This window comes from Pseudoalteromonas sp. TB51, assembly GCF_000498055.1.
GTDB classification, from domain to species: Bacteria; Pseudomonadota; Gammaproteobacteria; order Enterobacterales; family Alteromonadaceae; genus Pseudoalteromonas; species Pseudoalteromonas atlantica.
Window position 1 is genome coordinate 1 of record NZ_AUTO01000302.1, and the last position, 47,961, is coordinate 47,961.

At 40.3% G+C, this 47,961-nt stretch carries 38 protein-coding genes and 4 pseudogenes; 25 read left to right on the forward strand and 17 right to left on the reverse strand.

The annotated features are described in order from the left end of the window. Window positions 1–72: 72 nt before the first annotated feature. Window positions 73–951 (reverse strand): annotated as a pseudogene (locus L650_RS0118120) (helix-turn-helix domain-containing protein); the annotation flags it as partial. Between the two features lie 322 nt (window positions 952–1,273). Here L650_RS0118120 and L650_RS0118125 point away from each other — a divergent pair. From L650_RS0118125 to L650_RS0118145, 5 genes are all read left to right on the forward strand, one after another. Then, window positions 1,274–1,633, forward strand: coding sequence for an antitoxin Xre-like helix-turn-helix domain-containing protein (locus tag L650_RS0118125; protein ID WP_029773978.1), 360 nt, complete (start codon window positions 1,274–1,276; stop codon window positions 1,631–1,633). A 363-nt stretch (window positions 1,634–1,996) separates the two neighbouring features. Then, window positions 1,997–2,344 carry a hypothetical protein gene (locus tag L650_RS0118130; protein ID WP_029773979.1) on the forward strand — a complete coding sequence of 116 codons (348 nt, stop codon included), beginning with the start codon at window positions 1,997–1,999 and terminating at the stop codon, window positions 2,342–2,344. 110 nt (window positions 2,345–2,454) lie between these two features. Next, window positions 2,455–3,282 carry a restriction endonuclease gene (locus L650_RS0118135; protein ID WP_029773980.1) on the forward strand — a complete coding sequence of 276 codons (828 nt, stop codon included), beginning with the start codon at window positions 2,455–2,457 and terminating at the stop codon, window positions 3,280–3,282. A gap of 59 nt (window positions 3,283–3,341) precedes the next feature. Next, complete coding sequence (locus L650_RS0118140) at window positions 3,342–4,223, forward strand: SMODS domain-containing nucleotidyltransferase (protein WP_029773981.1); 882 nt, start codon at window positions 3,342–3,344, stop codon at window positions 4,221–4,223. Next, window positions 4,201–4,764, forward strand: a complete 564-nt coding sequence (locus L650_RS0118145) for an SLATT domain-containing protein (protein WP_029773982.1) — start codon at window positions 4,201–4,203, stop codon at window positions 4,762–4,764. Before L650_RS0118140 ends, L650_RS0118145 begins: the two co-directional genes overlap by 23 nt. 266 nt (window positions 4,765–5,030) lie before the next feature. Here the strand turns inward: L650_RS0118145 and L650_RS0118150 are convergent, their stop codons facing one another. Next, on the reverse strand, window positions 5,031–5,558 hold the full coding sequence (locus tag L650_RS0118150; RefSeq protein ID WP_029773983.1) for a hypothetical protein: 528 nt from the start codon (window positions 5,556–5,558) through the stop codon (window positions 5,031–5,033). 107 nt (window positions 5,559–5,665) lie between these two features. Here L650_RS0118150 and L650_RS0118155 point away from each other — a divergent pair, with 107 nt between their 5' ends. Further along, window positions 5,666–5,893, forward strand: a complete 228-nt coding sequence (locus tag L650_RS0118155; protein ID WP_085065525.1) for a helix-turn-helix domain-containing protein — start codon at window positions 5,666–5,668, stop codon at window positions 5,891–5,893. 212 nt (window positions 5,894–6,105) lie between these two features. On the opposite strand, the gene L650_RS0118160 is transcribed toward L650_RS0118155, so the two are convergent. The 6 genes from L650_RS0118160 to L650_RS0118190 all read right to left on the reverse strand — a co-directional run bounded on the left by L650_RS0118160 (window position 6,106) and on the right by L650_RS0118190 (window position 15,009). Then, window positions 6,106–6,921 carry a M48 family metallopeptidase gene (locus L650_RS0118160; protein WP_029773985.1) on the reverse strand — a complete coding sequence of 272 codons (816 nt, stop codon included), beginning with the start codon at window positions 6,919–6,921 and terminating at the stop codon, window positions 6,106–6,108. 31 nt (window positions 6,922–6,952) lie between these two features. Further along, window positions 6,953–10,255: a type I restriction endonuclease subunit R gene (locus L650_RS0118170; RefSeq protein ID WP_029773986.1), complete on the reverse strand. Its 3,303-nt coding sequence runs from the start codon at window positions 10,253–10,255 to the stop codon at window positions 6,953–6,955. A gap of 10 nt (window positions 10,256–10,265) precedes the next feature. Then, window positions 10,266–11,603, reverse strand: a complete 1,338-nt coding sequence (locus L650_RS0118175; protein ID WP_029773987.1) for a P-loop NTPase fold protein — start codon at window positions 11,601–11,603, stop codon at window positions 10,266–10,268. Between the two features lie 4 nt (window positions 11,604–11,607). Further along, complete coding sequence (locus tag L650_RS0118180; protein ID WP_085065526.1) at window positions 11,608–12,879, reverse strand: restriction endonuclease subunit S; 1,272 nt, start codon at window positions 12,877–12,879, stop codon at window positions 11,608–11,610. Further along, the gene (locus tag L650_RS0118185) at window positions 12,869–14,392 is read right to left on the reverse strand and encodes a type I restriction-modification system subunit M (RefSeq protein ID WP_029773989.1); all 1,524 of its coding nucleotides are present in this window, start codon (window positions 14,390–14,392) and stop codon (window positions 12,869–12,871) included. The genes L650_RS0118180 and L650_RS0118185 overlap by 11 nt, the downstream gene beginning before the upstream one ends. A 38-nt stretch (window positions 14,393–14,430) precedes the next feature. Further along, window positions 14,431–15,009 carry a hypothetical protein gene (locus L650_RS0118190; RefSeq protein WP_029773990.1) on the reverse strand — a complete coding sequence of 193 codons (579 nt, stop codon included), beginning with the start codon at window positions 15,007–15,009 and terminating at the stop codon, window positions 14,431–14,433. Between the two features lie 452 nt (window positions 15,010–15,461). On the opposite strand from L650_RS0118190, the gene L650_RS24370 reads away from it, so the two are divergent. The 4 genes from L650_RS24370 (at window position 15,462) to L650_RS0118205 (ending at window position 18,622) form a co-directional block, all read left to right on the forward strand. Next, window positions 15,462–15,626, forward strand: a complete 165-nt coding sequence (locus L650_RS24370) for a hypothetical protein (RefSeq protein WP_164835574.1) — start codon at window positions 15,462–15,464, stop codon at window positions 15,624–15,626. A gap of 422 nt (window positions 15,627–16,048) precedes the next feature. Beyond that, window positions 16,049–16,465, forward strand: coding sequence for a VPA1267 family protein (locus tag L650_RS0118200; protein WP_029773992.1), 417 nt, complete (start codon window positions 16,049–16,051; stop codon window positions 16,463–16,465). Beyond that, entirely contained in the window at window positions 16,458–16,688 is a 231-nt protein-coding gene (locus L650_RS24645; protein ID WP_223230603.1) for a hypothetical protein, read from the forward strand. Before L650_RS0118200 ends, L650_RS24645 begins: the two co-directional genes overlap by 8 nt. A gap of 278 nt (window positions 16,689–16,966) precedes the next feature. Beyond that, a complete protein-coding gene (locus tag L650_RS0118205; protein ID WP_262974701.1) occupies window positions 16,967–18,622 on the forward strand; it encodes an ATP-dependent RecD-like DNA helicase in 1,656 nt (551 codons plus the stop codon). A 113-nt stretch (window positions 18,623–18,735) separates the two neighbouring features. Here the strand turns inward: L650_RS0118205 and yfaE are convergent, their stop codons facing one another. The 6 genes and pseudogenes from yfaE to ubiG form a co-directional block, all read right to left on the reverse strand. Next, window positions 18,736–18,984: a class I ribonucleotide reductase maintenance protein YfaE gene (gene yfaE / locus L650_RS0118210; RefSeq protein WP_029773993.1), complete on the reverse strand. Its 249-nt coding sequence runs from the start codon at window positions 18,982–18,984 to the stop codon at window positions 18,736–18,738. A gap of 5 nt (window positions 18,985–18,989) precedes the next feature. Next, on the reverse strand, window positions 18,990–20,120 hold the full coding sequence (gene nrdB / locus L650_RS0118215; protein WP_029773994.1) for a class Ia ribonucleoside-diphosphate reductase subunit beta: 1,131 nt from the start codon (window positions 20,118–20,120) through the stop codon (window positions 18,990–18,992). Window positions 20,121–20,234: 114 nt separating this feature from the next. Then, window positions 20,235–20,969 (reverse strand): annotated as a pseudogene (gene nrdB, locus L650_RS0118220) (class Ia ribonucleoside-diphosphate reductase subunit beta); the annotation flags it as partial. Window positions 20,970–21,042: 73 nt separating this feature from the next. Next, a complete protein-coding gene (gene nrdA, locus L650_RS0118225; protein ID WP_029773996.1) occupies window positions 21,043–23,316 on the reverse strand; it encodes a class 1a ribonucleoside-diphosphate reductase subunit alpha in 2,274 nt (757 codons plus the stop codon). A 412-nt stretch (window positions 23,317–23,728) separates the two neighbouring features. Next, a complete protein-coding gene (locus L650_RS0118230) occupies window positions 23,729–24,409 on the reverse strand; it encodes an HAD family hydrolase (RefSeq protein ID WP_029773997.1) in 681 nt (226 codons plus the stop codon). Next, on the reverse strand, window positions 24,409–25,119 hold the full coding sequence (gene ubiG / locus L650_RS0118235; protein ID WP_029773998.1) for a bifunctional 2-polyprenyl-6-hydroxyphenol methylase/3-demethylubiquinol 3-O-methyltransferase UbiG: 711 nt from the start codon (window positions 25,117–25,119) through the stop codon (window positions 24,409–24,411). Before ubiG ends, L650_RS0118230 begins: the two co-directional genes overlap by 1 nt. A 178-nt stretch (window positions 25,120–25,297) precedes the next feature. On the opposite strand from ubiG, the gene gyrA reads away from it, so the two are divergent. The 10 genes and pseudogenes from gyrA to L650_RS0118285 all read left to right on the forward strand — a co-directional run bounded on the left by gyrA (window position 25,298) and on the right by L650_RS0118285 (window position 36,011). Next, window positions 25,298–27,997, forward strand: coding sequence for a DNA topoisomerase (ATP-hydrolyzing) subunit A (gene gyrA, locus L650_RS0118240; protein ID WP_024034094.1), 2,700 nt, complete (start codon window positions 25,298–25,300; stop codon window positions 27,995–27,997). A 111-nt stretch (window positions 27,998–28,108) separates the two neighbouring features. Then, window positions 28,109–29,191: a 3-phosphoserine/phosphohydroxythreonine transaminase gene (gene serC, locus L650_RS0118245; RefSeq protein WP_029773999.1), complete on the forward strand. Its 1,083-nt coding sequence runs from the start codon at window positions 28,109–28,111 to the stop codon at window positions 29,189–29,191. After that, window positions 29,191–30,468: a 3-phosphoshikimate 1-carboxyvinyltransferase gene (aroA, locus tag L650_RS0118250; RefSeq protein WP_029774000.1), complete on the forward strand. Its 1,278-nt coding sequence runs from the start codon at window positions 29,191–29,193 to the stop codon at window positions 30,466–30,468. The genes serC and aroA overlap by 1 nt, the downstream gene beginning before the upstream one ends. A gap of 107 nt (window positions 30,469–30,575) precedes the next feature. Continuing rightward, the gene (gene cmk, locus L650_RS0118255; protein ID WP_029774001.1) at window positions 30,576–31,286 is read left to right on the forward strand and encodes a (d)CMP kinase; all 711 of its coding nucleotides are present in this window, start codon (window positions 30,576–30,578) and stop codon (window positions 31,284–31,286) included. Window positions 31,287–31,381: 95 nt separating this feature from the next. Further along, window positions 31,382–33,049: a 30S ribosomal protein S1 gene (gene rpsA, locus L650_RS0118260; protein WP_004587871.1), complete on the forward strand. Its 1,668-nt coding sequence runs from the start codon at window positions 31,382–31,384 to the stop codon at window positions 33,047–33,049. 65 nt (window positions 33,050–33,114) lie between these two features. Continuing rightward, window positions 33,115–33,402 (forward strand): integration host factor subunit beta, encoded by a 288-nt coding sequence (ihfB, locus tag L650_RS0118265; RefSeq protein ID WP_004587872.1) that lies wholly within the window; start codon window positions 33,115–33,117, stop codon window positions 33,400–33,402. Between the two features lie 21 nt (window positions 33,403–33,423). Further along, window positions 33,424–33,705: a lipopolysaccharide assembly protein LapA domain-containing protein gene (locus L650_RS0118270; RefSeq protein ID WP_004587873.1), complete on the forward strand. Its 282-nt coding sequence runs from the start codon at window positions 33,424–33,426 to the stop codon at window positions 33,703–33,705. A 2-nt stretch (window positions 33,706–33,707) separates the two neighbouring features. After that, window positions 33,708–34,794, forward strand: a pseudogene (locus L650_RS0118275) (lipopolysaccharide assembly protein LapB). A 46-nt stretch (window positions 34,795–34,840) separates the two neighbouring features. After that, window positions 34,841–35,545, forward strand: a complete 705-nt coding sequence (gene pyrF / locus L650_RS0118280; RefSeq protein WP_024034097.1) for an orotidine-5'-phosphate decarboxylase — start codon at window positions 34,841–34,843, stop codon at window positions 35,543–35,545. Window positions 35,546–35,636: 91 nt separating this feature from the next. Continuing rightward, on the forward strand, window positions 35,637–36,011 hold the full coding sequence (locus tag L650_RS0118285) for a hypothetical protein (protein ID WP_004587876.1): 375 nt from the start codon (window positions 35,637–35,639) through the stop codon (window positions 36,009–36,011). Between the two features lie 249 nt (window positions 36,012–36,260). Here L650_RS0118285 and L650_RS0118290 read toward each other — a convergent pair whose 3' ends face one another. Next, window positions 36,261–37,091: a S1 RNA-binding domain-containing protein gene (locus L650_RS0118290; protein WP_029774002.1), complete on the reverse strand. Its 831-nt coding sequence runs from the start codon at window positions 37,089–37,091 to the stop codon at window positions 36,261–36,263. A gap of 2 nt (window positions 37,092–37,093) precedes the next feature. Continuing rightward, on the reverse strand, window positions 37,094–38,419 hold the full coding sequence (locus L650_RS0118295; RefSeq protein WP_029774003.1) for a DEAD/DEAH box helicase: 1,326 nt from the start codon (window positions 38,417–38,419) through the stop codon (window positions 37,094–37,096). A 198-nt stretch (window positions 38,420–38,617) separates the two neighbouring features. On the opposite strand from L650_RS0118295, the gene L650_RS0118300 reads away from it, so the two are divergent. The 5 genes and pseudogenes from L650_RS0118300 to L650_RS0118325 all read left to right on the forward strand — a co-directional run bounded on the left by L650_RS0118300 (window position 38,618) and on the right by L650_RS0118325 (window position 46,720). Beyond that, on the forward strand, window positions 38,618–39,625 hold the full coding sequence (locus tag L650_RS0118300; RefSeq protein ID WP_029774004.1) for a rhodanese-related sulfurtransferase: 1,008 nt from the start codon (window positions 38,618–38,620) through the stop codon (window positions 39,623–39,625). A gap of 253 nt (window positions 39,626–39,878) precedes the next feature. Further along, complete coding sequence (locus L650_RS0118305; RefSeq protein WP_029774005.1) at window positions 39,879–40,895, forward strand: efflux RND transporter periplasmic adaptor subunit; 1,017 nt, start codon at window positions 39,879–39,881, stop codon at window positions 40,893–40,895. Between the two features lie 2 nt (window positions 40,896–40,897). Further along, on the forward strand, window positions 40,898–43,975 hold the full coding sequence (locus tag L650_RS0118310) for an efflux RND transporter permease subunit (protein ID WP_029774006.1): 3,078 nt from the start codon (window positions 40,898–40,900) through the stop codon (window positions 43,973–43,975). Between the two features lie 137 nt (window positions 43,976–44,112). After that, window positions 44,113–46,012, forward strand: a pseudogene (locus L650_RS0118320) (DUF294 nucleotidyltransferase-like domain-containing protein). Between the two features lie 3 nt (window positions 46,013–46,015). Continuing rightward, complete coding sequence (locus L650_RS0118325) at window positions 46,016–46,720, forward strand: 3'-5' exonuclease (protein WP_029774007.1); 705 nt, start codon at window positions 46,016–46,018, stop codon at window positions 46,718–46,720. Window positions 46,721–46,841: 121 nt separating this feature from the next. Here L650_RS0118325 and L650_RS0118330 read toward each other — a convergent pair. Then, on the reverse strand, window positions 46,842–47,961 hold a 1,120-nt coding region (locus L650_RS0118330; RefSeq protein ID WP_029774008.1), incomplete at its 5' end, for a BCCT family transporter.

Below are 47,961 nucleotides of genomic sequence, written 5' to 3' on the forward strand. Positions count from 1 at the left end.
TGTGATTACCAAGGGATTATGTCGGTCTAATTACCGAGCGACTTTGACGTAAATAGCATACCAGCCAGTTATTTAACTGGCTACAGTTTGTGCGGTTTCTTGTAACACTTGCGATCTTTCAACTCTCAGTGCGGTAGTGTTCAAGTTATTTCTAAGCCACATGCTGCGCACACCACCTGCACTAATATCAACACCAAGTGACTCAGTCAGCTTCATTGCGACTTTCTGTTGACCAAGATGTGGATGCTCAATTGAGAATTGCACAACCGCATCTTCTATCGCTTGATCTACACAATTTTTATGTCGCAGGTTTGGAGTCTCTTGACGTTTTAAAGCATCAGCCCCTCCTTGCTTAACCAGCTTTAAGTGACGGTGAATAGTATCTCGCGATACGCCACTTTGACGTGAGGCTGCACTGACACTTCCAAGCTCCTCAATTAGCGCTAATACTTCAAGCTTTTTCTGTACAGCCAAGTCTTCTGATGCAAGTTTACTTGGTTCGTTTACCTCTGATATTTTAAGCTGTCGTCCAGCGAAGTGAGCAGTAAACTCTTTCTTGCTCGTTTTTCTAATTTCTATTTTTTGATTGGCAATCGAGTATTTGAGCGGTGAATCAATCAAGTAAAATTTGTTGTCATAGCTGAAGGTATGATCATTACGTATTTTACGGTGATCTTTGATGACACAGATATCGTCTAGGTTGGTGTGTTTTGATAATGGTGTGAACTCAGAACGTTGTTTCGATTTCACTTGTATTTTAGTTTGCCAGTATTGAGGAATAAAGACATGTTTAAGGTAAGCATTAGCCCCAGCAATATCATTGATATTATTTAACCTAAGCTCCGGCACAAGTCGGTCTTGGAAGGTATCAAACGCACGCTCAACACGCCCCTTACCTTGTGGTGAATTAGCAAAAATTATTTCAATACCTAATTCTTCACAGGCGCGTTGCATTTGAGAGAAGTTGCAACGCTTTGGCCCGCCGAATATACCAGCTCTGTCTACATAAAGCGTTTTAAACACACCTTGGGTTTCAATACATTCTCGCATTACCTTTAGGGCTTGGGTTGATGCCTAAGTTATAAAGTTCGGATATGATAAAATATGATTAGATGTACTAGCTAAGACTAAATATCACCCACCTATAAAAAGTTAGACTCATATGTATTGGTAAAAGGATTACTTTTCATTAACTTTCCATTGGATTAAACTTATTCAATACTGATTAAGAATAATCGAAGATGTTATGCCACTTAAACCTAATCAACTAGATATGAAATCAGAACAAGTCGCTCGAGTGGCTTTAAAAACTTTTTTTAACATTATGTCTGAATGGAATGTAACCGAGGCTCAGCAAATGGCTTTATTAGGAAGCCCTCACCCTGAAATTTTTAAAGACTGGCAACGCAATGAATCTGCATCTCTCAGCACGGAGACACTCGAGCGTATTTCCTGCTTCATAATTATATATAAAAACCTAGGGCTTTTATTTCCAAAAAGGGAGCAAGCTAATGAATGGGTGCACAAGTCAAATAAGGTATTTGGAGGAGCTTCCGCTTTAAGTTTTTTATTCTCGGGATGTCTCAATCAATTACATGAGGTATGCGTATATCTTAACAGCCAATTGGAGTAACTAGAGCAATATAGTTCAATATTCGTATTGCTGTCGAAGTTCGGCTAAGTGACATGTATAGTCATTCAAGCGTAACTCGTTTCTGCCCCAAAACGTGTTTAGGCGAATTCCTAACAAGAGCGAACATCGGCCGCTCACAATTACTTTTCTATTTCGTCAAAGTATATTGCTTGCATAGTCAGGAAAACGACCCAATCGCTCGTTTTTACCCTGAGGAAAAAGTTAGAGTCACTGTATTTTTGTTGTATTGGCAATTAGTTAAGAAGTTTGTTACAAATAAGTCATGCAGAAAAACGAGCGACGCTGTGGTATAAAAACTCGCGATTCGCGCTATAAAAAGTTAGCTTTATTAAGGAGAGTTTTATGCCGCATTATTATCTAGAAGATTTAAATTGTGAATGGAGTTTAGTTCGAGAAAGTCAAACTAGCTCAAAGTTTAAAGTTAAACTTGAAGAATGCATTTATCATTTAGATGTCCATTACACGAGTTCAGCTTCCGTGACAGTAAACATTGTTGCTATCGGGGATGATTTGGCAATTGATAAATCTGTAATTACAGAGTTAATGGAAGATTTAGAAAGTGTAGTTTTAAAACATGGAAACTATGGGGTAATTGATTACTCTATGTCAGTATGTCCGCAAGTATTTGAAGGGAATTATTCAATAAATCAAAAAAAACGTGAAATTTTTAATCGAGATTTCCACAGGTGAAATTAACCTAAACCAAAGGACGCAAAATAGCAGGCTTGCACTCCTTCGTCGCTTATTTTCGCCTGCTATTTTTCGCTGGTTAGATAAGCGTTATGTTCAAGGAGTAAGTATTGGAACTTTGCGAAACATCTAAAGATTATGAGTTACTAACTCAAAAGATATATCGAGCAATTCTTGAGTCAGAAGGCGTAGAGAATATTGATGTGCAACACGATGTGAAAATAAAAGGGAAATCTGGTGTTGAGCATAAGATAGATGTTTTTTGGGAGTATCGATACGCAGGAGTGAGTCATAAAATCTTAATTGAATGCAAATATTATTCGAAACCTGTTTCACTAATACACGCAAGAAATATGTTGGGCCTGCTAAATGACATTCCTAATAGCCAAGGACTGATAGTTACTACACAAGGCTTTCAATCTGGAGTAATCGATTTTTGTGGTCATTATGAAATAAATTTAAAGAGAATTAGAACGCCACAAGGTACAGACTGGGATGGATATATCCAGATTATAAATGTGAATGGAGAACTGTATCAGAACCAATATTTGGATATGAAACTAGCTTTTGACGGAAAAGATTATGATACGAAGAAATACTTTGATAAACATGGTAGTCAAATATCATTCAATGTCTATGATTCTTCAATTGAAGAAGATGGTGTAGTAAGTTTTATTGGAAAATGGTTAGATTCGAAGGTTGTGGCCAATTTAGTTGAACTAAATACCCCAAAGAAGGAAGTTATTTCACCTGAAAATGCCTTTGTAGTTTTGCCTACACAAGAAAGACTTAAGATTAAAAAACTTACTGTTCTATGGGAGTTAAGTAGGCAAGAGCTCTCTATATCTGTTAATGCGATTGATTTTGTTCAAGCTGTTCTCGAAGATTTCAGAAGTGGTGATATTGAATACACTCTTAATAAAGAACATAACAAGTAAGGGCTGTCGGACTGTGCTTCACAGCCGCAGCTTTAAGCATTATTAGTAAAAGGAGAGTTATGAGTATTTCTGAGAAATTCTCTACGTTTTGTTCAGCATTACGTATGTCAGGTGATGTTGTTTCTAATGTATCCTACAGAGCGAAGCAGATAACAAAAAGAGTTAACTCTGACTTCAGAGGTTTGGATAGCGATACGAGTTATAGTCTATTTGTTGGCTCTTATGGAAGAGGTACGGATATATTTGTCAGCGATATTGATATGATTATCCAGTTACCTTATGAGCTGTACCAGAAATACAGTGGTTATCAGACCAATGGTCAATCTGCGCTTTTACAAGCTGTAAGGGACTCAATCAAGAAAACATACTCAACAACTCATATTGGTGGTGATGGGCAAGTTGTTAAGTTGAATTTTACAGACGGAATCTGTTATGAAATTGTGCCAGCTTTCATCAATAAAGATGGTGAGTCTTTTACATATCCAGACACTAATGACGGCGGTAAGTGGAAAGTTACAAATCCAAAAGCCGAAATTAAAGAAATAAATTCAGCAAACAATCACTGGAATAAAAACTTAAAGCGATTATGCCGAATGGCTCGAGCTTGGAAAGACAAATGGGACGTGCCAATTGGAGGTCTATTGATTGACACACTTGCTTATAACTTTCTAAAGCAATGGGAACACAAGGACAAGTCTTTTACTTACTATGATTGGATGACCAGAGACTTCTTTGCGTATCTCAAAGACCAAGATCCTGATAAGAATTATTGGTTAGCTCCTGGTAGTTCTCAGTATGTTTGGCGCAAAGGTAAATTCGAGTATAAAGCACTACGTTGCTACAACATCGCTGTTGAAGCATTAGACTATGAGCGTGATAATATGAGCGCATCAGCAAACCTCAAGTGGCGTGAAATCTATGGAACTAAATTCCCAAGTTGAAATTCTTGAATCCCAAATACGTGAATGTTTTGGTCGAGTAGTTTGGACTCATAAAACACATGAGAAGTGTGCAGATATATTGAACAAAAGGCAAAATCGAATTAAATTTTGGCAAATTGTATTGTCAGCAGTTACTACTTCAGGTGTTTTTATTGCGGTATTCGGTGAAAATAAAGTTATTGGTATTGCTTCAGCACTGATTTCGCTAGTACTTACAATTATCAACGCATACGTAAAAAAGTATGACTTAGGTGCTCTAGCACAGAAGCATGCAGATACAGCGGTATCTGTGTGGAATATCCGAGAAAAGTATTTTTCCCTTATTACCGATATTAAGTCTCAAACAATTGATGTGGAGGCTATCAAAGTGCAACGAGATAAGCTTCAAATCGAGCTTCATAAGCATTATAAAGGTTCACCACGTACGGTTAGCAAAGCATACATTGAGGCGTCTAAAGCGCTAAAAGAGATGGAGGAAATGACTTTCAGTGATGAAGAAATTGATAAATTTCTTCCCAAACCGTTGAAGCGTACAGTGTAAGTTTAGCTTATAATAAAGCATTTAAGCATGATTCCCAACACTTGGCATTTTTCATTCCATCGTTGGGTTTTGTGTTTATGGTGGTCTGGTTCAGCTTTGTAGTAGCGTTGCCATACCTAAATGCGGCATTAGCCCATAGAAATTTTTATGCGAAACTCACCTAATACGGCTGACTACCTAAAACGTTTTTGTCCAAAAACGAGTTTAACCGACCGTCTGCTTCCGCCCAAAGCGGCTTATCAGGTGAAGTCTTCAATTATTATCGCTTAGACTAAGGCCTCTTCTGTATTTAATTCTATTTGATATATTTCTATAAGTTGATCCATAACGTTTAGTTTGTGCAGTAGGCTGTTATAACGCTCTTCTAAATTTTTTGAAGCGGGTTTCATAATTTCCTTTAAATTATGATGATATTCATATAACTCATAATACTTTTCACGTTGAGATTCATATTCTAATACTTCAAAGCTGCATTTGTTACGTTGCGCTTGCAAATCTCGTAAATAGTGAGCTTTTAATTGGGCCACTGTATTCGAGCACTTATGTATTTCATAAAATAAATCTGTTTTCTTATAGGTAGTATATTGACTCCCTTCAGCTCTCATTTCTTTCAATAAACCAGTTTTAGTAAATTTTCTCGTTAGCTCAATTACTTTTTTTTCTATATTGGTAAGTTCATAGCACTCATTTTTAGTCAAACAACAAAAACTTACGGCTATCTCTTTCGATGTAAAGCAGTCTATATTTTTCATAGCAATAACTGCCTCAAAGAATGAGTCTAGTTCAAATTCCATAGTCATACCTTTTATGTATTATGGTGTATATTATATGTAATATATTGCATATGTTGATTGCTATCAATATGGGATCATTCTATTTTTAGAATTCCGGGATTGTTGAAATGCGATCGGTTATAGAAATAATTGGTAAAAATATAAAGTTAGCTCGTGTAAAAAAAGAGTGGAGCCAAGCAGAGTTGGCCCATAATTTAAACGTAGAGCAAAGTTACATTAGTAGAGTTGAAACTGGATCTATAGCTATATCTTGTGAAAAAGTATTTGAAATAATGGTGTTATTAAACTGTGAGGCAAACGACATATTTCCTTCTGTATTTGAAATAAAAAAATAGCATTGTCGCAAAATTATAATACTAGAACTGTTCAGCTAATCTTATATTACAATTATCTGTAACTAATATTACTGGCTATAGCTAAGCTTTAAACACGCTATGTGAGTTGGGATAATCGATTTCGAAAATAGTAAGAAATATTTTTAAGAATCTCTATCTTATTTTGTATAGTTTATAGGGGCCTTCGAACTTATTACTATGCTGAATTTACTTTATTCATTCAAATACATCTCTGCCATATCATCTAATTTGGCTTTTACTTCTTTCCAATTGGGCATTACTTGTGTGAGTAAGCGCCAGAAACGCTCGCTGTGGTTGTGTTCTGCGATGTGGCAAAGCTCGTGCAGTATCACGTAATCAATGCATTCTTTCGGCGCTTTAACTAGGTGAGGGTTGAGCATTAAGTTGCCTTTGGCTGAGCAGCTTCCCCATTGTTTTTTCATTGCCATTACACGAAAAGACGGAATGTCTGTTACCCATGTGGTCTTAGGAAGTAGTGCGGCTAGTCGCTCATGGAAAATAGCTTTTGCTTTATGCTGATACCATTTATCGATTAGCGGTTTAATTTTCGCAGCGCGGCTACCTTGACTATCCGGGGCAGTATTTTTGCTTATTTCATGCTTTATTGTGACGTTTAATTTACCTCGACTGAGCTTCACACTGGGCGCTTGCTCAGCATCAACAATGACCTTGAGTACATAGCGCTTACCTAAATAAAATTGGGTTTCGCCACTTACATAACGCTTATGCAATACCGTGTCTTTTTGCTTTGCAAAGTCATTAATACTTTGCCATATCCACCTTGCACGCTTGTGCATGGCATCAACAATAGCACCTTCGCTTGCATCATAAGGCACAGTCGCAACAACACGCTGATCAGGGTGAACCTTAATAATGACCTTACGTGCTACTTTTTTAGCGGTATCACTAGGCTTTGTTTTACGAATAACCTCATAGCGAATGGTGTCGTTACCATAAGTAAAAACACCGTGTTCTTTGGTTGTTGCGCTGCTTTTTTCAGAATGAATAGCAGCGNTACCGTTTTTTGCGTCACTTACATTAGCCTCTAGCTATGCCTAATCGGGTTATCTTTAACACTTCTTCAATCAGTTTTTGTGCGTTATCAAGGCCAAGCTCAGCAAACAGTATGGGTAATAACTTCATGTGTATGGCGTTTTCAATTTCCGCAGGGTTAATGGAATACTCAGCAACCGCGTCATTTACGACGGCATCAATATCAAAAGCAAGCGCTACCAATTTCTCATTATCCAGTGCCTTTTCAGTTAAAAATGCACTATCGAATAAATGTTTGAACAGGCCAAAATAGGCTTGGGCATGTTTGTTTAACTTGCCTGCGTCATCCATAAAGTCATTGGGAACATCAGCCACTTTGCGGTCTTTTACTTCTTGCTCAAAATCAGCGAACAATATGTACTGCTTTACTGGCGCTTCAAACATCGCTTTGGCATCTTCAATGGCCTTTTTAAGCATCTTAGAAAAATATTCCTGTGCATACGGATCATCAGCTAAGTCTTGCTCAATCATTTTGGTGATACGGCCAGTGATTTTATCTGTTTGGTTACGAGCCTCGTCATCGCTCATATCCTGTGGTTTAACGTCTTTGCCCAAGTTACCGACTAAATACGCCCCGTCTGGCTCTTTTACTTCAATACCCGCTATGTGTTTATCGAGCAAGCTACGGATATCTTCTGCGTATTCATCATAGTTAATGGTTTCGTCGGCATCCTCACGTACTTGTTTACGTAAATCTACAAAGGCTTTTAAGTCACGCTTGTATAGGTCGCGCTTGTTGTCGAATGACTTATCTTCAAAGTAGGTGGCTGACTGTAGCGCTACTTTCATACAGTTTGAAAATGCCGTGAGTATTGAGTAAAAATCATCACGCTTTTTAAGGTTGGTGTCGGTAAGCTTACCATCAACCTCATGCACTTTCGGTGCTAGTGCTTGGCGTAAAGCGGGGCCATCTTGTTTGTTTTTAACACCATCGAATATCGCCCACAAATCACTGTGCAGTCCCGGAAGCTTTTTGTATTCCGTATCCATTCGGTTATATAAACCTTTTAGGTCGTCTATATCAAAGCCGCCTTGGGTGCGCTCCGCAAGGTCTTGATACTTCTCAATAGTGGTATCAAGCTCTTTTAAAATGCCTCGGTAATCAATTAAGTAACCAAACTGCTTTTTGCTATGTAAACGGTTTACACGGGCAATGGCTTGAATAAGGTTGTGCTCTTTTAGAGGTTTATCAATATACAGTACGGTGTTCTTTGGCTCATCAAAGCCCGTTAGCAGTTTATCAACCACTATCATGATGTCAGGGCCGTCATCTCTGCCAAAGTCTTCAATAATGGCTTTGGTGTAGGCTTTTTCATCCATTTTATCAACATTGGCTTTCCACCAATTTTGTACAATGTCTTTGCTTTCTTGATCAACTACATCATGCCCCTCACGCGTGTCAGGAGCCGACATTGCAACAACCGACGTAACGGTGCCAATTTTATCTAAAGCCTCTTTATAACGTATTGCAGAGGCTTTAGAGTCACAAGCTAACTGACCTTTTAAACCTTGATGCTTAAAGTTTTGGAAATGGTCGGCAATATCATAGGCAATCAACATAATGCGATCGGCAGTTTGATAAATCTGACCTTTTTGCGAAAACTTTCTTTTTAAATCAGTTTTTTGTTTGTCGCTCAGCTTACTGGTACTGCGTTCAAACCACGCATCAATGGCTTTGTCGTTAACGTTTAGCTCTGGTATACGCTCTTCATACAAAAGTGGGGTTACGGTTTTATCTTCAACCGCTTGTTGCATCGTGTAAGAGTGAATGATTTTACCGAACTTGTTTTCGGTTTTATCGTCTTTTAATAGCGGCGTACCTGTAAAGGCGATAAAAGCCGCTTTAGGTAGGGTTTGCTGCATACGGATATTATTTTCACCGTTTTGGCTGCGGTGACCTTCATCCACTAATACAATAATATTAGGGCTATCGTTGTAACAGTCTTTGTGTTTTATGGCAGAGCCAAACTTATTAATGATCGAGAAAATAACCCGTTCGTTACCTTGACCAATTTGCTCGGCCAAACGCTTACCTGTGGTCGCCATCGCATCTTTTTTATCGCGGTCGGTCAGTACACCACCAGATGCAAACGTACGGCTCAACTGGTCTTCTAAATCAACGCGGTCAGTCACAATAATTACACGGCATTGCGCTAGCTCTTCAAGCCATATAAGCGCTTTGGATAAAAACACCATAGTAAACGACTTACCACTACCTGTGGTGTGCCAAATCACACCACCTTCACGAGCGCCAGTGTCATCGAAGGTGTTTATGCGCTCAATAAGTGCTTTTATACCAAACACCTGCTGGTATCGAGCGACAATCTTGCCTGCTTTTTTATCAAACAAGGTAAACAGGCGGGTCATATCTAATAAGCGCTCAGGGCGCAGTAAGCTTACAATAAGCCTATCTTGATCGGTAACTGTTAACTCACCCGCAGTAACCAATGATAGGTAATCATCTTTATCTTTTGTAGGGCGATGATTAAACAGTCCATCTAATTGTTCATTGCTTAATTTGTGATTTTTTAACCTGACAAATTCTGCTTCGGCTATTCCTAAGTGAGAGTGTTCTTCCTTCCACTTTGCCCAAAACTTCTCAGGGGTGCCGCACGTTGCATACAAGCCCTCATGCCCGTTTATGGCCAACAATAACTGGCTGTAGGCATATAAATGAGGAATTTCATCTTGCTTTTGATTACGAATATGCTGAGAAATTGCCTCAGCATTGGTCGATTTACCTTCTTTGTTTGAATCGGGACGTTTTGCCTCAATCACCACTAATGGCAATCCATTTACAAAACACACAATATCCGGTCTGCGGTTGCCCGTACCCTCGGCATTTTGTATTACTAATTCTTCGGTACAATGAAAGGCATTGTTATCAATATTATGCCAATCAATCAGCTTAATAGTGGGCGAGGCTTTTTTACCATCGATAAATTCAGTAACGCTAACGCCATACATCAATACATTGTAGATTTTCTCATTAGCCGCTTTTAACCCTAAGTTCATAGCAGGATTCAGCTCATGCATCACTTTATCAATGGCCGCCTCAGATAATGTATGTTGCTTACCTGCAAACGAGAACGTTTGCTTTGCTAAGAAAGCACGCATTACAGGGAGTAAAACAACCTGATGAGTGCTCTTCTTTTCGCTTGCTAAGGTATTACCACGTAACGCCTCGCATTCACTTGGTGGAATGAAGATGTAACCTAGGTTGGATAAGAGAGTCAGTGCTGGTATTTTTGCACTGAATTCTTCCTGAAAGTTAACTGTCGTAGTCATTTCTAATCCTTTAGCACATTGTCAGCGTTTGAATCGCTTCAGCGCAAATAGATGCAAAGTCATCTGTTCGCCTATATCCACCTTGAAAGTATCGAGCACTTTCTTCCTTCCATACATCGACATTGTCTGTTGGAGTATAATGCTCTTTATTATGCAAAGCAGTACACCCAAGCATATAACAGATTAGTTCGTGCTCATCAGGGCGACCTTGAATGTCATTTGACAAACTTGATATACCAAGACAGTTACCAATATCCTTCGCATCAATTCTTTTTTGTAGTATCGAAAAAGCTACTTCGGGCTGAATGCTATAAATTGCAATAGCCAGTATGGTAAGCACTTTATATCCAAAATTTGTATTGCTTTGAAGGTTATTTGATTGGGCTAGAGTTACATAAATTTCTATATGTCGAACAATAGTCTCTACTTCTCTTAGGGATAATCTATTGGCAATAATAATTTGTTTTATTGTTCTAATTGAGCCACATTCATATAGCTTCATATCTTCCAATACATGGCTTGATCTAACTAAGTTTTTATAGTGTTCAATTGCAGCAATACTTTCACGGTGAGCATTGGTATCGACTGTTTCAGGAAGAGCGATAGTGAATTTAACAAATTTATCTAAATATCTTTGAGCATCAACTGCATGACCATAACAATGATTTATTGACGCTTTAAGTTGCTTCGTATTGGTGATCAAAACAAAGCCAACGCCCTCTACATCAAATGTGTGCTTTATAATTTCAAGCATATCGACAGCAAAGTTAGGTCTACATCGATCAAGTTCATCGACAAACAATACAATAGGTTTGATAGTCGCAATATCTGCTAATGCATTTTGTAAAGCTTTTAAGTTTTTTTCTGCTTTCACGTGATCTTTTAATACTGATTCAACAGTCGCATCAATAGCTTTGTCTGCGGCTTTTTGAATCTCTTTATCAAAATCATCTGCAACATCTGCAAAATCTTGTTTTAAAGCATGTGCCACAACAGCTTTTGCTGATGCTTTAAAGCCATAACGCACAGCAGGTAAAGCTTTTTTCATAAAGCCTTGCTTACTCTCATCATCTGGCAAAACTTTGATGACCTCGGCAAGTACAGTCATTAATGGGTCATCAGCATGATCGGCCTTGAATGCATCAATATAAATTAAATTATGCGAATTATTACCTTGCATGAGGTTAATAAGCTTATGACAAAACTCTGTCTTCCCAGTTCCCCAACTACCATCGATCACTATAGGGGAAATATTGATGTCCGCCTGCAAAAGTGAAATCGCTTTTTCAGCGATTCCCTTTCGCTTAAATTCATCTCTATCATCAAATGTTAGTACGGTGATATCCATATCGTTATGCTGCCTCTGTATTGTTTACTTTCACTCTGCGTTTGCCTGTTAACAGTTGCTGCATCAGTGCTTTTTTTTCTTTTTTTAAGTCAGTAAGTTGTTGTTGTAATAGCTCGGTTTCTTTATCGGCATTAGTAAGTACGGCAGCTATTTTTCCCTGCTCTTTAAGCGATGGTAGTAATATTGTTAAACTATTAACATCCTTTAAACTTAAATTTGGTTGAGCTGCCTTTGCTGTAAGCCCTTTAATAAGAGACGTAATTCGAGGGGAGTTTAGATAATAATTAATGTACCTGTGCTCAGAAAGTCTTTCGCCAAGCCTGACAATCGCTAAAGCCTGATTAGTGTTGGCAGGAAGAATTGAGTCTTCAACTATAGCTGTGCGACCTAGTGCACCTGCGATAGAAAATAAAATGTCATCCTTTTCTAATTGAGAGCGTTTAAAGGATTCATGGCAGTCATTATCTATATATGCAAACTTAGATTTATTAAATGCTCCTGTTGAAGAGATCGATTCTACCTTTACAAAATTAATCCCATGCTGTTGAAAACTGAACCCATTTGTCGATGGAGTTGTCCCTTTAGTAATCTTTGTCGACAAGTCCCCAAGCTTAACTGCTTCCCACTCACCTTCAAACGGTTTACCTGAATCATCAAGTAGGCGTTTACGTTGGGTATGAGCGCCAGTGAGCAGTTGTTGCATCAGGGCTTTTTTCTGTTGTTTGCTGTTGTCGATTAGGCGCTCGGTGGTGCTAATCGCTTTATCCCAAGTGGATAGGATTTTGGCGATTTTGCGTTGTTCGCTTTTACTATCCGGAAACGCAAACTGAAACTTCCTTAAATTACCTACTAACACATTGGGTTGCGATGAGGAGGTGTTGAATTTGAGAATCTGTTTTATGGCGGCATTACTTAGTAAACAGTAAGTCAAAAATAAAGGGGCTAATTCCTTACTGGGAGTTATTTTTGCAATATTTTGATTAATATGAAACTTGTTATCTTCTTCAACTAAATAAGCTTTGCCAATACTGCCTACACATGGAAAAACAATATCGTTTTTATATAGTTTTGAGCGATTTAGCCTCATAGACATTTCTTGAGTAATTCGCTCAACATCTCTTAAATTAACTTTATTATTTTCAATGTTATAGCCTCTTAAAGCTATAATCTCCCCATCAGGGTCAGTTGCCCAAACATCTGAATATTCAGCTCCTGCTAACCTAGTTATTTTAGATACTGAATCAAGTGTTTTTATGTTCCATCCATTAGGCACCATAACCCAACTCCTTTAAGTAGCTTTCCATTTCTGTTTCAAGGGTTTGCAACTCATTTTTAAGCTGTACACGCTCAGTGCGTACTGCCACTAAATCAATCTCTGCTTCTTCTTCAAAGGTATCAACATAACGAGGTATGTTGAGGTTAAAATCGTTCTCTTTAATTTCATCAAAACTGGCAAGGTATGCGTATTTATCAACGCTTTCACGCGCCTTGTAGGTGTCGATAACTTTTTGAATGTTGTCAGGAGTTAACTGGTTTTGGTTTTTGCCTGATTTGAACTCACGACTGGCATCAATAAACAATACGTTTTTGTCTGTTTTGTGCTTTTTAAATATCAAAATAGCTGCTGGTATACCTGTACCAAAGAACAACTTTTCTGGCAGGCCAATCACGGTATCTAGCAAGTTTTCTTCAATCAGTTGTTGGCGGATTTTGCCTTCGCTTGATGCGCGAAATAGCACGCCATGTGGCACAACTACCGCCATGCGGCCAGTGTCTGGCTTTAGCGTTTCAATCATGTGGCAGATAAACGCATAATCACCTTTAGTTTTAGGTGGTACACCACGGCGGAAACGCCCGTAAGGGTCACTGCTGGCATCGTCATGCCCCCATTTATCGAGGCTGAACGGTGGGTTGGCAGTAACCACATCAAAGTGCAATAAGCCGTTGCCGTCTTTATCTAGTAGTAGTGGGTTGCGAATGGTGTCCCCCCATTCTATACGGTGGTTATCTTCACCGTGCAGGAACATGTTCATTTTGGCGAGTGCCCATGTAGAGCCAATGGCTTCTTGCCCAAATAATGCGTACTTTTTAGAGCCAGAGTTTTTACGCACCATAGCACCACATTTAAGAAGTAATGAGCCACTGCCTGTACATGGGTCACAAATTTGGTCGCCTTCAATTGGCTCTAAAACGGTTGCTAAAAGGGTTGAGACCTCAGGCGGGGTGTAGTATTCACCAGCGGTCGCGCCACTGCCTGCGGCAAAGTGTTTAATAAGGTATTCATAGGCGTTACCGATAATATCTAAACTGCCTACACGGTCTGTGCTTAGGTTTAAAATGTCTTTACCAAAGTCTTCTAACAAGTGGCGCAGTAAATCGTTCTTTTGTTTTTCTTGGCCTAAGCGGTCGGTGTTAAAGCTGATGTCTTGGAATACGTTTTTAAGTTTGCTGCCGTTAGCTTCTTCGAGAGCATGTAAAGCTTTATCAATGCGTTCGCCGTTGCCTGCTTCATAGCGCTTTTCGTATAAATCCCAAAAGCTCGCGCCTTCAGGTAATACAAAGCGCTGCTTAGACATCATGGCGTGAATTAAATCGGGATTGTCACCATACTGAGTAATAAGCTTGTTGTATTCGTCTTTGTATACATCAGAGATGTATTTTAAAAACAGCATGGTGAGGATGAAGTCTTTATAAGTATCCGCACTGATCACACCGCGAAAGGTGTCGCAGGCGTTCCACACCGCTTTGTTAATATCGTCCTGATTGATTTGATTTATTGTTGTTTCCATAGTCGTGAAATACCTTAATTTAGTTAATTATAAACATCTTAATTCAGTAAATTTAATGCAATTGCTGCTTGTTCTTTATTTTTATTTTCAATTAGTTGAAGTAATGCTGAGCGCTCTTTAATAGCGCACTTATGCATGTTTGCGATAAGTTGTTGGTCTTTAATATCTAACAGCTTTAGCGGGGTGTTCTCTAGTACTTGCCTACGCACACTTAAATGCAACGACCCCTCAGCGGTGGTACTGAAGTAGCGCTGAGCTGGTAGCTGATTTAATTGCCAACAGATGAACTCAGGTTTTACGCGATTTTGATGCTCAGGTTTTACTCGTATCAAAAAAAAGTGTGGGGAGCAGACTGTATTTACTGGCAAGTCTTCAACTAGAGCAGCAAAATGCTTTACACCTTTAGCAACAAACAGCACATCACCGGAACGAAGCATGTTTGGCGCCTTTTTACCGGGAAGTATTACTTTAACCATTTCATCCCGAAGAACTTCTCCTGTAGCGCGTGTATCTCTAACTTGAACTACGTGCACATCCCCATTTTCATCAGCAGGAATAGTTCCTCTAAAGGGATAGCCAGAAAACACATCAGCAACCTCGCAAAGTATTGTAAACATTGGAGCTTATACCTTTTATAAAATATATAAACCACTTATTAAGTTGCTAAAGCACGAATGTTTTAGCTTAGTTTTTAGATTTAAGCATATTCATACAAAAAAAGATAACTTATAACTAAATATTTTGCGATATACAAATGGTGCACTGTATGCGGTATGGTTATGATGCATAATTTCCATTGTTTTTGATTGACATTCGATAATATCTTGTTATTTTTTATGCATCATTGCAATGGAGTGAGCTTGTGTTCGTTAAACCGAGAGTTGTACGCAGAAATGTGAATGTAGGAAGTCTCCCTTATTTTCTTAATGTTGATGGGGATAGCTTACACACTGTAGCTTTTCATGAAGAACATGTTGTAGAACGCTTCCCTAGAGTGTTATCACTGGCTCGAATTCAGGACACTCTCGAAATCAATTTATTCCTAGAACACAGGTATAAAGGGCTTTTTATGCCCCTCAAACGCGGCGGTAAGAAGAACCCGCTTGGTGGTGTATCGCTCATCACCGTGCAGTCGTTAGCAAATTCGATGAGCTTGTTTTTACAATGGATTGAAGCGAATAATGTTGATTGGCATGAGGTTTATGCTGTGAGTGACAGCGATAAAGCAAAATAATGGTTGCCAGCTTATCGTTAATGTGAGCACCTTATTTAACAGTTGATAGCAAAGGATATCGACCGGGCTACAGCAAATCACTACATCAAAAATATTAGGTATTTTTATGAATGGTCTAGAAAGCAACACTTTCTGATAAAATGCCTTTCAAATATAAAACTAATGTCATTAAGAAAAAGCGCAAGGCCTCTATCAATTTGAGCAGGACTTTTTACAGCTTGAGCGGGGTTTAATCTTATCTAAATCGCCCGAAGTTCGCGAGAGAGTCATAGTTAATGGCAAACATATTGGTAGACCTAAAAGAATAAAAAAACAGATCGGAAATAATTCGAAAGCAACTCATACAATGGTTCCTTCCGAAAGTACAGCGTATCGCATACATCAATTGGTTGAGTTAAAAGTAGGGGGGAGCGATATTGACAATGTCAAACTTAGATAAACTTAATGCGTGGATTGCCACTCAGTCTGACGAAGACTTTAAGCAGATAGTTAATAGGGGAAAATTGCACCGAGGTCAAATAGTAAAAGAGAGTGGTGTCGGGCGGACATCGCTTAAAGAAAACGTGGACGTAAAGAATGCATTGGTGACATTAGAAGAAAGACTAAGACAAAAAGGCATATTACCAGCTTTGATTGAGCGTTCAGGCTCAAGTGAAGACCAACCAAAACTTTATGATGCCGCTCAGAGAAAAAAAACTAAAGAAACAGGGAGGCTAGCACTACTTGAGGCGGAAAATATTGAGCTTAAAGCAGAAAACAAAGCTCTTAAATTAAAGTTAGAGCGTTTCGCTGAAGTCTCTGAAGCACTTTCGGATATGGGGTTTATGCCATATGAATAATGAGAAATTTCGTGTCACGAGCGTCAACTACAAATCGAAAGAGTATACGATTTTTTCTGGAGTACCTCTAAAGACAGATTCCTATAAAATTAATTCTGGAAAATATATTGTAAGTGTTAAAACCACAGTGCAACGACTTCCAGTTACACCTTCAATTGGCCAACACTGGAATGTTACAGGCGAGCCTGAGTATAGCGAAATCATCAGCCAAGGCTATAGTTAAAGCAACACACCTACGTTAACCCTGCTTATGTCTATTGCTCTCTTCCCGAAACGGGAGAACAACTGATTTCGTTCATAGCTAAAGAAAAAGATTTTAAAGGTATCGGTGAAAGTAAAGCTAGGGCTCTCTGGGATAGATTTGGGCTAGATTTTCATAATATCGTATGTAAAGACACCTTAGAAAGTAGGAAGCTGCTAGGAGAGCATTTAAGTTGTAGCTCTATTGATGCTCTTTTCGAAGGTTATGCCAAGTACGCTAATTTATCTGCTTGTAATGAAATGTCAAAGTACAATATACCGTCCACAATACAACAACGGTTATTGAAGTTTCATGGTAAAGAAACTCTTGAGGCTATCTGTGTTAATCCTTATGCGCTGGTTACTTTTGGTATGTCCTTCAGAGACGTAGACGTTATTGCTTCTACTATTTGTGATATAAAAAAAAATGACACTAAACGTCTTGTTGCAGCACTTGAGATGGCTATTCGACAGCAAATTGAAAAAGGTCACACTTACACCTCACGAAGGAATATAAAGGCATATATAAGGACTCTGCTGAAAGATAAGGAGCTTTGTGAGCAGGTGTTCAAGATTGGCTACCAGAAAGGGCGATACGTGATTAACCATGAAAATTGCACTTATCATCCTACAGCTCAATTACTGATGGAAAGTGCTGTAGCAAAGCGCTTACTTTCATTGGTTGGACAAAACTATCTCTATGATACCGATGCAAACGAAGCATATGAAACTGCCGTTAATGATCTGCCTTACCAGTTGACTCCAATGCAAGCAAAAGCTGTTGTTGTTTGTTTGGAAAATTCAGTTAGTTGCATAACAGGTGGAGCAGGAACGGGTAAAACAACCGTTTTAAGAACAGCGCTTCGTGCGTACCATGAAATGGGGTTTGAGATATACGCGGTGGCAATAAGCGGACGAGCTGCGATGCGATTGCATGAATCTATAGGCTTTCAAACATCAACTATTGCAAAGCTCTTAAAGAATGAGCCTATTGAGCCTAATAACAAGTATCCTAAAAACCTTCTTGTCATTGACGAGGCAAGTATGATCGATTTACCAACCATGTATAGAGTGGTGACGCACATCCATCCATCTGTTCGCATTATTTTTTCGGGCGATCCAGATCAACTTCCACCAATCGGTTGCGGTAAAGTGCTTGACGATGTTATTAAATCTGAAATGGTAGCTAACACTACACTTGATATAGTCAAACGCCAAGACGGTTCTACAGGTATTCCTGAGTATTCACAGCTGATCAATAAGGGAGTCGTTCCAGTACAGCTAACAACTGGTAATATCTACTTTCATGAAACTGCGAAGGAAGATATTACTCAGTTTTGCACTGATTTGTATCAACAATATCCTGCGAGCAGTTGCATAATAGCTCCAACAAAGAAACTAGTTGCCGACATCAATAAACTTACGCAAGAAGCCATTAATGCTGACGGTGCGCTGCTTGAATTTAAAATGCATGGCGAGCAACAATATATTAATTTGCGTCAAGGAGATGTAGTACTGTTTACTAAGAACTTATACCATGAGGGTATTCAAAACGGAACTCTAGGAACGTTAAGTAGTGTTCAAGCCGTAGGTGAAGGGTATGGTGAAGTTACAATTGATACTGGTGATAAGATTGAAATAACGCAAGCCGTATTGGACTGTATGCAATTAGGTTATGCAATTACGTTACACAAAGCTCAAGGCTCACAGTTTTCACGTATCATTGTTGCATTACAAAAAGGGCGGATAGTTGATCGAGCTTGGCTTTATACCGCTATAACACGAGCTGAAATTGAAGTTCATCTTGTAGGAGCTGAAGCTGACTTCAAAGCAATAACCAAAGCGCCAAACAAGTCACATTTGCGCAACAGTTATCTTTCAGAACTTTTAAAAAATAAAAAAGAATTTCATTGTTAGCGGGTGAGTACGGGTCTAGATGTAAATAAACCATGGATAACTTGAAGCGTTATCCATGGTTTATTTGCGCGTTCGCTGAGCAAGATATTCCCTTTAATTGAGCGTCATCTTACTTAATCTGTTTCTAAATCAATATCAGTTTCAGCTTTTGAGCAACAAGTAAGAACTTCGCCATCTCGAACAAAGCATAAAGGCTCTGAAGAGTAATTAATTTTGCCGCTTTTTATTTTCATTCTACAAGCTCCACAAAATCCATCTCTGCACATATAATAAGGCGCTAATTTTAGAGCCTCCATATTCTCAAGTATTGTTTTGTCAGGATGGCAAGTTCCAATCAACTTGCCATCTATCTTCAACTCCATAGCTACTATAAATCAAAATCATCGAAGTCTGTTGCATCGACTTCTGAATTAATTTGACCAACCAAATAGCTGCTTATCTCAGCTTCCTGAGGGGCTACTTGAACATTGTCGCTTATGAGATATGAGTTTATCCAGGGTAGTGGGTTGCTATGTACTTCGAAAGGTGTATCTAAACCTATTGCAGCCATTCGCTGGTTACTGATGTATTCGATATATGACTTCAGAATGTTAGCATTCAAACCGATCATAGAACCATCTTTGAATAAGTAGTCAGCCCATTCCTTTTCTTGCTCAACTACTTCAAGAAATATCTGACGACCTTCTTCTTTTAGTTCGTCTGACACCTCCTTCATTTCTGAGTCGTCTTTACCGCTAGACCATAGGTTTAATATGGCCTGCGTACTTGAAAGGTGTACGGATTCATCTCGCGAGATAAGCTTTATCAGTTTACTATTCCCTTCAAGCAATGAGCGTTCTGCAAAGGCAAACGAACAAGCAAATGACACGTAAAATCGAATGGCTTCTAGTGCGTTTGTTGAGCAAACAGCTAAATAAAGCTTTTCTTTAACTTTGCGTTCAGTGACTTCGACTTTCTTACCATCGATTTCATGAATACCTTCACCATGTATGTTATAAACTTGAGTGATTTGAATTAAGTCATCGAAATATTTAGATATGCTAGTTGCACGCTTGATGATCGCAGAGTTAATAACGATATCGTCAAACACTTCGCTTGGGTCAGTAAATAGGTTACGCAAAATGTGCGTATAAGAACGGCTATGAATAGTTTCAGAAAAAGCCCATGTCTCTATCCATGTTTCGAGTTCGGGTATTGAGACTAGAGGTAGAAAAGCAGCACTAACTGAACGAGCCGCGATTGAATCAAGTAGTGTTTGATATTTCAAATTTGAGATAAAGATGTGCTTTTCAGCTTCACTTAGCGTTTGCCAATCTGCTCTATCTTTCGATACGTCCACTTCTTCTGGTCGCCAGAAGAACGACAGCTGCTTTTCAATAAGGTTCTCGAATACCATATGCTTTTGCTGATCATATCGAGAAACATTTACGCTTTGACCCATGAACATAGGCTCAGCTAATGCGTTGTTTTGTGTTTGATTAAAGGTGCTGTATTTCATTTGTTAAACCTCACATAAATACTTGTGTTATGCAGCAATGCTGTTTTTATGTGATGTTTCACATAAGTTAAAAGTCGGTTCGTTACTTGATTCTGGTGGCCACCCGGCCGACCGACCAGTGAAGTGTGATGTTTTTTGTAGTGAATTTAGCTTGATGATTTTAGCGTTACCTTCCATTAATTCACGCTCAGCAAAGGCAAACGAACACGCAAAGCTGACATAAAAACGAATGGCTTCAAGAATATTTACCGACATCATGGCAAGGTAAAGTTTCTTTTTAAGATCAAATAAGCTAATCACAACGGTTTGACCGTTAATTTCGTGCTTGCCTTCGCCATACAGGTTATAAAGCGACACGCCATTGATTAAATCATCGTAGTAGGTGGTTACCGCATCAGCACGTTCGCTAATTTTTTCGTTACTTACTATGTCATCAAAAATAAGTTCTGGTGATTGTGTAACGTTACGAATAATGTGGGTGTAAGAGCGACTGTGAATAGTTTCACTAAATGCCCACGTTTCTATCCATGTTTCTAGCTCAGGAATAGACACAATAGGAAGTAGGGCAACGTTTGGTGAGCGGCCTTGTACACTATCAAGCAGCGTTTGATATTTTAAGTTACTTAAAAATATGTGCTTTTCGTGCTCTGGTAATGCTTGAAAGTCTAAACGGTCTTTACTTACGTCTACTTCTTCTGGACGCCAAAAAAACGAAAGTTGCTTTTCAATCAATTTTTCAAAAATAGGGTATTTTTGTTGATCGTAACGCGAAACGTTAACGGTTTGGCCAAAAAACATTGGCTCTTGCATTTGATCATTATGGTTACGACTAAAAGTAGTATAAGACATGTCTATCACTCAAAAAACTATCACTAAAACTATCAGGACAAAGCGGGCAAAGAGCCCGCTTTAAGTTTAACTATTAAATTTTACACGCGCCGCCTGCACAATCATCATCTTCCACTTCTGGAGTGTCGTCTTGTGCATCTGATGCGCCATCGCGGGTGTTATGGTAGTAAAGTGTTTTAACACCAAGCTTGTATGCACCTAGTAAGTCTTTTAATAAGACTTTCATAGGTACTTTACCGCCTTCGTATTTGTTTGGATCATAATTAGTATTGGCCGAAATAGTTTGGTCAATAAACTTTTGCATTATGCCCACTAACTGTAAGTAACCATCGTTTGATGGAATATCCCACAGTAGCTCGTAGTTATCTTTTAAGCGTTCGTACTCAGGAACTACTTGTTTTAAAATGCCGTCTTTACTTGCTTTAACGCTAATGTGACCACGTGGTGGCTCAATACCGTTAGTTGCGTTAGATATTTGCGACGATGTTTCTGAAGGCATTAATGCGCTAAGTGTTGAGTTACGCATGCCGTGCTCTTTAATGCTGGCACGTAACGAATCCCAATCTAAGTGCAGTGGCTCATCACAAATTTTATCTAAGTCACGTTTGTACGTATCAGTTGGCATAATACCTTGAGAGTACGTTGTTTCGTTAAACTTAGGACACGCGCCACGCTCTTTAGCCAGCTCGTTTGATGCCTTCATTAAGTAGTATTGAATTGCTTCAAACGTTTTGTGAGTCAGTGCATTAGCACTGCCATCTGAGTAACGCTTACCATTTTTAGCAAGGTAGTAAGCGTAGTTAATTACGCCTATTCCTAACGTACGACGGCCCATAGTGGCATTACGTGCAGCCGGTACTGGGTAGTCTTGGAAATCAAGTAGGTTATCAAGTGCACGTACTGCAAGCTCAGCAAGCTCTTCAAGTTCATCAAGTGACTCAATAGCGCCTAGGTTAAATGCAGATAGCGTACAAAGTGCAATTTCGCCTTCTTCATCGTTTACGTTATTTAACGGCTTAGTTGGCAATGCAATTTCTAAACATAAGTTAGATTGGCGAATTGGCGCAACTTTAGAAATAAACGGGCTGTGCGTATTACAGTGATCCACATTTTGTAAATAAATACGACCTGTGCTGGCACGCTCTTGTGCGAACATTGAGAAAAGCTCAATCGCTTTAATACGCTTTTTACGAATAGACTCGTCTTGCTCGTATTTTACGTATAACGCGTCAAACTCGTCTTGGTCTTCAAAGAATGCATCGTAAAGGCCAGGCACATCTGATGGGCTAAATAACGTAATGTAGTCGTCTTTAATTAAACGAGAATACATTAGTTTATTAAACTGTACGCCGTAATCTAAATGACGAACACGGTTATCATCAACACCACGGTTATTTTTAAGTACCAGTAGGTTTTCTACTTCTAAATGCCAAAGCGGGTAGAATAACGTTGCAGCACCGCCACGTACACCACCTTGCGAGCAGCTTTTAACCGCTGTTTGAAAGTGCTTATAAAAAGGAATACAACCTGTGTGGTACGCCTCGCCATTACGGATATGGCTANGAATACGGCCGGCGTTAATACCAATACCTGCACGTTGTGAAACGTACTTAACAATGGCAGATGATGTGGCGTTAATTGAATCAAGGCTGTCGCCACATTCAATAAGTACACACGAGCTAAACTGACGCGTAGGTGTACGTACACCCGACATAATTGGCGTAGGTAAAGAGATTTTAAACGTTGATACTGCATCGTAAAAACGTTTGATGTAGTCAGTACGCGTTTCGCGCGGGTAGTCAGAGAATAAACTCGCAGCCACTAAGATATATAAAAACTGGGCGCTTTCGTAAATCTCACCCGTTACGCGGTTTTGTACTAGGTATTTACCTTCAAGCTGCTTTACTGCTGCGTAGCTAAAGTTAAGATCGCGCGAATGATCAAGATAAGCATCTAGCTCGTCAAGCTCTTGCTCTGTGTAATCAACAAGTAAGTGAGCATCGTAGCGTTTGTCTTCAACCATCTTTGTAACATGGTCAAATAAACGTGGTGGCTCAAACTGGCCATACGCTTTTTTACGTAAGTGGAATACAGCTAAGCGGGCAGCTAAGTACTGGTAGTCAGGCGACTCTTTTGAAATTTGATCGGCTGCTGCTTTAATGATGGTTTCGTGAATGTCTTTTGTACGAATACCGTCGTAAAATTGAATGTGTGACTTTAATTCAACCTGTGAAACCGATACGTTGTTTAAACCTTCGGCGGCCCATTCAATAACGCGATGGATCTTATCAAGATCTAGAGGCTCTTTACGCCCGTCACGCTTGCTTACAGATAACTGTTGGTTCATAGCTTTGCCTGTATTCCTTGGGAATTGTGTATTTTGACCAATGCTTTATACCTCGCCAAAGCAAGGTACGTATTCATTTATTATAAGTTTCACCGTATTGGCGAATTTAATTGAATAACATTTGGCCACAATATCTGGTGTTGTTCAATTTAGAGATCACAAGATAGTGTGGTCTGAGCTGATTTGCAAGGGACATAATTGCCCCTATTTGTGGATAACTTTGGGATAACGTATTTGTGTTAGTAGTCACTCACCTTCGAACAATCATTTAAGTTGAAATAGCTAAAAATCAACTAATGATCTGCTAAATTTACGCATTTTGAAAATAAATTTCGACTGCTTTTTTTATCATCAAGCTTTGCATAAAAACTAACACAATCACAATATATAGTGTTTAAAAATTCACATGGCACTATATATGGTTAAAAGCATCAATAGGGCTGTGCCAGTTAAAATCGGCTTCCCAGCCTTTGGCCTCATCAATACTTGGTATATAGCCCCAAAGCGCTGTTGCTGTGTGCATACCTGCGGCTTTACCTGCTTCTATATCACGTTGAGCATCACCTATGTATAAGCAACGTTTAGGATCTACGTTCATCAGTTTTGTACAGTGTAGTAAGGGTAAAGGTGATGGTTTAGCCTCGGTGAGCGTATCGCCACTGATCACAACGTGTGCATTTTTTAAAGCGGGTATAGCAGCCACTAATGGATCGGTTAAAAACCCGGGCTTATTAGTCATTATTCCCCATTTTATACCTTGGTTCTCAAGGGCTATGAGTAATGATTCTATACCTTCAAAGCAGCTGGTGTGTGTCGCTAGGTTTTGGCTGTAGTGGCTGATTAATTGTTTTATTCGTTCAGTTTGTGGTTGCGATGCCCATTGCGCTTTAAAGCCAAGTTCAAGTAGTGCGCCGGCGCCATTAGACGCTACTTTTCTATACGCCTCAGGCGTAACTTGCGCAACACCTTCACTTTTAAGTACAGCATTTAAAGCAGCACCTAAATCGTCTGCTGTATCAAGCAAGGTGCCATCTAAATCAAATAAGAAAGCGTCGTACTCAAAAGGAGTTAAGGGGGTATGAGAGCTAGCCATTATGCTAACTTCTCAAAATGAAGAATGTAATTAACACTCACATCTGTATTTAATGAATACTGCTTAGAAAGCGGGTTGTAGCCCAGGCCAGCACTGGCACGTACTTTTAAACCGGCTTGTTCAGCCCATGCAATAAGTTGTGCAGGTTTGATAAATTTGTTGTGATCGTGTGTGCCCTCAGGCACCATTTTTAACAGCTTTTCAGCACCTACAATAGCAAACAAATAAGCTTTAGGTGTTTTATTTAGGGTTGAGAAAAACACATCAGCCCCTGGCTTGGCAAGCTCTGCGACTGCATGAATAATAGAAGCAGGATCAGGTACGTGCTCTAGCATTTCCATACAGGTTATTACATCAAAGCGAGCAGGGTGCTGGGTTGCAAATTCTTCCGCTGGTACTTTTATATAGTCAACATTTACACCGGTTTCTAGACTATGAAGCTTTGCTACGGTGAGTGGCTCTTGCCCCATGTCTATACCGGTTACGTGTGCGCCCATGCGTGCCATGCTTTCGCTAAGAATGCCGCCACCACAGCCTACATCGAGTGTTTCTTTATCAAATAAACCTTGGGTTTTGTTAGCCAGAAAGTCTAATCGTAATGGGTTAATTTCGTGAAGAGGTTTAAACTCTCCGTCTTGGTCCCACCATCGCTCTGCAATGGCTTCAAATTTTGCTATTTCTGCGTTATCTACATTTTGATGTTCGGTCATAAAATACTTCCTCGTCAATCTGAGGCCATTATATAGGGCTAAATTGATAAATCGCAAAGTTTTGCGCCTGTAAATTTAAATTAATTGTGATAGCATGGTCGCTTAGAAATAATAACAAATACTCTTGGCGCCTAATACCGGGTTGCTAAGAGCTGATACTGAAGGAATGTGATATCAAATGACTGATCTCGCCAATGAAATTCTGCCAGTCAATATTGAAGACGAGTTAAAAAACTCCTACCTTGATTACGCAATGAGCGTAATTGTAGGACGTGCATTACCAGACGTACGTGATGGTTTAAAACCTGTTCACCGCCGCGTTTTGTTTGCAATGAACGAGCTTAGTAATGACTGGAATAAGCCTTACAAAAAATCGGCCCGTGTGGTCGGTGACGTAATCGGTAAATACCACCCACACGGCGACAGTGCAGTTTATGACACCATCGTGCGTATGGCACAGCCATTCTCACTACGTTATATGCTTGTAGATGGCCAAGGTAACTTCGGTTCGGTTGATGGTGATTCAGCAGCGGCAATGCGTTATACAGAAGTACGTATGGCAAAAATGTCGCATGAGTTATTAGCCGATCTTGAAAAAGAAACGGTTGATTTCGTTCCTAACTACGACGGTACCGAACAAATTCCTGACGTTTTACCAACCAAAGTGCCTAACTTACTCGTTAACGGCTCATCGGGTATTGCGGTAGGTATGGCAACAAACATTCCACCACATAACTTAACTGAAGTGGTTAATGGTTGTTTAGCGCTTATTCAAAACCCTGATTTAACGATTCATGAATTAATGGATTACATTCCGGGTCCTGATTTCCCAACGGCTGCCATTATTAATGGTAAAAAAGGCATTGAAGATGCTTATTTAACCGGCCGTGGTAAAGTGTACATGCGTGCACGTGCCGACATCGAAACCGATGAAAAAACAGGCCGCGAAACCATTATCGTGCACGAAATTCCTTATCAGGTTAACAAAGCACGCTTAATTGAAAAAATTGCTGAGCTTGTTAAAGATAAAAAAATTGAAGGCATTAGTGCACTACGTGATGAATCAGATAAAGACGGTATGCGTATCGTTATTGAGATCAAACGTGGTGATGTAGGTGAAGTGATCCTAAACAACTTATATTCACAAACCCAGTTACAAACTGTGTTTGGTATGAATATGGTTGCATTAATTAACAACCAACCTAAGTGTTTCAACTTAAAAGAAATGCTTGAAGAGTTTGTTATTCACCGCCGTGAAGTGGTTACACGCCGTACCGTATTTGATTTACGTAAAGCGCGCGACCGTGCTCATACCCTTGAAGGTTTAGCAATTGCGCTTGCCAACATCGACCCAATTATTGAGCTTATTCGTAAATCGCCAACCCCAGCTGAGGCTAAAGTAGCCTTAACAGCTCGCCCATGGGATTTAGGTAACGTACAAGCTATGCTTGAAAAAGCAGGCGAAGACAACGTAGCACGCCCAGATTGGCTGGCAAGTGAGCTGGGTATTCGCGATGGTCAGTACTATATTTCTGAGCAGCAAGCACAAGCAATTCTTGATTTACGTTTACACAAACTAACCGGTCTTGAGCATGAAAAAATCTTAGCAGAGTACCAATCGCTGTTAGATTTAATTGCTGAGCTACTACATATTTTAGGTAGCCCTGAGCGTTTAATGGAAGTTATTCGTGATGAGTTAGTTGAAATTAAAGAGCAATATGGTGATGAGCGTCGTACAGAAATTAACGCGGCAGCACACGATATTAGCCTTGAAGATTTAATTAACGAAGAAGATGTTGTTGTGACCCTGTCGCACGAAGGTTACGTTAAGTATCAGGCATTGTCTGATTACGAAGCACAGCGCCGTGGTGGTAAAGGTAAGTCAGCAACGAAGATGAAAGATGAAGATTTCATTGAGCGTCTTTTAGTGGCTAATACCCACGATACCATTTTATGTTTCTCTACTGCGGGTCGTTTGTATTGGCTTAAAGTATACCAGTTACCACTGGCTAGTCGCGCCGCTCGCGGTAAGCCAATTGTTAACTTACTGCCACTTGAAGATGATGAACGCATTACTGCTATCTTACCTGTACGCGAGTACGAAGAAGATAAATACATTTTCATGGCAACTGCATTTGGTACTGTGAAGAAAACACCACTAACGGCATACAGCCGTCAACGTGCAAGCGGTATTATTGCGGTAAACCTTAACGAAGGCGATAGCCTAATTGGGGTTGATATTACCGACGGTAGCAACGAAATTATGTTGTTTACTGATGCAGGTAAAGTGGTACGCTTTAAAGAAGCGGAAGAGTCTGCTGTTGTTGATGAAAACGGCAACCCGGTACTTGACGAAGAAGGCAACCCTGAAATTCGTTTCAAAGGTGTTCGCCCTATGGGTCGTACTGCTACCGGTGTTCGTGGTATTAAAATGGCCGACGACCAACGCGTAGTGTCGTTAATTGTGCCTAAGTCTGATGGTGCTATTTTAACTGTGACTGAAAACGGTTACGGTAAACGTACTCAACTTGAAGATTACCCATCTAAGAGCCGTGCAACACAAGGTGTTGTATCTATTAAGGTGAGTGAGCGTAATGGCGCAGTAGTTGGCGCTGTACAAGTTGACGACAACGACGAAATAATGATTATTTCAAACCGTGGTACGCTAGTACGTACCCGCGTTAATGAAGTATCGACGGTTGGACGTAACACCCAAGGTGTTATTTTGATCAGAACTATTGACGAAGAGCAAGTAGTTGGTTTACAACGTATCGAAGAGATTGAAGTTACAGACAGTGACTTAGTTGATATTGAAGACGTTGAAACGGTTGATACAGTAAATGAAGAAGCAACGGATGATAATCCACCTTCTGAATAACTGAAATTGAAAAAGCGGCTAAGGCCGCTTTTTTTAATCATGTTGAAAAAAATTAATAATCCTTTTTTTGTTTATCAAAAGAGTTTAAATTACTGGAATGAGGCAAAGGTAATGAGTAAATATAATTTTTGTGCGGGGCCAGCTATGCTTCCACAAGCTGTTATGCAAAAAGCACAAAAAGAATTTTTAGACTGGCAAGACTTAGGCGTATCTGTGATGGAAATAAGCCATCGTAGTAAAGATTTTTTAGCGCTTACCGCAAAATGCGAAGCCAGTCTTCGTCGTTTAATGAACATTAGCGATGAATTTGAAGTGTTATTTATGCACGGTGGTGGTCGCGGTCAATTTAGCGCTGTGCCATTAAATTTACATCAAAATGGTAAAACGGCGGTTTACTGCGAGAACGGCGTTTGGTCTAAAAGTGCCACTGATGAAGCTAATAAATTTACTCAAACCCACTCAATCAACGTTAGAAATGACGCAAACGGGCTGTTTTCTATAAAAGAAGTGGCGCAGTGGGAGTTACCTGCAGATGCATCTTACATTCACTACTGCCCAAATGAAACAGTAGACGGCTTAGAGATTTTTGATGTGCCTAGTCACCCAACAGCGCCTATTATTGCTGATATGTCGTCGACTATTTTGTCGCGCGAAATTGACGTAAATAAATTTGATTTAATTTATGCCGGTGCACAAAAAAATATAGGTCCATCAGGTATAGCTATTGTTATTGTTCGCAAAACATTACTTGAGCGTGAAGGTTTAGCTAAACCTGGCATTTTAGATTACGCACTTGAAGCAAAACAAGGCAGCATGTTTAATACACCGCCTACTTTTGCATGGTATTTAGCAGCTGAAGTATTTGAATGGCTAGAGCAAAACGGTGGCGTTAAGGCAATGGAAGCACAAAATATTGCTAAAGCTAAGCTGCTTTATGACTTTATTGATGAATCGCCTTTTTATACTAATAAAGTAGCGACGCATTGTCGTTCGCGTATGAATGTACCGTTTTGGCTAAACGATGAAAGCTTAAACGAAAAGTTTGTAACGCAATCTAAAGAAGCCGGCTTACTTGCCCTGGAAGGGCACCGAATTGTAGGCGGTATGCGCGCAAGTATCTATAACGCAATGCCACTTGCAGGTGTGCAAGCCTTGGTTGACTTTATGGCGGCATTTGCAAAGGAGCACAGCTAATGGAACAACTTCGTTTAGAGCCTATTTCTCGTGTAAATGGCAGTGTGACCTTACCAGGGTCTAAAAGCCTATCAAACCGTATTTTATTATTAGCAGCGCTGGCTCAAGGGACTACTGTTGTAGAAAACCTGTTAGATAGCGATGATATTCGCCATATGTTGGGTGCATTAAAACTACTAGGTGTTAACGTAACGCTTAATGATGATCGCACTGTAGCCACCGTAGAAGGGGTTGGCGGTGTATTTAAAACCCCAAGTGAACCTTTATTTTTAGGCAATGCAGGTACTGCTTATCGTCCTTTAACCGCGGTACTCGCAGCTGTAGCTGGGGAGTATGAGCTTATAGGTGAGCCGCGCATGGAAGAGCGCCCAATAGGGCACTTGGTCGATGCGCTCCAAGCACTTGGCGGCGATATTACCTACACAAAACATAAAGACTACCCACCACTAAAAATAATTGGTGGGCAAATTAAAAGCGGTACTGTTGAAATTGATGGCAGTATTTCTAGCCAATTTTTAACAGCATTGCTAATGGCTGCCCCTTTATTTAGTGGTGATACGCAAATTACCATTAAGGGTACTTTGGTCTCTAAGCCTTACATTGATATAACGTTAGATGTAATGGCGCGTTTTGGGGTGACTGTTGAGCACAGCGACTATACAACATTTAAAGTTAAAGGCGGCCAACAATACCAATCACTAGAGCGTATTATGGTGGAGGGTGATGCATCATCAGCGTCTTACTTTGTTGCGGCAGCGGCTATTGCCGGTGGCGAAATTGAAATCAAAGGCGTGGGCGCTAAATCAGTTCAAGGTGATATTGGTTTTGCTAAAGTGATGGAACAAGTTGGTGCTGAAATAAAATGGTATGACGAGCGTTTAGTTGTTCGCAAAGGTGAATTAAAAGGTGTAGATATTGACGCTAACGCTATCCCTGATGCGGCAATGACACTTGCTACGGTTGCTTTATTTGCTAAAGGGCCTACAGCTATTCGCAATATTTATAACTGGCGTGTAAAAGAAACCGACCGTTTATATGCTATGGCAACTGAACTTCGTAAAGTGGGTGCCGAGGTTGTAGAAGGTGAAGATTTTATCGAAATTACACCACCGAGTGCATTCAATGATGTGGCTATAGATACGTATGACGATCACCGCATAGCGATGTGTTTTGCAATGGTTGCCGTAGGCGGAAAGCCTATTACAATCAACGATCCTAAGTGTACATATAAAACTTTTCCAACCTTTTTCAAGGTTTTAGCATCAGTGAGTGAGTAGGCTTTTTATAAATAATTATAAAAAGTTACACACTAAAGCGGATCTATTTGCAGAAGTGACGTATAATATCGCGGTTTTATTTAGGTGTGCATTGCAGGAGGTTTTAAATGCAGGCGTTATTAATGCCCGTAATCACCGTTGATGGCCCAAGTGGTTCAGGTAAAGGAACTGTTTGTCGCTTGTTAGCCGACAAATTGGGGTGGGATGTATTGGATAGCGGCGCAATTTACCGTGTATTATCCCTTGCCGCACTTCATCACCAAATAGCATTAGACAACGAAGAAGCGCTTGTCCCGCTTGCTGCAAACTTAGATGTGCAGTTTTTGGTTGATAGCCAAACTAATGCTGGAAAAGTTATTTTAGAGGGCGAAGATGTAACCTCGACAATTCGTAATGAAGAGGTTGGGGCAGCTGCTTCGAAAGTGGCTGCATTACCCCGTGTACGTGAAGCGTTACTTCGACGCCAGCGTGCGTTTAAAACCGAACGGGGCTTAATTGCTGATGGCCGAGATATGGGCACCGTGGTTTTTCAAGACGCACTATTAAAAATATATTTAACCGCTAGTGCACAAGAACGCGCGCGCAGACGTTATGTTGAGTTGAATGAGCGCGGCCTTGATGTTACACTAAGTGGTCTATTACAGGACATTCAAGCTCGTGATGAGCGCGATATGAATCGCACCGTTGCGCCGCTTGTTCCTGCTGATGATGCAATTGAAATAGACACAAGCGAGCTTAACGCTCAGCAAGTGTTTGATAAAGTTATAACTTTAGTAGATATTGCTATCTCACAAGGCAAGCTTCCTAAACGAAGCTAAACACATTTTATGCACCAGCAGGACGCCAGTGCTATTTTAACAACCCCATGCAGCATGGTTGCTTATTGGTATTAATATATGAGACGTATATTCGTATGTCAGAAAATTTTGCGCAGTTATTTGAAGAAAGCTTAAAGGGTTTTGAAGCAGAGCAAGGCTCTATTGTTAAAGGTACAGTAATCTCTATCGAGAATAACATTGTACTTGTAGATGCTGGTCTTAAATCAGAAAGTGCTATCCCTGCAGAGCAGTTCAAAAATGCTGCTGGTGAACTAGAAGTTGCTGTAGGCGACGAAGTAGATGTTGCACTAGATGCAATCGAAGACGGTTTCGGCGAAACTATCCTTTCTCGTGAGAAAGCGAAGCGTCACGAAGCGTGGATCCGTCTTGAGAAAGCATGTGAAGAGCAAGAGACTGTTACTGGTGTTATCAACGGTAAAGTTAAAGGCGGTTTCACAGTTGAAGTTGATTCAATCCGTGCTTTCCTACCTGGTTCACTTGTTGATGTTCGTCCAGTACGTGACACAACTCACCTTGAAGGCAAAGAGCTTGAATTTAAAGTAATCAAGCTTGACCAAAAACGTAACAACGTTGTTGTTTCACGTCGTGCAGTTATCGAATCTGAAAACTCACAAGAACGTGAAGAGCTTCTTGCTAACCTTGTTGAAGGTCAAGAAGTTAAAGGTATCGTTAAGAACCTTACTGACTACGGTGCATTCGTTGACCTTGGTGGTGTTGATGGTCTACTACACATCACTGATATGGCGTGGAAGCGTGTTAAGCACCCTTCAGAAATCGTTAATGTTGGCGACGAAATCGCAGTTAAAGTTCTTAAATTCGACAAAGATAAAACTCGTGTATCTCTAGGCCTTAAACAGCTTGGCGAAGATCCATGGGCAGCTATCGCTGGTCGTTACCCAGAAGGTTCTAAGCTTTCTGGTCGTGTAACTAACCTTACTGATTACGGTTGCTTCGTAGAAATCGAAGAAGGCGTTGAAGGTCTAGTTCACGTTTCTGAAATGGATTGGACTAACAAGAACATCCACCCTTCAAAAGTTGTTTCACTAGGTGACACTGTTGAAGTTATGGTTCTTGAAATCGACGAAGAACGTCGTCGTATTTCTCTTGGTCTTAAGCAATGTATTGCTAATCCTTGGCAGGAATTTGCTCGTCTACAAAACAAAGGCGACCAAGTTACTGGTAAGATCAAATCAATCACTGACTTCGGTATCTTTATCGGTCTTGACGGTGGTATTGATGGTCTTGTACACCTTTCAGACATTTCTTGGAACACGCCTGGCGAAGAAGCTGTACGTGAATTCAAGAAAGGCGACGAAATCACTGCTATCGTATTGCAAGTTGACCCAGAGCGTGAACGTATCTCTCTAGGTGTTAAGCAAATCGAAGCTGACCCGTTCAATAACTACCTTGATGCAAACAAAAAAGGTGCTATTGTTAAAGGTAAAGTGACTGAAGTTGATGCGAAAGGCGCAACTGTAGAGCTTATCGAAGGCGTTGAAGGTTACATCCGTGTAGCTGATATCGCTCAAGAGCGCGTTGAAGATGCAACAACTGTTGCTTCTGTAGGCGACGAAATCGAAGCTAAATACGTTGGCGTTGATCGTAAGAACCGCACTTTAAGCTTATCTGTTAAAGCTCTTTTCGAAGCAGAAGAGAAAGAAGTACTAGAGAAGCTTAAGAAAGAAGAGCCAGTGTTTGAAAACGCAATGGCAGCTGCTTTCGCAAATGCACAAAAAGACTAATTACTAATTAGTTTTTAATTGGAAGGGCAGTTTTGCCCTTCCACTATTCTCTTTAAGGAAACGCTATGACTAAGTCAGAACTGATAGAAACACTTGCCGAACAGCACGCACACGTTCCAGTGAAAGATGTTGAAAATGCAGTAAAAGAAATTCTTGAACAAATGGCCGGCTCATTATCTACTTCAGATCGTATTGAGATCAGAGGTTTTGGTAGTTTCTCTTTGCATTACCGCGCTCCTCGCACAGGTCGTAATCCTAAGACTGGCGATACAGTAGAGCTTGATGGTAAGCATGTACCTCATTTTAAACCAGGCAAAGAATTACGCGACCGCGTAAACGAGAGTATTGCCTAGTTAACCAGTTGGAGTAGTTACTTGTTTAAGGTATTAAAAATTATTCTGGTTGTACTATGCCTATTTTGCGCATTTTTATTGGGTTCTCAAAATCCACAATTAGTACAAATCAATTATATTATTGCCAGTAATACCTTGCCACTCGCTGTAATAATAAGTATCTGCTTTATACTGGGTGTAATAATAGGGTGTTTTATTAGCTTTAAATTGTTTTCTAAATTAAAGTGGCAAAATTACCGCTTAAAAAAACAATTAGCGCCAGAAAAAAATAATAGTAAGCTTATTGCTAATAAAGACACCTAATCATGATTGAGCTTTTGTTTTTACTACTGCCTGTTGCTGCCGGTTATGGCTGGATTATGGGCAAAAATAGTGCAAAAAACCAAGCTCATCAACTCAATCGCCAAATCACTTCAGAATACAGTAAAGGCTTAAAGTTTTTACTAGACAGAGAAGAAGATCAGGGCTTAGAGCATCTAATAAACCTATTAGAAGTGGCTGCTGACTCTGTTGACCACTATTCAACCCTTGCTACTATGTTTCGCCGAAGAGGCGAGCTTGACCGCGCAATAAAAATTCATGAACTCCTTTTAAAACACCCAAGTTTAAATGAACAACAAGCTGCCGNGTGCAGAAGAGCATTTAGTGTGGCTTGTTAAAGCTGGGCATGAACAAGCACTTGACCCAATTATTACTTTATACTCGCAAACCCGAGAGTGGGAAAAGGGCATTAATATGTTCGAAGCCCATAGTGAGTTATTCGTTAAAGAGCAGCATTTTAAAGCAATTGCTAATTTTTACAGCGAAGCTGCCTTAAGCGAAAATAAACCGCAATTAATGAACAAAGCCATTAGCTTAAATTACAAAGCGGTTCGCCCTTTGTACGAATTAGGGTTATCGGCTTACACAAGTGAAGACTACGTAAAAGCAATTTACTATTGGCGTGAACTCGTTTGCCAATTTACGTTATTTGCGCCTTTGTTTATTGACCAGCTTGCACATAGTTATAAGCAGTTAAATTTAACACATCAGTTTCATGATTTATTATGTGACTTGCTCGATAAAGGTGGGGTGCTAATAAAAATAAAACATTGCCAAGCACTGTTAGAGCAAGGAAATACTAAACAGGCATTTGAGTTTTTAACCGACAGCTTAAAACGTCAGCCTACAATTCGAGGTTTTAGTTTTTTACTACAGCTAATGGGTGATAAAAATCCAAATACCAAAGAAGTACTTGATGAAATTGATAAGCTAGTTACGTCGTATATAGCTACAAAACCAGACTTTCAATGCCAACATTGTGGTTTTACAAGCCACACTATTTATTGGAACTGCCCATCTTGTAAACATTGGGAAACCATTGTGCCAAGTAGAGGCCTAGACGGATTTTAATAACCCCCAACTATTTATAACTTTACTGCCATTCATTAGGATAGTTATGTCTTTAGAAGATACAAAAAAAGTTCTTATTGCCCTAGATTACGATTCACAAGACGCGGCTCTTAATTTTGTAAAAAAACTCTCACCAGATACGTGTCGCTTAAAAGTAGGTAAAGAAATGTTTACTTATTTTGGCCCTGCATTCGTTAAACAGTTAATCGATTTAGGCTTTGACGTATTTTTAGATTTAAAATTTCATGATATCCCTAATACAGTGGCAAAAGCGGTCACCGCAGCGGCTAATATGGGCGTTTGGATGGTAAACGTTCATGCATCAGGTGGTTTTGAAATGATGAATAAGGCAAAGCAGGCACTTGAAAAGTTTGGTGATAAAGCACCTTTATTAATAGCAGTGACAGTGCTAACCAGCATGGACGAAGCTGAACTAAAGCGTTTGGGTGTTGAAAAATCAGCGCAAGAACAAGTTATTCATTTAGCTAAATTAACAAAAGAAGCAGGGCTTGATGGCGTAGTATGTTCTGCCCAAGAAGCGAAAGCGCTAAAAGCACAATTAGGTAGCGAGTTTAAGCTAGTTACTCCAGGCATTCGCCCTGCTGGTAGTGATGTGGGTGACCAAAAACGCATTATGACACCTAAGCAAGCTATTGAAGCGGGTAGCGATTACTTAGTGATTGGTAGACCGATCACACAATCGTCAGATCCGGTACAAACTTTAACTGATGTTAATAAATCACTAGTTTAAGTTAACAAAAAGCAATTATTTAGTGCTAAACCCCTTTTATGAATACATTTTTATGCTACATTAGTACTAAGAATGCAGTAAGGGGTTTATTTTGAAGTTAATTTTTGGATCTATTTTAATTGTTGTTGCAGGTTTTTCAGTAAATAAATATGTTTTTTCTAGTAAAGCTTATGATGGAGTAGCGACGATTACTGACTTAGTCGCAAATTACCCTGTCGATTTATTTGAATTTAAGCAAACCATGCATGGCTACGCACACCACTTATGCTATAAAAATGAAGAGCGCTTAACGCGCCAAAACGTAACTACGTCAGATTGCATTTCAAATCACGACGACAAACAAAGTGAATGTGAAAATAAAGTATTTAGGTTGGCGCCACTAAGCTTAGAAACCAAAGCTGAGATACTTGATTATTCAAAGCAATATACAGAATGTACGTTGCCGTATAAGCGTATTATGGGCTAATGCCTGTTAGTAATTCCCTAATTATTTTTGAAGGGTAAACCTAGTGTTAGCTTTGTTTAAAAAATTTTATTTACGCGAAGGTGAGGGCAGAGAATAGGGCAATATAAGTGCCGTTAGTGATAATAGCTAAATAACTTTTTTGTTCATCAAAACGTTTTATCATCTTTGAATAATCATTTAATTAAACTATTTAGAAAAAATTTAACTATAAGCGCCAACATAATGTTAGCGCTTATAAAAAGTGTACAACTATTTTAAGCGGATAGATTTGGCTTCTATGTCTATCAAGCCTTGCTTAAATAAACCACCAATAGCTTTTTTGTAGTTAGCTTTACTGGTTGAAAATACTTTTTTGATAAGCTCAGGCTCAGATTTATCACCAATGGCTAGTATGCCGCCTTCGTTTTTAAGCTTTTCCATTATTTTATCGCCAAGTTCACTTACTTTACCCATGCCGGGCTTTTCAAGTATAACGTCGATTTTTCCGTCTTCTCGTACTTTTTGAACAAACCCTTTAAGCTTTTGCCCTACAAATAAGTTTTTAAATACCATGTTGTAAAACACAACCCCAAAGTGAGACTCTTCAATAAGCACTTTGTAGCCAATATCTGTTTTACCAGCAACAATTAAATCAACTTCTTGAAGATGAGTGTACTCAGGCTCATCTTTTGATAAAAAGCGATTAAAGTTGCTTGATGCACAAATACGTTGGCTCGCATTATCTAAATATAAGCGAACTAAGTAAGAATGACCTTCTTGCATACGTGGTTTTTGCTCGTTAAATGGAGCTAAAACATCTTTCTCAAGACCCCAATCTAAAAAAGCGCCAATGCTATTTATTTCTTTAACACGAAGCAGCGCGTATTCGCCTACTTGGGCATGAGGTTTTTTTACTGTTGCTGTAGGTAAATTGGCGTTATCTAAAAAGATAAAAACGCTTATGCTATCGCCAGCTTCAAGTTCATCTTTAATTTCGTGTTTTGGTAAAAACACTTCCCCTAAATCGTGGCCATCAAGGTAAGCACCTTCATTGCTCACTTCTTTTACAAATAAGGTTTGTGTTGTTCCTAGGTAACTCATAATTATTCCTGCTCAGGCTTTTTTTTACGGCGCATTGGTGAATTGCCATCAATGTTCATCGGGGCTTTTATAGGTGCAGCTGGTTTTTTAGGTTTTGCCTTGCGTTTAACTTGCGGCTTTTTCACCTGTGCAACTTTTTTAGTTTTTACAGCGGCTGTTGCAGGCTTTTTCTCTTTTATACCTTTAAATTTAGCTTTAAGGCCATCAACGCTTGCAAAAACCAACTCGTCGTTCAAAAACGACTTAATTGCTAAGTAGCTTGCCCAGTCTTTAGGGCCTACTAGCGATAATGCATTACCTTTAAATCCGGCGCGGCCTGTACGACCTATACGGTGTACATACTCTTCAGCGTGTTTTGGTAAATCAAAATTGATTACGTGCGTTACACTTAATAAGTCCAATCCTCGCGAAGCAACATCAGTGGTGATCAAAATTTTAAAGTTTTCGCGGCTAAACGAGTCCATGATCTCTAGGCGTTTGCTCTGTGTTAAATCGCCAGCTAAAGCCACCGATTTAAAACCTTTTGCATTTAATGCTTCACTTAAACGGCTGGTATCGGCACGGGTTGCTGTAAATATAATACATTGTCCAACATCATCTTGTTTTAAAAAATGCTCAAGTAACGCTTCTTTATGATCAAGGTGATCGGCTAAATAGAGTGTTTGTTTAATATCACTGTGTTGCTCGTTAGCGGCACTCAGTGTAATTTGTTTTGGCTTTTTTAATAAATTACGCGATAGGGCATCTACTTGAGCGTGATCTAGTGTCGCTGAAAACAACAATGTTTGGCGCAAGCGGTGATTAGCTTGCTCGTTAATCATTTTCAGCTGTTCAGTAAAACCTAAGTCTAAAATACGGTCGGCTTCATCAAAAATTAATAGCTCTAACCCGCTTAATTGTAATGAGCGTTTTGTGATGTGATCGGCCAAACGCCCAGGGGTTGCCACAACAAAGTGCGGGTCGTTACGAAGGGCTTTAATTTGATCGTTAAAGTTCTCGCCACCGAGTATTTTTACAGCTTTAATGTTTGTGCCCGCAATTAATAAACGCAACTGCGTAAATACTTGCGTTGCAAGCTCACGGGTTGGTGCAACGATGAGGACACGTGGATCGCGTTTACTGAGCGCTTTTTGTTTCATAACTCGCTGAACAGCAGGTAATAAAAACGCTAATGTTTTGCCCGACCCAGTTTTAGACTGAGCAAAAATGTCATGCCCTGCAAGTGCGGTAGGCACTGCATGTGCTTGAATATCTGTGGGCTGGGTGATCCCTTGATGTGCTAATTGTGTTTCAAGGCGAGTATCAATCCCAAGATCAGTAAAGTGCAAAGTCGTGTTCTCCAATGTGCAACTTAAATTAATGGCCGCATTATAGCTTACACAAGGGTTATGCCGACAGTAAAAACCATTCTAACGCGCTATTTTTTGCAATTAATTATAAAAAGCGTAAAATACGCGCCCCATATGCGCCGGATTTACGATTCGGTAAACGCCACTTAAGGCTATCAAAGCAAAATAGGAAGTAAAATGACTGCTGTTCATAAAGATGATGTAACAAACGAGCACTTTGTAGTGTGTGCAATGTACAAATTTGTAGGTTTGCCAAATTTTGAAGCACTACGTAAACCCCTTTTAGAGGTGATGGAAGCAAACGAAGTACGCGGTACTTTATTGCTTGCTGCTGAAGGTATTAACGGTACTGTATCGGCTAAGCGCGAAGGAATAGATAACTTACTTGCGTGGTTAGACACACAAGAAAACCTAAAAGACATAGTGACTAAAGAATCATTCGATGATGAATGCCCGTTTTACCGCACTAAAGTAAAGCTAAAAAACGAAATTGTTACTATGGGCGTTGAAGGGGTTGACCCACTAAAAGTAGTGGGAAGCTATGTTAAGCCTAAAGAGTGGAATGCATTAATATCAGACCCTGAAGTGATTTTGATTGATACACGTAACGATTACGAAATTGAAATTGGCACTTTTCAAAATGCAGTCGATCCTAATACCAAAACTTTCCGAGAGTTCCCTCAGTGGGCTAAAGAAAATTTAGACCCAGAAAAACACAAAAAAGTAGCCATGTTTTGTACCGGTGGTATTCGCTGTGAGAAATCAACGGCTTACATGAAAGAGCAAGGGTTTGATGAAGTTTACCACCTTGAAGGCGGTATTTTAAAATACCTAGAAGAAGTGCCAAAAGAAGAAACAATGTGGGAAGGCGAGTGTTTTGTTTTTGATAATCGTGTAGCAGTAAATCATGATTTACAAAAAGGCTCTTACGATCAATGTCATGCGTGTCGTATGCCGATTACAGAAGAAGAAAAGCAAAAGCCAGAATACATGGAAGGTGTTTCGTGTCATCACTGTATTGATAATGTAACCGATGAGCAACGTGCTCGTTTTGCTGAGCGTCAAAAGCAAATAGAATTAGCACAAGCACGTGGTGAAGGGCACATTGGTAATGAAGCGCAAGCGGTTTTACAACAACGTAAAGAAGCTAAAAAAGCACAAAAAGAAGCCCAGCGCGGTAAATAATCTTTAACTACCTATTATCTACATAGCCCAGTTTATACTGGGCTTTTTTATTTATATAGCCACTTTTTAGTTTAATCCTGCCTGTATTTGTATAAATGCTTAGTCATTAGGCGCCTTTTTCAAAAATTAATTGGTATTACCAATTTAATTTCATCTTATAGTTTTGCTAATTTATCGTTCTATCCTACCTATTGATCAATCAGCTGTTAGACTTCGTAAGGTAATGGAAATAATAATTAATTAAGGTGTTACTTTGAAATCGCAAAACTTTTTAATCGGTGTGCTTAGTTCGCTGCTGTTTTTCAGCCTTCCTGCAATGAGCGCGAACGTTGTTGTACAAAAAATTGCCCTTGAAAGTGCTAAACAACAAGTGCAAGCGGTAGGAAGTACAGAGGCAATACATTCGGTTGTAATGTACCCTGCAGTAGGCGATAGAGTAACAGGCGTTTTTTTTAAGCCAGGTGATAAAGTAAAAAAAGGCGATACTTTACTCGAACTTGATTCTCGTAGGCAAAAAGCAGCGCTTGATGAGGCTAAAATTAAACTTGCCGACACCCAGCGAATACTAAAACGATTAGAACAAAGTCAGGCCAAAGGCGCAGTACCTAAAAGCGATGTTGATGATGCTAAAACCGTTGTAGAGCTTGCCAAAGTCACCCTCATACAGGCTCAAACTGAGCTTGAAGACAGAAAAGTAATTGCGCCGATAAATGGCATTATGGGTTTAACAGATGTTGAGGTAGGCGATAGAATAACCGAGCAAACGCCCATTGCCACAATAGATGACACAACAAGCCTGTACATAAATTTTAACGCACCGGAGTCGGCTATCAGTATGCTGCGTAATAAAAGCAGCTTAACGGTGTTTCCTTGGCAATCAGACACTGCCATTAACGCTGATATTGCCTATTTAGACTCACGCGCAGACCCACAAACTCGTACTTTACGTGTTAAAGCCAGGCTAAATAATGAAAAACAACAATTTTTACCTGGTATGAGCTTTAGAGTACATATTGAAGTGTTAGGCGAGCATTTTGCTGCAGTTCCTGAGGCTGCATTACTGTGGGGGGCAACAGGCCCGTATGTATGGACCAGCGTTGATAAAAAAGCCACACGTGTTGATGTAAAAATAGAGCAGCGCTTGGCGGGGCGATTATTGGTTTCTGGGCCGTTAAATAAAGGCGATACTTTAGTAATTGAAGGGGTACAACGCTTACGTGCAGGCCAAGAGCTAAGCTTTAATTTACCCGCGCAAGATACGCAGGAGTAGGTATGAAACAGCAGCCTATGATGCAAGATTTACCCTCAATGGCGATTCGCCGCCCAGTACTTATTGTGGTGCTTAACTTATTAATTATTATTGCAGGTATTGCTGCTATTGCGGGTGTTGAAGTAAGAGAGCTTCCTGATGTAGATAGACCACGTATTACGGTTTCGGCGCCATTTCCTGGCGGCTCGCCTGAGACCGTTGATACCGAAGTAACCAGCAAATTAGAAGGCGCAGTAGCGCGTGTAAGTGGCGTTAAATCAATACGTGCACAAAGTGAAGAGGGAAATGCACGTATTGTGGTCGAATTTAGACCAGGCATAAACTTAGATGACGCCGCGAATGAAACGCGTGAGTCTATTGCACGTGTAGAGCGAGACCTTCCAGAGGAAGTAGAACGTGTTTCTATTATTAAAGCCGACAACGACGCCGAAGCAGTTGTATCTCTGACTGTTTCAAGTGAAAGTTTATCGCTTGAAGCACTTACCGAGCGCGTAAATGTTGACTTAGCGCCGCAATTTTTAACTATTCCGGGTGTCGCAGATGTACGCTTAAACGGAGATAGAGAACGCGTATTAAGAGTACGAATAGACCCGCTAAAACTAAGTAGCTTTAATTTAACAGTGCCCGATGTAGCACAAGTGCTTAGCCAAGCACCGTTTGATGTGCCAGCAGGGAGTTTAAAGTCAAACGATCAGCAAATTATTGTACGTGCCGATGCAACCTCTATTACTCCAGAGCAAGTTGGCGATATTATAATACAAGGCGATACCCGAATTAGTGATATTGCGGCTGTGTATTTTGGCCCTGCCGATCCGCGCTCTATGGTAAGGCTAAACGGTAAGCCCGTTATTGGCATGGAAATTATTCGACAAGCACAATCAAATACAATTGAAATATCAGATGAAGTGCTCAAGCTTATTACAAGCATGCAAACGCGCTTTCCAGAAATGGAATTTACACTTACCTCCGATGACGCACAATTTATAAGAAGCTCAGTAGATGAAGTAATTTACTCTTTATTACTTACAGTATTGTTAGTGGTTGTCACTTTGTGGGTATTTATTGGCTCTTGGCGCGCCACTTTAGTGCCTGCTTTTGCTATTCCTGTTGCTTTAATAGGGTCTTTAGCACTTATTTGGGCACTGGGTTTTTCAATAAATATTTTAACCTTGTTGGCGCTTGTATTAGCCACAGGCTTAATTGTTGATGATGCCATAGTAGTAAGTGAAAATATTCAGCGCCAGCGGGGGCTAGGTTTAGGGCGTCGGGCAGCTGCTGTAATAGGCACTCGCGAAGTGTTTTTTGCTGTTGTAGCAACCACGGCTGTACTTGTCGCTGTATTTATACCTATTGCGTTTTTACCCTCTACTGCGGGTCGCTTATTTAGAGAGTTTGGTGGAGTACTTGCCGGTGCGGTAATTATATCAAGCTTTGTGGCACTTTCATTAGTGCCTGCTCTTACCTCCAAATTAAAGTTGAAGCAGGGCGGTTTTCACCCATTTGCTAAACTAGGCCATTGGTTGGGTGGTATTTATACAAAAACAATTCATAAAGTGCTTAACCACGCATGGCTTACGTTTGCGCTCTGTTTATTGGTTGCAGCAGGCTCAGGGGCGTTGTACGCCAGTTTAGACAGCGAGCTTTTGCCAACAGAAGACCGAGGAAAAATTCGTATATTTGCACGTGGCCCAGATGGTGTAGGGCTAAACTTTATGGATAGGCAGGCGATAAAAATGGAAGATATTTTACTTCCTTTTGTCGATAGCGGCGAAATTGAGTCAATTTATACTGTGGTAGGCCAATGGGACCCTAATATTGTGTTTATTACTGTGCCATTAAAGCATTGGGATGAGCGCCATTTTAGCCAACAAGAAATTATTAATAAGATACGCCAGCCACTTGGCGATATTCCAGGAGCACCGGCTTACCCAGGTGGGGCTAATAGTTTAAATCTACGTGGTCAAGGGGGAGGCGTTGAAATCGCGCTGCTTGGGCAAGATTATTTGCAAATATTTAAAGCGGCTCAGCAGTTTTCTGCGGCATTAGAAAAAGCCGTTCCTGAGGTGGCACCTGTGCGTATTTCGTATCAGCCATCGCAACCACAACTTAGAGTAAATATAGACAGACGCCGTGCACAAGAGCTCGGTGTATCGCTAGACGACATTGCCATTACTTTGCGCGCAGCAATAAATGGCGACGATGTAGAAGATTTAAACATTGGCGATCAGTCTGTGCCAATTATGCTACAAGCGCAAAACCAAACCATAAACAGTCCAAGTGATTTGGCTAATTTATATATCAGAGCGGGTAATAGCAGTTTAGTACCATTAAGTAGTGTGGCCTATATTTCTGAAGAAGGCGTGGCTGCAGAGCTTGAACGTCATGCCCAGCGCCGCTCAATAGAGCTCAGTATGGAGTTGCCAGAATCGTTAACCATTGCTGCTTTAGTAGAGCAAATAAAAACGGTGTCTGAGCAATCGTTAGAGCCAGGTATTGCACTAGCGTTTAAAGGCGAAGCGCTAACGTATGAAGAAACATCCAGCGAAGTACTTGTAACTTATGTACTTGCTTTTTTAATTGTATTTTTAGTATTGGCTGCTCAATTTGAAAATGTAAATAGTGCCATTGTGGTTATGATAACCGTTCCCTTTGGTATTACCTCGGCCATATTAGCGCTTTATTTAACCGGCACGTCGTTAAATATTTACTCTCAAATTGGTTTAGTGATGCTGATAGGCTTAATCGCTAAAAACGCAATTTTGCTTGTTGAATTTGCAGACCAATTACGCGATCAAGGCTTGACGGTCAGAAAAGCCGTCGAGCAAGCTGCGCTGGTACGTTTACGCCCAATTACGATGACTCTTATATCTACTCTACTTGGAGCATTGCCGTTAATTCTCTCTACAGGCGCAGGGGCTGAGGCCCGAAATGCAATTGGCTGGGTGGTGTTTGGCGGCTTAGCACTTGCGGTGTTGTTTACGCTTTATCTTACTCCGGTAATTTACTTAGGCTTAGCACGCTTTACCACGCCAAGGGGGGATGAATCTAAGCAGCTCGCACAAGAGCTTGAAAAAATCTAACCTTAAAGCCATGCTCAGCAACGTTTTTAAATTAAAAGTGTACTGGGCATGGTTATGGCTTGATTGGCACTACTTGTTTGTTAAGATAGCCACTTAAGCATATACATGCCTTTTTGTGTGGCCACAAGGAATTCCCAATGCAAGCCGAACAAGTTGAAATTGCGCAGTTTTTAGCGCAGCACCCGCCATTTGATGACTTACCGACAAACGCTTTAAACGAGCTTGCGCAACAAGTTGAGGTAGCTTACTACCGCTCGCAAACTGATATTTTAACGTTAGGCCAAGACATCGCTGATTTATTTATAATTCGCAGTGGCTCTGTGGAAATTTATCGTCGTAATAATGAGCTTTATAACCGCTTAGATGTGGGCGGTATTTTTGGCCAAATGGGCTTGTTGATGAATCGTAAAGTGCGCTTTCCTGCAAAGGCACTCGAAGACACCCTAGTGTATTGTATTAACTTTACGCTGTTTAACCGTTTTTGTGACGAGTTTGACGGCTTTGCTGATTACTTTGAAGCCGATGGCAATGTGCGCCTTCGCCAAGCGTTAGTTGAGCAAGCCGACAGCAACGATTTAACAACCGCCAAAGTTAAATCGCTCATTCATCGCGATGTGGTAACGCTAAGTACGCAAACCACCATACAAGATGTTGCTAAAGTAATGACAGAAGAAGCGGTATCTTCTGTGTTAGTTACCGATTTAGACAAACCAATAAGCGACGACCCAGAAGAAGACGATGGGCAAATCGTAGGTATTATTACCGACCGCGATATACGCACAAAAGTGGTAGCCGAAGGCCTTGGGCTTGATGTTACCGCAGATAAAATTATGTCGACTAATCTTGTACTGCTTGATTCAAATGCCTATGTATTTGAAGCCGTCCTTGCCATGCTGCGCGACAATTTGCACCACTTACCCGTGGTACAAAAGCGCCGACCCATTGGTGTTATTTCGCTATCCGATATTTTAAGGTACGAGTCGCAAAGTAGTTTACTCTTGGTACGCGGTATTTTAGCGCAGCAAACCATTGAAGATTTAGCACATTACGCGCGCCAGCTGCCCAATGTATTTGTACGTATGGTAAACGAAGATGCTAATTCACATATGATTGGTACGGCAATGGCGGTAATAGGGCGTACTTTTAAACAGCGCTTATTAGTACTAGCTGAAGAAAAATATGGCCCNCCCGCCGCCAGTACCTTACTGTTTTATAGCGTTAGGCTCTATGGCGCGAGATGAACAACTTATTGTAACAGATCAAGATAACGCGCTTATTTTGGATGACAATTACGATGATGAAAAACACAACGAGTACTTTCAAAATATTTCTGATTTTGTGTGTGATGGCTTAGCGCAATGTGGTTATACCTATTGCAGCGGCGAAATTATGGCCTCGTTCAAAAAATGGCGTAAAACACGCTCGCAATGGTTTGATCAATTCTCACAGTGGATAGCCTTACCTAAACCACAAGCACTGCTTAACAGCTCAATATTTTTTGATTTAGATGGGGTGTGGGGTAAAACAAAATGGGCCGACGAGCTTAAAATTTTTATTGCTAAACAAAGTAAACAAAACCGTGTGTTTTTAGCAAATATGGCCGCCAATGCCCGAAACCGCACACCGCCACTTGGTTTTTTTAAAGGCTTTGTGCTTGAGCATAACGGCCAGCATAAGCGCTCAATGAACTTAAAACGCAGAGGCACCGCGCCGCTTTCTGATGTGATAAGAGTGCATGCACTCGCGATAGGCTCTCGTAAGCAAAATTCGTTTGAACGCCTTGAAGATATTATTGAATCGCGCCTGTTACCTGAGGGTAAAGCACAAGATTTACGTGACGCGTTAGAATACATTGCCATGATGCGAATTCGCCATCAAGCATGGCAAATAGAGCAAGAAGAAGAGCCCGATAACGACATAGACCCGCATTTACTTTCGCCGTTTGAGCAACGCAACTTAAAAGAAGCGTTTGCCATACTCGAAAAAGCACAAAGCTACTTAAAGTTTAGTTACTCAGCCAATGCGGGTGTTAAGTAACGAATGGCTAAGCAATCGTATTTTGACTGGCAGGCTCATTATAAAACACTGGCTAACAACGCTAAAAATGAGCATTTAAAAGCGTTTTATCAGCACGCTTATGGTGAAACGCACACACCCATAAAAGACATTTCGTTTGTGGCTCTTGATTTTGAGACAACCGGTCTAAATAGTGAGGTAGACGATATAGTCAGTATTGGCTTAGTCCCCTTTACAATGCAAAGAGTATATTGCACACATGCTAAGCATTGGGTAGTACAGCCTCGTAAAAGCTTAAGCGAGGAGTCGATTGTTATTCATGGTATTACGCATTCAGAAGTGGATGATGCTCCCGATTTAACCTCTCGACTAGGGCCGCTACTTAATGCACTTAGTGGTAAAGTGGTGGTGGTACATTATGCAGCGATAGAGCGGCACTTTTTAAACAATGCATTACTTACGAGAATTAACGAAGGGATCCAGTTTGCATTAGTCGATACCATGGAAATTGAGCAACGAGCGTTGCGCGCCCGCCAAGGCTTAATAGGGCGTTTGTTTAATCAAAAGGTAGGCTCACTTAGACTCACAGATTGCCGCAGCCGATACTCTTTGCCTGCTTATCATAATCACAATGCGCTAACTGATGCATTAGCCACAGCAGAGCTGTTGATTGCACAGCTGCAATACCATTACCGCGATGATACGCCACTGGCTGAATTACTAAGTTAAATCTATTTTTAAATTTTAGCGAATGCAATACAGGTTTAAATTATTAACCAGCGTTTAGCTTAGCCAATAAAAACGCCGCATATTATGCGGCGTTTTTTATTGTTTACTGGCAAGCGACTAATTATTTAACAGCGCGAGGCTCAGTACGTAATCCTAATAATAGGCTTACACACATTAGTAGTAACACTAAAGTAAACGGAAGACCTGTTGAAACAGCACCCGCTTGTAATGCTTGAATCGCCTCTGTACCGCCTATCCATAATAGAGCAGCAGCAATAGAGCCCTCAACCGTAGCCCAAAAGATGCGTTGTGGTACTGGCGCATCCACTTTACCGCCTGCTGTAATTGAGTCGATAACTAATGAACCCGAGTCAGAAGAGGTAATGAAAAACACTAATACTAAAACCACAGCTAGGAACGAAAGCACGCTCGACATAGGCAGTTCGTCTAGCATTTGGAACATCGCCATAGGCACATCGGTTAAACCGTTTACGCCTAAGCTACCAACACCTTGAACAACTTGGTCTATTGCAATGCCGCCGTAAATAGACATCCATAAAATAGTAACCGCAGTAGGAATTAATAATACAGCGATTAAAAACTCTCTAATTGTACGACCACGAGAAACACGCGCAATAAACATACCTACAAACGGTGACCACGAAATCCACCATGCCCAGTAAAATACAGTCCACCCGTGCATCCATGTTTCGTCTTCACGCCCATGGGGGTTGCTCAGTGGAATAATATTTTCAACATAACCCATAACCGTATTTGGTACGTTACCGATTGCCACAGCAAAACCAACTAAACCAACAAACAGAAGTAAGGCAAATGCAATGAGCATGTTTATATTACTAAGGACCTTTACGCCGCCATCAATGCCGCGTACTACTGAGATAATAGCTAGTAAGGTAACGCCAATAATAACCAATAATTGTGCGCCTACGCCGCCATCAGTTCCAAATACATGGTTAATACCTGCAGAAGCCTGCTGCGCGCCTAAACCTAACGAGGTTGCAAGGCCAAACAAAGTGGCAAGCACGGCAAGAATATCAATAATATGACCAGGCCAACCCCAAGCTCTGTCGCCTAATAGTGGATAAAAAATTGAACGGATTGATAAAGGAAGACCTTTATTATAAGTAAAAAACGCAAGTGAGAGCGCTACAACGGCATAAATAGCCCACGGGTGAAGACCCCAGTGAAACATGGTTGCACCCATGGCTACTTTTGCAGCC

Bases quoted from the DNA above. Each gene is read 5' to 3' on its own strand.
- L650_RS0118170 (WP_029773986.1), bottom strand. From the start codon at position 10,255: ATGACTACGACAGTTAACTTTCAGGAAGAATTCAGTGCAAAAATACCA.
- L650_RS0118290 (WP_029774002.1), bottom strand. From the start codon at position 37,091: ATGAGTTACCTAGGAACAACACAAACCTTATTTGTAAAAGAAGTGAGC.
- L650_RS0118180 (WP_085065526.1), bottom strand. From the start codon at position 12,879: ATGGTGCCTAATGGATGGAACATAAAAACACTTGATTCAGTATCTAAA.
- L650_RS0118130 (WP_029773979.1), top strand. From the start codon at position 1,997: ATGCCGCATTATTATCTAGAAGATTTAAATTGTGAATGGAGTTTAGTT.
- L650_RS0118300 (WP_029774004.1), top strand. From the start codon at position 38,618: ATGACTGCTGTTCATAAAGATGATGTAACAAACGAGCACTTTGTAGTG.
- L650_RS0118190 (WP_029773990.1), bottom strand. From the start codon at position 15,009: ATGTTTACAATACTTTGCGAGGTTGCTGATGTGTTTTCTGGCTATCCC.
- L650_RS0118155 (WP_085065525.1), top strand. From the start codon at position 5,666: ATGCGATCGGTTATAGAAATAATTGGTAAAAATATAAAGTTAGCTCGT.
- aroA (WP_029774000.1), top strand. From the start codon at position 29,191: ATGGAACAACTTCGTTTAGAGCCTATTTCTCGTGTAAATGGCAGTGTG.
- nrdB (WP_029773994.1), bottom strand. From the start codon at position 20,120: ATGAAATACAGCACCTTTAATCAAACACAAAACAACGCATTAGCTGAG.
- L650_RS0118230 (WP_029773997.1), bottom strand. From the start codon at position 24,409: ATGGCTAGCTCTCATACCCCCTTAACTCCTTTTGAGTACGACGCTTTC.
- L650_RS24645 (WP_223230603.1), top strand. From the start codon at position 16,458: ATGAATAATGAGAAATTTCGTGTCACGAGCGTCAACTACAAATCGAAA.
- rpsA (WP_004587871.1), top strand. From the start codon at position 31,382: ATGTCAGAAAATTTTGCGCAGTTATTTGAAGAAAGCTTAAAGGGTTTT.
- cmk (WP_029774001.1), top strand. From the start codon at position 30,576: ATGCAGGCGTTATTAATGCCCGTAATCACCGTTGATGGCCCAAGTGGT.
- L650_RS0118200 (WP_029773992.1), top strand. From the start codon at position 16,049: ATGTCAAACTTAGATAAACTTAATGCGTGGATTGCCACTCAGTCTGAC.
- L650_RS24370 (WP_164835574.1), top strand. From the start codon at position 15,462: ATGCCCCTCAAACGCGGCGGTAAGAAGAACCCGCTTGGTGGTGTATCG.
- L650_RS0118145 (WP_029773982.1), top strand. From the start codon at position 4,201: ATGGAACTAAATTCCCAAGTTGAAATTCTTGAATCCCAAATACGTGAA.
- L650_RS0118125 (WP_029773978.1), top strand. From the start codon at position 1,274: ATGAAATCAGAACAAGTCGCTCGAGTGGCTTTAAAAACTTTTTTTAAC.
- L650_RS0118150 (WP_029773983.1), bottom strand. From the start codon at position 5,558: ATGGAATTTGAACTAGACTCATTCTTTGAGGCAGTTATTGCTATGAAA.
- gyrA (WP_024034094.1), top strand. From the start codon at position 25,298: ATGACTGATCTCGCCAATGAAATTCTGCCAGTCAATATTGAAGACGAG.
- L650_RS0118205 (WP_262974701.1), top strand. From the start codon at position 16,967: ATGTCAAAGTACAATATACCGTCCACAATACAACAACGGTTATTGAAG.
- yfaE (WP_029773993.1), bottom strand. From the start codon at position 18,984: ATGGAGTTGAAGATAGATGGCAAGTTGATTGGAACTTGCCATCCTGAC.
- L650_RS0118185 (WP_029773989.1), bottom strand. From the start codon at position 14,392: ATGGAAACAACAATAAATCAAATCAATCAGGACGATATTAACAAAGCG.
- ubiG (WP_029773998.1), bottom strand. From the start codon at position 25,119: ATGACCGAACATCAAAATGTAGATAACGCAGAAATAGCAAAATTTGAA.
- pyrF (WP_024034097.1), top strand. From the start codon at position 34,841: ATGTCTTTAGAAGATACAAAAAAAGTTCTTATTGCCCTAGATTACGAT.
- L650_RS0118140 (WP_029773981.1), top strand. From the start codon at position 3,342: ATGAGTATTTCTGAGAAATTCTCTACGTTTTGTTCAGCATTACGTATG.
- L650_RS0118310 (WP_029774006.1), top strand. From the start codon at position 40,898: ATGAAACAGCAGCCTATGATGCAAGATTTACCCTCAATGGCGATTCGC.
- serC (WP_029773999.1), top strand. From the start codon at position 28,109: ATGAGTAAATATAATTTTTGTGCGGGGCCAGCTATGCTTCCACAAGCT.
- L650_RS0118325 (WP_029774007.1), top strand. From the start codon at position 46,016: ATGGCTAAGCAATCGTATTTTGACTGGCAGGCTCATTATAAAACACTG.
- ihfB (WP_004587872.1), top strand. From the start codon at position 33,115: ATGACTAAGTCAGAACTGATAGAAACACTTGCCGAACAGCACGCACAC.
- L650_RS0118175 (WP_029773987.1), bottom strand. From the start codon at position 11,603: ATGGATATCACCGTACTAACATTTGATGATAGAGATGAATTTAAGCGA.